General features: G+C 65.9%; 53 protein-coding genes and 2 tRNA genes (1 of these 55 only partly in view). 35 read left to right on the plus strand and 20 right to left on the minus strand.

The window, feature by feature from the left end; genetic code table 11:
- Positions 1-404: 404 nt before the first annotated feature.
- Positions 405-1,664, minus strand: a complete 1,260-nt coding sequence (gene lplT, locus ABIB42_RS11685) for a lysophospholipid transporter LplT (protein ID WP_071363251.1) — start codon at positions 1,662-1,664, stop codon at positions 405-407.
- Positions 1,665-1,823: 159 nt separating this feature from the next.
- On the opposite strand from lplT, the gene alr reads away from it, so the two are divergent.
- From alr to phoR, 10 genes are all read left to right on the plus strand, one after another.
- Complete coding sequence (alr, locus tag ABIB42_RS11690; RefSeq protein ID WP_005669714.1) at positions 1,824-2,930, plus strand: alanine racemase; 1,107 nt, start codon at positions 1,824-1,826, stop codon at positions 2,928-2,930.
- A 31-nt stretch (positions 2,931-2,961) separates the two neighbouring features.
- The gene (gene radA / locus ABIB42_RS11695) at positions 2,962-4,338 is read left to right on the plus strand and encodes a DNA repair protein RadA (RefSeq protein WP_005669717.1); all 1,377 of its coding nucleotides are present in this window, start codon (positions 2,962-2,964) and stop codon (positions 4,336-4,338) included.
- Between the two features lie 90 nt (positions 4,339-4,428).
- On the plus strand, positions 4,429-4,749 hold the full coding sequence (locus ABIB42_RS11700) for a PilZ domain-containing protein (RefSeq protein ID WP_429248395.1): 321 nt from the start codon (positions 4,429-4,431) through the stop codon (positions 4,747-4,749).
- A gap of 503 nt (positions 4,750-5,252) precedes the next feature.
- Positions 5,253-6,287, plus strand: a complete 1,035-nt coding sequence (gene pstS / locus ABIB42_RS11705) for a phosphate ABC transporter substrate-binding protein PstS (protein WP_273029280.1) — start codon at positions 5,253-5,255, stop codon at positions 6,285-6,287.
- A 110-nt stretch (positions 6,288-6,397) separates the two neighbouring features.
- Complete coding sequence (gene pstC / locus ABIB42_RS11710; RefSeq protein WP_040777679.1) at positions 6,398-7,399, plus strand: phosphate ABC transporter permease subunit PstC; 1,002 nt, start codon at positions 6,398-6,400, stop codon at positions 7,397-7,399.
- 1 nt (position 7,400) lies between these two features.
- The gene (pstA, locus tag ABIB42_RS11715) at positions 7,401-8,261 is read left to right on the plus strand and encodes a phosphate ABC transporter permease PstA (protein WP_005669726.1); all 861 of its coding nucleotides are present in this window, start codon (positions 7,401-7,403) and stop codon (positions 8,259-8,261) included.
- Between the two features lie 35 nt (positions 8,262-8,296).
- Entirely contained in the window at positions 8,297-9,085 is a 789-nt protein-coding gene (gene pstB, locus ABIB42_RS11720; protein ID WP_174348361.1) for a phosphate ABC transporter ATP-binding protein PstB, read from the plus strand.
- Between the two features lie 64 nt (positions 9,086-9,149).
- Positions 9,150-9,851 (plus strand): phosphate signaling complex protein PhoU, encoded by a 702-nt coding sequence (gene phoU / locus ABIB42_RS11725; protein WP_005669730.1) that lies wholly within the window; start codon positions 9,150-9,152, stop codon positions 9,849-9,851.
- Between the two features lie 2 nt (positions 9,852-9,853).
- Positions 9,854-10,540: a response regulator gene (locus ABIB42_RS11730; protein ID WP_005669733.1), complete on the plus strand. Its 687-nt coding sequence runs from the start codon at positions 9,854-9,856 to the stop codon at positions 10,538-10,540.
- A 19-nt stretch (positions 10,541-10,559) separates the two neighbouring features.
- Positions 10,560-11,852, plus strand: a complete 1,293-nt coding sequence (gene phoR / locus ABIB42_RS11735; protein WP_005669735.1) for a phosphate regulon sensor histidine kinase PhoR — start codon at positions 10,560-10,562, stop codon at positions 11,850-11,852.
- A 2-nt stretch (positions 11,853-11,854) separates the two neighbouring features.
- On the opposite strand, the gene ABIB42_RS11740 is transcribed toward phoR, so the two are convergent.
- Genes ABIB42_RS11740 through ABIB42_RS11755 form a run of 4 tightly spaced genes read right to left on the minus strand, consistent with a single transcriptional unit; the run spans position 11,855 to position 14,894 of the window.
- Positions 11,855-12,205, minus strand: coding sequence for a DUF3325 domain-containing protein (locus tag ABIB42_RS11740; protein WP_005669737.1), 351 nt, complete (start codon positions 12,203-12,205; stop codon positions 11,855-11,857).
- Positions 12,202-13,836: a PepSY-associated TM helix domain-containing protein gene (locus ABIB42_RS11745; protein WP_429248396.1), complete on the minus strand. Its 1,635-nt coding sequence runs from the start codon at positions 13,834-13,836 to the stop codon at positions 12,202-12,204. Before ABIB42_RS11745 ends, ABIB42_RS11740 begins: the two co-directional genes overlap by 4 nt.
- Complete coding sequence (locus tag ABIB42_RS11750; protein WP_005669741.1) at positions 13,833-14,120, minus strand: hypothetical protein; 288 nt, start codon at positions 14,118-14,120, stop codon at positions 13,833-13,835. Before ABIB42_RS11750 ends, ABIB42_RS11745 begins: the two co-directional genes overlap by 4 nt.
- Positions 14,121-14,168: 48 nt before the next feature.
- Complete coding sequence (locus ABIB42_RS11755) at positions 14,169-14,894, minus strand: DUF4198 domain-containing protein (protein ID WP_273036379.1); 726 nt, start codon at positions 14,892-14,894, stop codon at positions 14,169-14,171.
- Between the two features lie 167 nt (positions 14,895-15,061).
- Between ABIB42_RS11755 and ABIB42_RS11760 the strand changes: the two genes are divergently transcribed.
- The 7 genes from ABIB42_RS11760 (at position 15,062) to ABIB42_RS11790 (ending at position 24,515) form a co-directional block, all read left to right on the plus strand.
- Positions 15,062-17,287, plus strand: a complete 2,226-nt coding sequence (locus ABIB42_RS11760) for a TonB-dependent siderophore receptor (protein ID WP_429248397.1) — start codon at positions 15,062-15,064, stop codon at positions 17,285-17,287.
- Between the two features lie 91 nt (positions 17,288-17,378).
- Positions 17,379-18,323: a patatin-like phospholipase family protein gene (locus ABIB42_RS11765; protein WP_005669746.1), complete on the plus strand. Its 945-nt coding sequence runs from the start codon at positions 17,379-17,381 to the stop codon at positions 18,321-18,323.
- The gene (locus ABIB42_RS11770) at positions 18,320-18,730 is read left to right on the plus strand and encodes a GlcG/HbpS family heme-binding protein (protein ID WP_005669749.1); all 411 of its coding nucleotides are present in this window, start codon (positions 18,320-18,322) and stop codon (positions 18,728-18,730) included. The genes ABIB42_RS11765 and ABIB42_RS11770 overlap by 4 nt, the downstream gene beginning before the upstream one ends.
- Before the next feature lie 307 nt (positions 18,731-19,037).
- Positions 19,038-20,201 carry a glutamine-hydrolyzing carbamoyl-phosphate synthase small subunit gene (gene carA, locus ABIB42_RS11775; protein WP_005669751.1) on the plus strand — a complete coding sequence of 388 codons (1,164 nt, stop codon included), beginning with the start codon at positions 19,038-19,040 and terminating at the stop codon, positions 20,199-20,201.
- Position 20,202: 1 nt separating this feature from the next.
- Positions 20,203-23,433 (plus strand): carbamoyl-phosphate synthase large subunit, encoded by a 3,231-nt coding sequence (carB, locus tag ABIB42_RS11780; RefSeq protein WP_071363245.1) that lies wholly within the window; start codon positions 20,203-20,205, stop codon positions 23,431-23,433.
- A gap of 135 nt (positions 23,434-23,568) precedes the next feature.
- Positions 23,569-24,042, plus strand: a complete 474-nt coding sequence (greA, locus tag ABIB42_RS11785) for a transcription elongation factor GreA (RefSeq protein ID WP_005669756.1) — start codon at positions 23,569-23,571, stop codon at positions 24,040-24,042.
- A 20-nt stretch (positions 24,043-24,062) separates the two neighbouring features.
- A complete protein-coding gene (locus ABIB42_RS11790) occupies positions 24,063-24,515 on the plus strand; it encodes a DUF4149 domain-containing protein (RefSeq protein WP_040777837.1) in 453 nt (150 codons plus the stop codon).
- A gap of 54 nt (positions 24,516-24,569) precedes the next feature.
- On the opposite strand, the gene yhbY is transcribed toward ABIB42_RS11790, so the two are convergent.
- Positions 24,570-25,040 carry a ribosome assembly RNA-binding protein YhbY gene (gene yhbY / locus ABIB42_RS11795; protein ID WP_071363244.1) on the minus strand — a complete coding sequence of 157 codons (471 nt, stop codon included), beginning with the start codon at positions 25,038-25,040 and terminating at the stop codon, positions 24,570-24,572.
- A 45-nt stretch (positions 25,041-25,085) separates the two neighbouring features.
- On the opposite strand from yhbY, the gene ABIB42_RS11800 reads away from it, so the two are divergent.
- From ABIB42_RS11800 to ABIB42_RS11825, 6 genes are all read left to right on the plus strand, one after another.
- Positions 25,086-25,733 carry an RlmE family RNA methyltransferase gene (locus ABIB42_RS11800; RefSeq protein WP_005669762.1) on the plus strand — a complete coding sequence of 216 codons (648 nt, stop codon included), beginning with the start codon at positions 25,086-25,088 and terminating at the stop codon, positions 25,731-25,733.
- Between the two features lie 237 nt (positions 25,734-25,970).
- Entirely contained in the window at positions 25,971-27,854 is a 1,884-nt protein-coding gene (gene ftsH, locus ABIB42_RS11805) for an ATP-dependent zinc metalloprotease FtsH (RefSeq protein WP_005669764.1), read from the plus strand.
- A 154-nt stretch (positions 27,855-28,008) separates the two neighbouring features.
- Positions 28,009-28,869, plus strand: coding sequence for a dihydropteroate synthase (gene folP / locus ABIB42_RS11810; RefSeq protein WP_005669766.1), 861 nt, complete (start codon positions 28,009-28,011; stop codon positions 28,867-28,869).
- A gap of 30 nt (positions 28,870-28,899) precedes the next feature.
- Entirely contained in the window at positions 28,900-30,240 is a 1,341-nt protein-coding gene (gene glmM / locus ABIB42_RS11815) for a phosphoglucosamine mutase (protein ID WP_429248398.1), read from the plus strand.
- A 74-nt stretch (positions 30,241-30,314) separates the two neighbouring features.
- Positions 30,315-30,391: transfer RNA gene (locus ABIB42_RS11820), tRNA-Pro, on the plus strand.
- A gap of 132 nt (positions 30,392-30,523) precedes the next feature.
- Positions 30,524-30,600: transfer RNA gene (locus ABIB42_RS11825), tRNA-Arg, on the plus strand.
- 24 nt (positions 30,601-30,624) lie between these two features.
- On the opposite strand, the gene ABIB42_RS11830 is transcribed toward ABIB42_RS11825, so the two are convergent.
- Positions 30,625-31,590, minus strand: a complete 966-nt coding sequence (locus ABIB42_RS11830) for a tripartite tricarboxylate transporter substrate binding protein BugD (RefSeq protein ID WP_071363240.1) — start codon at positions 31,588-31,590, stop codon at positions 30,625-30,627.
- 122 nt (positions 31,591-31,712) lie between these two features.
- On the minus strand, positions 31,713-32,642 hold the full coding sequence (locus ABIB42_RS11835) for a LysR family transcriptional regulator (RefSeq protein WP_071363239.1): 930 nt from the start codon (positions 32,640-32,642) through the stop codon (positions 31,713-31,715).
- Between the two features lie 175 nt (positions 32,643-32,817).
- Between ABIB42_RS11835 and ABIB42_RS11840 the strand changes: the two genes are divergently transcribed.
- Genes ABIB42_RS11840 through ABIB42_RS11860 form a run of 5 tightly spaced genes read left to right on the plus strand, consistent with a single transcriptional unit; the run spans position 32,818 to position 38,297 of the window.
- Positions 32,818-33,678, plus strand: a complete 861-nt coding sequence (locus tag ABIB42_RS11840; protein WP_005669773.1) for an FAS1-like dehydratase domain-containing protein — start codon at positions 32,818-32,820, stop codon at positions 33,676-33,678.
- 33 nt (positions 33,679-33,711) lie between these two features.
- Positions 33,712-34,872: an acyl-CoA dehydrogenase family protein gene (locus ABIB42_RS11845; protein WP_429248399.1), complete on the plus strand. Its 1,161-nt coding sequence runs from the start codon at positions 33,712-33,714 to the stop codon at positions 34,870-34,872.
- A 10-nt stretch (positions 34,873-34,882) separates the two neighbouring features.
- Positions 34,883-36,061, plus strand: a complete 1,179-nt coding sequence (locus tag ABIB42_RS11850) for a CaiB/BaiF CoA transferase family protein (protein WP_429248400.1) — start codon at positions 34,883-34,885, stop codon at positions 36,059-36,061.
- 23 nt (positions 36,062-36,084) lie between these two features.
- Entirely contained in the window at positions 36,085-37,458 is a 1,374-nt protein-coding gene (locus ABIB42_RS11855; RefSeq protein ID WP_005669779.1) for an MmgE/PrpD family protein, read from the plus strand.
- Positions 37,455-38,297, plus strand: coding sequence for an HpcH/HpaI aldolase/citrate lyase family protein (locus ABIB42_RS11860; RefSeq protein ID WP_005669781.1), 843 nt, complete (start codon positions 37,455-37,457; stop codon positions 38,295-38,297). Before ABIB42_RS11855 ends, ABIB42_RS11860 begins: the two co-directional genes overlap by 4 nt.
- On the opposite strand, the gene ABIB42_RS11865 is transcribed toward ABIB42_RS11860, so the two are convergent.
- Positions 38,284-39,330 (minus strand): DUF4214 domain-containing protein, encoded by a 1,047-nt coding sequence (locus ABIB42_RS11865; RefSeq protein WP_005669783.1) that lies wholly within the window; start codon positions 39,328-39,330, stop codon positions 38,284-38,286. The two genes, ABIB42_RS11860 and ABIB42_RS11865, sit on opposite strands and share 14 nt — an antisense overlap.
- Before the next feature lie 143 nt (positions 39,331-39,473).
- Complete coding sequence (locus ABIB42_RS11870; RefSeq protein WP_005669785.1) at positions 39,474-39,884, minus strand: TerB family tellurite resistance protein; 411 nt, start codon at positions 39,882-39,884, stop codon at positions 39,474-39,476.
- 107 nt (positions 39,885-39,991) lie between these two features.
- Here ABIB42_RS11870 and ABIB42_RS11875 point away from each other — a divergent pair, with 107 nt between their 5' ends.
- Positions 39,992-40,894, plus strand: a complete 903-nt coding sequence (locus ABIB42_RS11875; RefSeq protein WP_005669787.1) for a LysR family transcriptional regulator — start codon at positions 39,992-39,994, stop codon at positions 40,892-40,894.
- Here the strand turns inward: ABIB42_RS11875 and ABIB42_RS11880 are convergent.
- Positions 40,891-41,178 (minus strand): hypothetical protein, encoded by a 288-nt coding sequence (locus tag ABIB42_RS11880; RefSeq protein WP_005669789.1) that lies wholly within the window; start codon positions 41,176-41,178, stop codon positions 40,891-40,893. The genes ABIB42_RS11875 and ABIB42_RS11880 overlap by 4 nt on opposite strands.
- Positions 41,175-41,882 (minus strand): S24 family peptidase, encoded by a 708-nt coding sequence (locus ABIB42_RS11885; RefSeq protein WP_229409903.1) that lies wholly within the window; start codon positions 41,880-41,882, stop codon positions 41,175-41,177. The genes ABIB42_RS11880 and ABIB42_RS11885 overlap by 4 nt, the downstream gene beginning before the upstream one ends.
- A 183-nt stretch (positions 41,883-42,065) precedes the next feature.
- Here ABIB42_RS11885 and ABIB42_RS11890 point away from each other — a divergent pair, with 183 nt between their 5' ends.
- The 6 genes from ABIB42_RS11890 to ABIB42_RS11915 all read left to right on the plus strand — a co-directional run bounded on the left by ABIB42_RS11890 (position 42,066) and on the right by ABIB42_RS11915 (position 49,198).
- The gene (locus tag ABIB42_RS11890) at positions 42,066-42,263 is read left to right on the plus strand and encodes a hypothetical protein (RefSeq protein ID WP_005669793.1); all 198 of its coding nucleotides are present in this window, start codon (positions 42,066-42,068) and stop codon (positions 42,261-42,263) included.
- Positions 42,264-42,343: 80 nt separating this feature from the next.
- Entirely contained in the window at positions 42,344-42,697 is a 354-nt protein-coding gene (locus ABIB42_RS11895) for a DUF5710 domain-containing protein (protein ID WP_005669795.1), read from the plus strand.
- 75 nt (positions 42,698-42,772) lie between these two features.
- Entirely contained in the window at positions 42,773-43,726 is a 954-nt protein-coding gene (locus ABIB42_RS11900; RefSeq protein WP_005669797.1) for an MBL fold metallo-hydrolase, read from the plus strand.
- A gap of 104 nt (positions 43,727-43,830) precedes the next feature.
- Complete coding sequence (tolA, locus tag ABIB42_RS11905; protein ID WP_429248401.1) at positions 43,831-45,552, plus strand: cell envelope integrity protein TolA; 1,722 nt, start codon at positions 43,831-43,833, stop codon at positions 45,550-45,552.
- A gap of 229 nt (positions 45,553-45,781) precedes the next feature.
- Positions 45,782-46,891 carry a polysaccharide biosynthesis/export family protein gene (locus ABIB42_RS11910; RefSeq protein WP_040777683.1) on the plus strand — a complete coding sequence of 370 codons (1,110 nt, stop codon included), beginning with the start codon at positions 45,782-45,784 and terminating at the stop codon, positions 46,889-46,891.
- Positions 46,892-46,924: 33 nt separating this feature from the next.
- A complete protein-coding gene (locus tag ABIB42_RS11915; RefSeq protein WP_429248402.1) occupies positions 46,925-49,198 on the plus strand; it encodes a polysaccharide biosynthesis tyrosine autokinase in 2,274 nt (757 codons plus the stop codon).
- A gap of 868 nt (positions 49,199-50,066) precedes the next feature.
- On the opposite strand, the gene ABIB42_RS11920 is transcribed toward ABIB42_RS11915, so the two are convergent.
- From ABIB42_RS11920 to ABIB42_RS11955, 8 genes are all read right to left on the minus strand, one after another.
- The gene (locus ABIB42_RS11920) at positions 50,067-51,266 is read right to left on the minus strand and encodes an acyltransferase family protein (RefSeq protein WP_184237854.1); all 1,200 of its coding nucleotides are present in this window, start codon (positions 51,264-51,266) and stop codon (positions 50,067-50,069) included.
- A 22-nt stretch (positions 51,267-51,288) separates the two neighbouring features.
- A complete protein-coding gene (locus tag ABIB42_RS11925; RefSeq protein ID WP_051205155.1) occupies positions 51,289-51,903 on the minus strand; it encodes a hypothetical protein in 615 nt (204 codons plus the stop codon).
- Between the two features lie 2 nt (positions 51,904-51,905).
- Complete coding sequence (locus ABIB42_RS11930) at positions 51,906-52,496, minus strand: sugar transferase (protein WP_005669810.1); 591 nt, start codon at positions 52,494-52,496, stop codon at positions 51,906-51,908.
- Positions 52,493-53,710, minus strand: coding sequence for a DegT/DnrJ/EryC1/StrS family aminotransferase (locus tag ABIB42_RS11935; protein WP_005669812.1), 1,218 nt, complete (start codon positions 53,708-53,710; stop codon positions 52,493-52,495). The genes ABIB42_RS11930 and ABIB42_RS11935 overlap by 4 nt, the downstream gene beginning before the upstream one ends.
- Positions 53,703-54,995 carry a glycosyltransferase family 4 protein gene (locus ABIB42_RS11940; RefSeq protein WP_040777862.1) on the minus strand — a complete coding sequence of 431 codons (1,293 nt, stop codon included), beginning with the start codon at positions 54,993-54,995 and terminating at the stop codon, positions 53,703-53,705. The genes ABIB42_RS11935 and ABIB42_RS11940 overlap by 8 nt, the downstream gene beginning before the upstream one ends.
- 20 nt (positions 54,996-55,015) lie before the next feature.
- Positions 55,016-55,798 (minus strand): hypothetical protein, encoded by a 783-nt coding sequence (locus ABIB42_RS11945; protein ID WP_184237849.1) that lies wholly within the window; start codon positions 55,796-55,798, stop codon positions 55,016-55,018.
- Positions 55,795-56,508, minus strand: a complete 714-nt coding sequence (locus ABIB42_RS11950; RefSeq protein WP_184237847.1) for a hypothetical protein — start codon at positions 56,506-56,508, stop codon at positions 55,795-55,797. The genes ABIB42_RS11945 and ABIB42_RS11950 overlap by 4 nt, the downstream gene beginning before the upstream one ends.
- Positions 56,509-56,619: 111 nt before the next feature.
- Positions 56,620-56,625, minus strand: the 3' portion of a protein-coding gene (locus ABIB42_RS11955) for a glycosyltransferase (RefSeq protein ID WP_429248403.1). The gene runs 1,188 nt beyond the window's last position; only the last 6 of its 1,194 coding nucleotides appear in the window; the start codon falls outside the window, past its right edge; it ends in the stop codon at positions 56,620-56,622.

Raw genomic sequence — 56,625 nt, forward strand, 5'->3', positions numbered from 1 at the left:
AGCGCATCTGATCTACGGCGTCGTTCGAACCGGCAAGCCATTTGACGCCAATTACCTTCACAAAAACCTTGCAATCCAAGACGGTATCTGACCCTGATTCTTTTTTTGCCAGTTGGATCTGTTTAAGTGGAGGTATGGCAACGAATGCGGAGACTGCCGAACAGCAGAGGAATGCGCTGAAGAGGAACTGCCTGTCTGCCCCAAATTTCGTTGCAAAATAATTAGGGTCAGAGTCGATTTATTGAGCAATTCCCCACGCCAGCGAGCAATCCGGGACAGAGTGCGCTGCCCGAGCAAGTGCGTATGGTAATCAGCCGCCTTGTTCGCGCGCCGAGCAATAGCTGGCGCGAAACGTTGTCAAACAATTCGACACTGACCCTGATTTCCCTGATTTGAGCCGGAGGTCAGTGCTTGCCTTCGCCGATCAGTCCGAGCGAATCGTGTTCGCGCTGGTTGAGGGTATGGCGGCGCTGGATCAGGAGCATGATGCCGGCGACCGACAGGCCGAAGATGACGATGATGATGTTCAGGTCCAGGTTCAGCGTGATCATGATCGCGTAGGCGGCCAGCATCACCAGGATCGACAGGTTTTCGTTGAAGTTCTGCACCGCGATCGAGTGGCCCGCGCTCATCAGGACGTGGCCGCGGTGCTGCAGCAGCGCGTTCATCGGCACCACGAAGAAGCCCGACAGGAAGCCGATCAGGGCCAGCAGCGGATAGGCCACCGTCACCGAGGTCACGAACACCATGCTGGTCACGACCAGGCCCATGATGATGCCCATCGGGATCACGGTCAGCGACTTGCGCAGCGGGATCATGCGCGCCGCCATCGCCGCGCCCAGCGCCACGCCGATCGCGACCACGCCGATCAGGTTGGTGGCCTTGTCCAGTGGCATGCCGAGCGAGCGCTCGGCCCATTTCAGCACGATGAATTGCAGGGTCGCGCCGGCGCCCCAGAACAAGGTCGTCACCGCCAGCGAAATCTGGCCCAGCTTGTCGCGCCACAAGGTGGCCGAGCAGTTGGCGAAATCGGCGATCAGCTTGGCCGGATTGCGCTCCTGGTGCTCGTAGCGGGCGCCGGTGTCCGGAATGCGCAGGTTGAACAGGGCGGCCAGGATATAGATGCCGACCACCACCGCCATCGCCGCTTCGGCGCCGCTCGTGATGCCCAGGCCGGCGAAGGCGTCGAACGACAGCAGGAAGGCCGTGCCGCGCTCGCTCACCAGCGTGCCGCCGAGGACGGTGCCGAGGATGATCGACATTACCGTCAGTCCCTCGATCCAGCCATTGGCGGGCACGAGTTTTTCGGGCGGCAGCAGCTCGGTCAGGATGCCGTACTTGGCGGGCGAATACACGGCCGCGCCGAAGCCGACCACGGCATAGGCGAGCAGGGGATGGACGGTGAAGAACATCAGGGCGCAGCCGACGACCTTGATGATGTTCGCGATGAACATCACGCGCCCCTTGGGCAGCGAATCGGCGAAGGCGCCCACGAAAGCGGCGAGCAGGACGTAGAACAGCACGAATGACAGCTTCAGCAACGGAGTCAGCGATGCCGGGGCGTCCATTGCGACGAGCAGGCTGATCGCGACAAACAGGAGCGCGTTATCCGCCAGCGACGAGAAGAACTGCGCCGCCATGATGGTATAGAAACCACGGTTCATTCGAGAATTCACAAATCTGGTCCGGGTTGCTTTATACCATGAATGCATAGACCGGCGAAACCGGAAACGCGGCCACGGCGGCGGCGCGCGGCCCGCTCCGGTAAAATAGGCACTTGACGTTTTATACCGGATTCCCTCCGTTTTTCTTAAAAGATTGCCATGCCGCGTCCGCTCTTCGCCACCATCCACCTCGATTCCATGCAACACAATCTGGCCCGGGCGCGCAGCTGCGCGCCGCTGGCCAAGATCTGGGCCGTCGTCAAGGCCGATGCCTACGGCCACGGCCTGGAACGCGCGCTGCGCGGCTTCGCCACCGCCGACGGCCTGGCGCTGGTCGAGCTGGAAAGCGCGATCCGCCTGCGCGAACTCGGCTGGATCAAGCCGATTCTTTTATTAGAGGGATTCTTCGAAGCGGCCGACGTGCCCATGCTGGCCGAGCACAATATCGCCACCGCCGTGCACAGCATCGAGCAGGTCAAGCTGCTCGAGTACACCCAGCTGTACCGCCCGATCGACGTCTACCTCAAGATGAACACCGGCATGAACCGGCTGGGCTTTCCGCCCGCCGAGTACGCCGCCGCCTGGCAGCGCCTGCGCGCGATCCGCGACGTGCGCTCGATCACCCACATGACCCATTTCGCCAATGCCGACGAACTGGAACATCCGCGCCTGACGATCGCCGAGCAGGTGCGGCGGTTCCAGCTGGGGGCCGCCGACCTGGCCGGCGAGCGCAGCCTGTCGAACTCGGGCGGCGTGCTGCACCAGGCCGAACTGGCCGACCAGTTGTCGAACGACTGGGTCCGGCCCGGCATCATGCTGTACGGCGGCACGCCGGGCGGCCGCAGCGCCCAGGATTTCGGCCTGCGTCCCACCATGACCCTGCGCTCGGAAGTGATCGGCATCCAGCACATCGGGCCGGGCGACACGGTCGGCTACGGCAGCCGCTTCGAGGCCGATGGGCCGATGACGATCGGCGTGGTGGCCTGCGGCTATGCCGACGGCTATCCGCGCAGCGCGCCGCACGGCACGCCGGTGATCGTCGACGGCGTGCGCACGACCCTGGTCGGCCGGGTCTCGATGGACATGATGACCGTCGATCTCACACCTGTCCCCAACGCCCGCATCGGCAGCAAGGTCACCCTGTGGGGCGACGGGTTGCCGATCGACGACGTGGCCCAGGCCGCCGGCACCATCGGCTACGAGCTGATGTGCGCGCTGGCGCCGCGCGTGCGCGTGACCGAAGGCCGTCTCGGCACCGACGGTTGAACCGCGGCCCGACCAACCCCATATCGATACGATGGCAAAAGCAAAAACCAACTACACCTGCAGCGAGTGCGGCGCGATCGCCAGCCGCTGGACCGGCCAGTGCGCCGACTGCAAGGCCTGGAACACGATGGTCGAGACGGTCGTCGACACGCCCGGCGTCAACCGCATGTCGCAGACTCCGCACCGCAGCCTGGCGCAGACCGCGCCGGTGCTGTCGCTGGCCGACATCGAGGCGATCGACGTGCCGCGCTTCGGCACCGGCATCGAGGAATTCGACCGCGTGCTGGGCGGCGGCCTGGTGGCCGGCGGCGTGGTCCTGATCGGCGGCGACCCCGGCATCGGCAAGTCGACCCTGCTGCTGCAGGCGTTGTCGAGCCTGTCGCTGGTCCGCAGCACGCTCTACGTCAGCGGCGAGGAATCCGGCGCCCAGATCGCGCTGCGCGCGCGCCGCCTGGCGGTGGACGCCAAGGAACTCAAGTTGCAGGCCGAGATCCAGCTCGAGAAAATCCTCGGCACCATCGCCGACCTCAAGCCCGACGTGGTGGTGATCGACTCGATCCAGACCATGTATTCGGATGCGCTCACCTCGGCTCCCGGCTCGGTGGCCCAGGTGCGCGAATGCGCGGCCCAGCTCACGCGGGTGGCCAAGCAGACCGGCGTGACCATGATCCTGGTCGGCCACGTCACCAAGGAAGGCGCGCTGGCCGGCCCGCGCGTGCTGGAACACATCGTCGACACCGTGCTGTACTTCGAAGGCGACACCCAATCGAGCTACCGCCTGGTGCGGGCGATCAAGAACCGCTTCGGCGCGGTGAACGAGCTGGGCGTGTTCGCGATGACCGAAAAGGGCTTGAAGGGCGTCTCGAATCCTTCCGCGCTGTTCCTGTCGCAGCACGACAGCCAGGTGCCGGGCTCCTGCGTGATGGTGACGCAGGAGGGCACGAGACCACTGCTGGTAGAGATTCAGGCGCTGGTCGACACCAGCCACCTGCCCAACGCGCGCCGGCTGTCGGTCGGCCTGGAGCAGAACCGCCTGGCGATGCTGCTGGCGGTCCTGCACCGCCACGCCGGCATCGCCGCCTTCGACCAGGACGTGTTCATCAATGCGGTCGGCGGCGTCAAGATCACCGAACCGGCGGCCGACCTGGCCGTGCTGCTGGCGATCAACTCGTCGATGCGCAACAAGCCGCTGCCGCGCGGGCTGGTGGTGTTCGGCGAGGTCGGCCTGGCCGGCGAGATCCGGCCGGCGCCGCGCGGCCAGGAGCGCTTGCGCGAAGCGGCCAAGCTGGGCTTCTCGCTGGCGCTGATCCCGAAAGCGAATGCGCCGAAGGCCAAGATCGAGGGCATGAACATCATCGCCGTCGAGCGCATCGAGGAGGCGTTCAGCAAGTTGCGCGAGATCGACTGACGGCCAGATCCTGGCGGACTGGGCCGTTGGCTGTCGGATTTCCTGGAAGATTCTATAATTGTGTCTTGTTCACTGTATTCGGGTAAACACGTGTATCAAGACCAAAGGAAATCTCCACGCAAGGTATACCGCACCAAGGCCATGCTTGCCATGGACGGCCAGCCGCCCATCGGCGGCAAGACCACCGACGTCGGCGCCAGCGGCGTGAGCATCAGTGTCGCCGATCCGCTGGCGGTCGGGCAGGCCGGCCAGCTGGCCTTCGACCTGCTGGTCGAGGGTAGCTTCGTCACCATCAATACCCGGGCCAAGGTATCGTACTGCATCTTCAGCAACGGCGAATTCAAGGTCGGTTTCCAGTTCCTGCAGCCCGACCTGGCCGCGGTGACGGCGCTGGCGCGCTTCATGCGGTAACGGTGGCGGCAACGCCAGGCCGATGACAGCGCCTTGTATACGACAAGCGGCGAGCGCCATCGGCCTCGCCGCTTGCTGTATTGGCCCACTGAGCGGGCCATTCGCTATTCGTGATAGCGGTCGTGCAAATCGCTGGAACTGCCGCGGATCTCCTGGTAGATCTCGAACGCCACGAGGGCGGCCAATCCGCTCAGAATCCCCATCACCATCAGATCTAACATTAAAACCAAACGCCTCTCGGCATCCCCTCCATGTCATGACTACCCTTTCAGGATAGCAGGCAATGGTGTATTTACAAGCTCCATGGTGCGGAACATGACATTATTCGGCTGACGCCGATGTCCATCCGCGCGCCGCGCTGTGCCCAGGGATGACATCCTTGCGCGCGTGTCATGTTCATGTCACATTCGCCAAATATGTCATGAACCTGTCATATTCGCCCGTTAGACTGCGCAGCATCGTCAGCGGGATCGTCCCGTGGTGTCACTTCCAAAGGATCCGATATGCGCATGAAGCACTTCTTCGTCTCGATCGCCCTGGCCGCAACGGCATTCTCCGCCAGCGCCCAGAACGCCAACATCACCGGCGCCGGCGCGACCTTCCCATACCCGATCTATGCCAAGTGGGCCGAGCTGTACAAGGCGGCTTCCGGCGTCGGCCTGAACTACCAGTCGGTCGGTTCGGGCGCCGGCATCAAGCAGATCAAGGCCAAGACCGTCGACTTCGGCGCATCCGACATGCCGCTGGCGGCGAACGAGCTGAACGCCGCGGGTCTGTTCCAGTTCCCGGCCGTGATGGGCGGCGTGGTGCCGATCGTGAACCTGGACGGCATCGCCCCGGGCCAGCTGAAGCTGAGCGGCGCCATCATCGCCGACATCTACATGGGCAAGATCACCAAGTGGAACGCGCCGCAGATCGCCGCGCTGAACCCGGGCGTCAAGCTCCCCGCCAGCGACATCACCGTGGTGCGCCGCGCCGACAGCTCGGGCACCTCGTTCCTGTGGACCGACTACCTGAGCAAGGTCAGCCCGGCCTGGAAATCGACCATCGGCGCCGGCACCACCGTCAAGTGGGCGGTCGGCGTGGGCGGCAAGGGCAACGAAGGCGTGGCCGCCAACGTGCAGCGCATCAAGGGCGGCATCGGCTACGTCGAGTGGGCCTACGCCAAGAAGAACAAGATGGCGCACACCCAGCTGCAGGGCGCGGACGGCGCCTGGCTGCAACCGTCGGACGACGCCTTCAAGGCCGCCGCCGCCGGCGCCAACTGGAAAGGCACCCCGGGCTTCGCCGTGATCCTGACCAACCAGGCCGGCAAGGGCGCCTGGCCGGTCACCGGCGCCTCGTACATCCTGGTGCACAAGAACCAGCCGGCCGCCAAGGGCCAGCAAGTGTTGAAGTTCTTCGACTGGGCCTACAAGAACGGCGCCCCGTCGGCCGCCGAACTGGACTACGTGCCGATGCCGGCCGAAGTCACCAAGCTGGTGCAGGACGCCTGGCGCGCCAACCTGAAGGACACCACCGGCAAGGCGCTCTGGTAATCCGCATTGCTTGAAAACCAGGTGGGCTGGCGCGTTCCAGCCCTTCCGTTTGCCAGCAATATTGACAAAAAGCTATTAACGACGATATGAGCGCCCACCCATCCGCGACCATGAACGAGCTGCCCGAGAAAGCAGCGGCCGAAGCCGACGCCCTCCAGCATGCTGCGCTGCGCAGCACCATGCGCAACCAGCGCATGCAGGACTTCTTCTTCCACAAGATCACCTGGCTGTTCGCCGCTTCGGTACTGGCGGTACTGATCGGCATCATCATCTCGCTGGCCATCGGCGCGGCGCCGGCCTTCAAGGAATTCGGCCTCGGCTTCATCACCCGGGTGGAGTGGGATCCGGTCAACGACCAGTACGGCGCCATGATCGCGATCTGGGGCACGCTGGCCACCTCGATCATCGCGCTGGCGGTGGCATTCCCGATCAGCTTCGGCATCGCCCTGTTCCTGACCGAGATCTGCCCGGCCTGGCTGCGCCGCCCGCTGGGCACGGCGGTCGAACTGCTGGCCGGCGTGCCGTCGATCATCTACGGCATGTGGGGCCTGTTCGTGTTCGCGCCGCTGTTCGCCGAGTACGTCCAGCCTGCCCTCAAGGAAACCATCGGCCAGCTGCCGGTGATCGGCGTGATCTTCCAGGGCCCGACGATGGGCATCGGCATCATGACCGCCGGCCTGATCCTGGCGATCATGATCATCCCGTTCATCGCCTCGGTGATGCGCGACGTGTTCGAGATCGTGCCGACCGTGCTGAAGGAATCGGCATACGGCCTGGGCTGCACCAAGTGGGAAGTGGTGCGCAAGGTGGTGCTGCCTTACACCCGCACCGGCGTGGTGGGCGGCGTGATGCTGGGCCTGGGCCGCGCGCTGGGCGAGACGATGGCCGTCACCTTCGTGATCGGCAATGCGCACTCGCTGTCGGCATCGCTGTTCTCGCCCGGTAACTCGATTTCGTCGACCCTGGCGAATGAATTCGCCGAAGCGGCCACGGCGCTGCACTCGTCGTCGCTGTTCGCCCTGGCCCTGATCCTGTTCGGCATCACCTTCGTCGTGCTGTCGGCGGCAAAACTGATGTTGCTCGGTATGTCCCGTAGCGAAGGCACCAAATAATATGAATACCGCGATCAAGAACCCCGTCTACCGCAAGCGCCTGCTGGCGCACCGCATCGGCATCACGCTGTCGGTGTGCGCCATGGGCATCGGCCTGGCCTTCCTGGCCTGGATCCTGTTCACCCTGCTGTACAACGGCTTCGGCGGCCTGAGCGCCACCCTGTTCACGGCCGATACCCCGGCCCCGGGCACCCCCGGCGGCGGCTTGCGCAACGCCATCGTCGGCAGCGTGATGATGGTCGGCCTGTCGGCCCTGGTGAGCACCCCGATCGGCATCCTGGCCGGTATCTACCTGGCAGAGTACGGCGAGAACAACAAGTTCGCGCAGATCACCCGCTTCGTGACCGACATCATGCTGTCGGCCCCGTCGATCGTGATCGGCCTGTTCGTCTACGCCCTGTACGTCGCCAATGTGCAGCACTTCTCGGGCTATGCCGGCTCGATCGCGCTGTCGCTGATCGCGATTCCGGTGGTCGTGCGCACCACCGACAATATGCTGCGCCTGGTGCCGGCCAGCCTGCTGGAAGCCGCCTACGCCCTCGGCGCGCCGCACTGGAAGGTGGCGATCACGGTGCGCCTGCGCGCCGTGAAGGCCGGCGTCGTGACCGGCGTGCTGCTGGCGATTGCCCGCGTCACCGGCGAAACCGCGCCGCTGCTGTTCACCGCCCTGAACAACCAGTTCTTCAGCGCCGACATGAACGCGCCGCTGGCCAACCTGCCGGTCGTGATCTACACCTATGCCATGAGCCCGTATGACGACTGGCGCTCGCTGGCCTGGGCCGGCGCACTGCTGGTGACTGCTACCGTGCTGTTGCTGAACATCCTGTCGCGGACCCTGTTCAGCCAAAAAACTCCGCGTTAATCGACCTGATAGAAGACAAAGTGATGAACCAAGCCATGCTCAATACGACTCCGACCCCGGCCGCTGCAAAAGCCAAGACGATCGAAATCGAAGGCCTGAACTTTTTTTACGGTAAGACGCAGAGCCTCAAGGATGTCTCGCTCGACATCCACGCCAAGCAGGTGACGGCCTTCATCGGCCCGTCGGGCTGCGGCAAGTCGACCCTGCTGCGCACCCTGAACCGCATGTACGACCTGTACCCCGGCCAGCGCGCCGAGGGCTCGATCATGTACCGCGGCCGCAATATCCTGGAGCCGGGTGTCGACGTCAACATGCTGCGTGCCAAGGTCGGCATGGTGTTCCAGAAGCCGACGCCGTTCCCGATGTCGATCTACGACAACATCGCCTTCGGCGTGCGCCTGTACGAAAACCTGTCGAAGGGCGAGATGGACGAGCGCGTGGAGTGGGCGCTGAAAAAGGCGGCGCTGTGGGAAGAAGCCAAGGACAAATTGAACAAGAGCGGCCTGTCGCTGTCGGGCGGCCAGCAGCAGCGCCTGTGCATCGCGCGCGGCGTGGCGGTCAAGCCGGACGTGTTGCTGCTCGACGAACCGACCTCGGCGCTGGACCCGATCTCGACCGCCAAGATCGAGGAACTGATCAGCGAGCTGAAGCAGGATTACACGATCACCATCGTGACCCATAATATGCAACAAGCCGCGCGTTGCTCGGATTACACTGCCTATATGTATCTTGGCGAGCTGGTCGAATTCGGCGAGACCGACCAGATCTTCATGAATCCGGCGCGCAAGGAAACGCAAGACTATATTACCGGCCGCTTCGGCTGATCCTACCCGGTTGTTCATTTTGCCGGCCAGGGCCGGCTTCACAAGAATATTTGACGGAGAAGTTATGACAGGCGAGCATTCATCCAAGCAGTACGACCAGGAACTCGAGGGCATCCGTTCCCAGGTCTTGCTGATGGGCGGCATGGTGGAAACCCAGTTCGAGGACGCGCTCGAGTGCTTCCGCATCGGCGACATCCCGCGCGCCGAGCGCGTGATGGCCGAAGACCAGGCCGTCAACCAGCTCGAAGTCTCGCTCGACGACGCCTGCAGCCACCTGATCGTCAAGCGCCAGCCGACCGCCAACGACCTGCGCACCGTGATGGCCACCATCAAGGTCATCACCGACCTGGAGCGCATCGGCGACGAGGCGACCAAGATCGCGCGCACCGCCAAGAGCCTGCACGAGCGCGGCACGGCCGGCTTCGCCCACTACGACATGATCCGCACCATCGCCAAGGCGACCTCGGAGCTGCTGCACGATTCGCTGGACGCGTTCGCGCGCCTGGACGGCAAGCAGGCCTTGCAGATCATCGCCGGCGACGAGGTGGTCGACCACGAGTTCCGCACCATCCTGCGTACCATGGTCACCTACATGATGGAAGACCCGCGCACGATCTCGTCGGCGCTGGATACGCTGTGGGTGGCGAAGGCGATCGAGCGCATCGGCGACCACGCCAAGAACATCGCGGAATACGTGATCTACGTGGTCGAAGGCCGCGACATCCGCCACAGCAAGGTGATCCTCGACGACCAGTCGGCGGCCTGAGCATGGCGGACAATACCTCCGTCCTGGTGGTCGAAGACGAGCCGGCGATCGTCGAACTGGTGACCTATTCGCTGCGCGAGGCAGGGTGGGACATTCGCACCGCCGACACCACCGCCGGCGCCTGGGAAAGCATCAGCCGGGGCAAGCCCGACCTGCTGCTGCTGGACTGGATGCTGCCCGACCAGAGCGGCCTGCGTTTGCTCTCGCGCCTGCGCGCCGACCGCGACTTCCAGGACCTGCCGGTGATCATGCTGACGGCAAAAAGCATGGAAGAGGACAAGCTGGCGGGCCTGAACAACGGCGCCGACGACTACATCACCAAGCCGTTCTCGCCGCGCGAACTGCTGGCGCGTTCGCGCGCGCTGCTGCGCCGCAAAAGCCCGCACCTGGCCGAGGCGCCGCTGCGCGCCGGCGCGGTGACGCTCGATCCGAACAGCTGCACGGTGACGGTCGAGGGCCAGCAGATCGACATCGGCAACGCGGAGTACAAGCTCCTGAAGTACCTGATGGCGCATCGGGAGCGGGTGTTTTCGCGCGCCCAGCTGCTCGACAAGGTGTGGGGCGACCACGCGGTGATCGAGGAGCGCACGGTCGACGTGCACGTGCTGCGCCTGAGGAAGGCATTGAAAAGCGCCGATGGCTTGATCCGCACCGTGCGCAGCGTCGGCTACATGCTGTCCGAGAAATAACGCGGTGTCGAAGGACGCGATGAATCCCAAGCTGCTGTTCTGGGTGCCGGCGCTGCTGCGCACGGGCCTGTTGTTCGCCGTGGCCGGCCTGGTGTGGTGGTGGTTCGGCCCCATAGCCGGGCTGTCGCTGGCGCTGGCCGGCATGGCGGTCGCCGTGTTCACGCAACTGTCTTACCTGTACAAGCTGGGCGAGTGGCTCGACGAGCCGCACAGCACGCGCCTGCCGGATGGCTGGGGCGCCTGGACCGATGCCTTCGCCCGCCTGTATCGCCTGCGGCGCGACGACGAGCGCCATCAGGCCGAACTGACCGAGTGGCTGGCGCGCTTTCGCCAGGCGATGCACCTGCTGCCGGAAGGCGTGGCCATCATGGACGACGTGCTGTTCCTGGAGTGGTGCAACCCGGCGGTCGAGAAGCACCTGGGCCTGACGATGGAGCGCGACAAGGGGCTGCGCGTGACCAACCTGGTGCGCCATCCGGACTTCATCGACTATATCGTGCTGGGCCGCTATGAGCAGCCGCTGACGCTGTCGTTCCGTGGCCGCAAGCTGGAATGCCGCATCATCCCGTTCGAGAACCGGCGCCAGATCCTGGTGACGCACGACGCCACCGACACCGAGCGCATCGAGGCGATGCGGCGCGACTTCATCGCCAACGCCTCGCACGAGCTGCGCACGCCGCTGACGGTGATCGTGGGCTTCCTCGAGATCGCGCTGTCCGATCCGGGCATCGACGTCGCCACGCGGATGGCGCACCTGAACCTGATGACGGAGCAGGCGCACCGCATGCAGCGCCTGATCCAGGACATGCTGACCTTGTCGCGGCTGGAATCGGACGAGTATCCGATGAAGCGCGAGCGGGTGGACGTGCGCACGATGATCGACTCGATCGCCCTGGAGGCGCGCGCGCTGTCGGGCGGTCGGCACCAGATCGAGGTGTCGGTCGACGGCCCGGACGTGATGGGCAGCATGGAAGAACTGCGCAGCGCCTTCGCCAACCTGGCCTCGAACGCGGTGCGCTACTCGCCAAACGGCGGCACGATCCGCCTGGCCTGGACCCGCGGCGCCGACGCTTTATCGTTTGCGGTAACCGACTGCGGCATCGGCATCGACCCCGAACACATCCCGCGCCTGACCGAGCGTTTCTACCGCGTCGACAAGAGCCGTTCGCGCGAGACGCAGGGCACTGGCCTCGGTCTGGCGATCGTCAAGCACGTCCTGCTGCGCCATGGCGGCAAGCTGACGATCACCTCGCAACCGGGCAAGGGCAGCACCTTCTCCGCCTCGCTCCCCAACACCTCGCTGCCCGCCTGACCCTAATTGCGCAGGAGGAGTGCGGCGGCCAGCAGGGCGGCGGGAATGCCGATCCAGGCGCCCTGCATTACCCGGCGCGGGTGGTATTGCAGGAGCAGGGTGACGGTCCAGGCGGCGAGCGACAGGATGCCGCACCACAGCACCGGGCCGATGTGCCAGCCGCTGGCGCCGATGCAGGCCATGAACGACAGCAGCAGGCCGATCCAGCCCAGGGTGCGCAGGCGCAGGCGGGTGGCGCGAGAGGCTTCCTTGCCGCGGCCGTGGATGTCGGCGTAGTGGCGGTCCATCGTGATGCTGGTCGCGGCGAAGCCGCTGAAGGCGAGGGCGGCGCCGCTCAGGATCAATGCGTTCATGCGATCTCCAGTGGCGTCGGTTGCGCCGGGTTGGCCGGCTGCCGGGCAGCAGCCTGCTTCTTCGTCTTGCGGCCCAGCCACCAGGCGGCCCAGCCGAGCAGCAGGCCAAGCAGCAGCACCACGATGTCGAACCCGGCCACCGCGCGCAGGGCCGGACCGCCGAACAGGGTCACCCCCAGGTGGGTATCGGTCGTGAGCGCATTCAGCACCGGGATCCCGGCCAGCAGCACGGCGCCCAGCGTCAGCTGGAAGCGCCACATGGCGCGCGTCGGACGGATCTGCGCCAGCAGCGCGGCCAGGCCCCAGGCGATGAAGAAGCAGTTGGCCTCGAGGTTCGTGCGCTGCGCGATCTCGACCGGCAGCAGGCGGTTGGCCCAGAAGTAGACGGCGAAGGCGATCGGCAGGCCGGCGATGGCGCCGATGTTCAGGGCGTCGACCAGGCGCACCCCGAAGCCGACCCGGCCGCCCTTGGCCAGCACCTTGGCGTACTTCTGGCGCTCCTTCACGCCCCACAGCAAGGCGCCGGTGGCGACCATCGCGGTGCCGGCCAGCCCGCACACGAAGAACAGCGCGCGCAGCAGCGGGTCGGCGAAGTGGGCCACGTGCAGGCCATAGATCGCGGCGCGCGTGTCCAGCGTGGTGCTCATCGGCGCGGTCTCGGTCAGCAGCGCGCCGCTCACGCCGTCGAAGGTCATGGTCGGTTCGATGTTCGACAACTGCTGGCCCGAAGGGCGATGCAGCGCGACCCGGGCGTTGGCGTCGTTCGGATTGCTCACCACGATCCGCGTCGGCGCCTGGCCCCAGGCGCGCTCGGCCTGCAGCAGCATCGGCGCGATGTCGGCCAGCGGCGCGAACTCCTTCGCCGGCTTCACCCGTTCGGCGTTCGGGAACACGTCCGCGAACATGGCGCTCTGCTCGGCGCCGTACAGCGCCTTGGTGGGCGAGGGCATGTACATGAACATCAGCGTGACCAGGCCGGTGTACGTGATCATCAGGTGGAACGGCAGCGCCAGCACCGCGGTGGCGTTGTGCGCGTCCAGCCACGAGCGCTGGCCTTTCCTGGGACGGAAGGTGAAGAAGTCCTTGAAGATGTGTTTATGGGTGATCACGCCGCTGACGATCGCCACCAGCATGAACATGGCGGCGACGCCGACGATCCAGCGGCCCCAGATGGCGGACATGTAGTACAGGTCGAAGTGCAGGCGGTACAGGAACTCGCCGCCGCGGGTGTCGCGCGGCGCCGCGGTGTTCTCGCCGGTCATCGGATCGAGCGTGAAGTTCTGGGTGCGGAACGCCGCGCGCCGCTCCTCGCGCGTCATGCCTTTTTTGGGCGGGTTGGTCCAGCTGGCATAGATCAGCGGATTGCGCTCGTGCGGCAGGTCGAGGAACCAGGCATTCGCCTTCGGCGCGCGCTGCTGCAGCTCGCGCACCGCGAGCGTGGCCGATTCGGCCGGCGTCACCCGCGAGGGCGCATCGGCCGCCTTGTGCAGCTCGGGCTTCATCCAGAACGTGATCTCGTGCTTGTAATAGGCCGCGGTGCCGCCCATGAACACCAGCAGCAGCAGCCAGCACACCAGGAGGCCCGACCAGGTGTGCACCCAGGCCATCGATTGGCGCAAGCCTTCTTTCATGACGCCCTCCCGGCAATCCACAACACAGCGCCCAATACGCTGCTGGTCGCGACCACCCCGACCCAGGCGCGCAGCGCGCTGCCGGTGGCGAACACCCACAGGATCACGCAGGTATAGACCACGAAGGAGAGCAGGGTGGCGAGGGTGACGGCGTCGGCGCGCGGCAGCGGCAGCGCGATGGCGATCAGGGCGCTGGCGATCGCGGTCAGCACATAGCCGCCGGCGATCGCCGCGACCGCGCGCGCGGCCACGCCGCCGCGGTAGCGCCAGGTGAGGGTAGTCATTTGGCTCAGGCCTTTCTATGCTATTTAAAGCGAACGGCGCGACGGCGATCAGTGTTCCGCGCCCGGCGCCAATGCAGGGCCCGCGGGCAGGGGCGCGATGCCTTGCGGCTGCATGACGGTCAGCGACGAGGTATGGCTGGCGCTGGCGTACTGCACGCCGGCGCGCTCACCGCCACTCTTGTCGGTATGGGCCGTCTCCAGCACATACATGCCTTTCCACGGCAGCGCGAACTTCACCGCGCCGTTGGCGTCGGCCAGCGCTTCCTTCGACCAGCCGCTGGGCACGGTGATCGCCACCTTCGCCTTCGGCAGCGGCTGGCCCTGGTAGAACACCCTGAATTCGCCGGGCGTGCCGGTCGGGACGATGTCCAGCGCCAGCTTCGGCTGCTGCGCGGCGAAGCTGGTCGCCAGGCGCGCGGCCGGGATCCAGATGTGCTGGCTGGTCTTGCTGTCGGTGGTCGTTTCCCAGCCCGGATAGGCATCGTCCTCCGCCACGATGGCGTCTCCCGCCGCCAGCGTGGCGCCTCCGACCACGTAGCCCCTGGCGGTCTTCTCGAGCCTGAGCCCGGTCTCGCCGGAAGCCTTGAGCAGCGTCGCGCGCGGCGCGACGAATTTATCGAGCAGGCCGGGCGTGGTCTCGCGCTGGTTCAGGCCGAACTCGCCGAACTGCAGCTTCACCGTCTGGCCGTCCTGCTCCAGCCAGACGTGGTGCGCCTGGGCGCCAGGTGCGATGGCGGCGAGGGCGAGGAGCGAGGAGAGCAGCAGTTTCTTCATGGTCGTCATTCTCTTTATAGGTTTATTTAATTCGATTGCGCCGTGCACTCTCCGAATAAAGCATGCCTCTTTTGGTAGAGCCGTCGAATATGTGCATTGCGTCAATTATTGAACACGAATTATAATGCGAATCATTCTCATTATGAAAACACTTTCAAGGAGTGATCATGTTGCGCCCAGTGCCATCCGTTGTATCCCATCCAACGCCCGTCGCCCGCCTGGTGCGCCAGGCCACTGCACTGTGCGCAACCGCAGCCCTGCTGTCACCGCTGGCCGCGCTGGCGGCGGCCCTGGAGGCGCCGGACGAGATCGCGGCGGACGCCATCCCCACCGTCAACGTCACCGGCAAGCACGACGCCACCACCGAGAAGAGCAAGTCCTTCACCACCCGTTCCTCGACCCTGTTCAAGGGCGAGCAGGACATCCGCGACACGCCGCAGCCGGTCACCGTCATCACCCGCCAGCTGATGGAAGAGCGCAACCTGCTCGACCTGACCGAGGTGCTGACCAATACCGCGGGCATCACGGTCGACTACACCGACAGCGAGCGCCTCGGCTACAACTCGCGCGGCTTCGGCATCGATGCGATGCAGATCGATGGCCTGAGCTACAAGCAGTCCGGCTCGGCCTTCATCCAGCCCGACACGGCCATCCTGGACCGGGTCGAACTGCTGCGCGGCGCGTCGGGCATGCTGCGCGGTTCGGGCAACCCGTCGGCCACCGTCAATATGGTGCGCAAGCTGCCGACGTCCGGGTTCCAGGCCACGGCCGGACTGACGGTCGGCTCGTGGGATCGCCGCCGCGTCGAAGTGGACGTGTCGACCCCGCTCAACGACAGCGGCACGGTGCGCGGCCGGGTGGTGACGGTCAAGGACAAGAAGGACTTCTTCCAGAAGGCGCGCGAAGAAGACCGTGAAGTGCTGTATGGCGTGGTCCAGGCTGACCTGACGCCGCGCACCACGGTCACCGCCTGGCTGCAGCACACCGACCTCGACGCCACCGGCGCCTGGGGCGGCATCCCGGCCAACTTCGACGGATCGTCGTTGAACATGCCGGACGACACCTTCCTGAGCGCCGGCTGGAGCCGCTGGAACCGCTACAACGACCAGGCCCAGGTCGGCATCGAGCACCGCTTCGACAATGGCTGGAGCGTGCGTGCGAGTGCCGGCTATCTCGGCCTGCGCATCAAGCCCAACGGCTTCAAGCAGTCGTACATCGCGCGCACCAGCACCACCAATCCGTATTTGATGGACATCACGACGTCGCAGTACACCGGCGACGACAGCCGCCAGCAGGCGCTGAGCATCGTCGCCGACGGCCCGTTCACGCTGTTCGGCCGCAAGCATGCGCTGGTGCTGGGCGCCGAGCGTGTGTACGACCGGACGATCGCGACCTATGGCGTGGGCAGCCTGTTCAAGCAGACGGTCGACATTCGCACCTTCGATCCGTACTCGAGCTATCCGGAGCGCGAGGTGACGACGATGCCGGCCGGCGGCAATCCGCCGACGGTGACGACCAATAACGGCGCCTTCGCCACCGCGCGTTTCTCGCTGGCCGACCCGCTGACCCTTTCGCTGGGCGCGCGCCTGAGCTGGTGGGAAACCGAGAACCGCGCCAACGGCAGCGGCTACAAGGTGACGCGCGAAGCCACGCCGTATGTCGGCCTGGTCTATGACCTGTCGAACGAGATCAGCGCCTACACCAGCTATACCGAGATCTTCACGCCGCAGAACGTGCGCGGCGCCGACGGCAACCTGCTCGAGCCGATCACCGGCGAGGACATCGAGGTCGGCCTGAAAGGCGCGTTCTTCGGCGGTCGCCTGAACGCTTCGCTGGGCCTGTTCCAGATCGAGAACGTCGGCCGCGCGATCGAAGACACCTCGTCGATCGATCCCTGCCTGCCGTACTTCACCACTGGCTATTGCCGCATCGCCGGCGGCAAGCAACGCAGCGAAGGCCTGGAGGCCGAAGTGTCGGGCGAGCTCTTGCCTGGCTGGCAGCTGATGGCGGGCTATACCAATACCCGCACCAAATACCTGCGGGATGCCGCCGCCAACACCGGCCAGCCGCTGCGCAGCATCGATCCGAAACACCAGCTGCGCCTGTTCACCAGCTATAGCCCGAACCGCTCCGGCCCGGGCTGGACCGTCGGCGGCGGCGTGAACATGCAGAGCGATTCGTATGTGCGCGGCAGCGGCCTGACCGCGACCCAGGGCGGCTATGCCATCGCCAATGCGATGCTCGCCTGGCGCTTCACCGACACGCTGTCGGTACAGGCCAACGTGAACAATCTGTTCGACAAGGTCTACTACAAGCGCTTCGGTCCGACCGGGCTGGCCTGGTACTACGGCGATCCACGCAATGTGTCGGTGAGCCTGCGCGGCAGCCTGTAAGACGCGTCGCCTACCCGCGCCGGGTGGGTTGGCTGTGCTGGGGAGAACGAGCCGAGGTACAATCGTCGCCTCGTTCTTTCTCCCACATTCCATGGTTTCTCGTCGTTCTTCCCTCGTGGCCTGCGCCGCGCTGCTGCTGGCGGCCTGCGGCAGCACCCCGACCCCGGCTCCCGTCGCCACGCCCGCGGTCGCGCCCCAGGCGGCGCCGCTTCCTCCCAAGAAAATCCGCATCGGCCTGGCCCTTGGCGGCGGCGCCGCGCGCGGCTTCGCCCATATCGGCGTGATCAAGGCCCTCGAGGCCCAGGGCATCTATCCGGAGATCGTGGTCGGCACCAGCGCCGGTTCGGTGGTCGGCTCGCTGTATGCATCGGGCCTGAACGGCTTCGCCCTGCAAAAGACGGCGCTGACGATGGACGAGGCGACCATCTCGGACTGGGCAATGCCGTGGCTGAGTAAATCCAGCGGCCTGCTCAAGGGCGAGGCGCTGCAGAATTATGTGAACAAGGCGATCGGCAATGTGCCGATGGAAAAGCTGAAATTGCGCTTCGGCGCCGTCGCCACGGATTTGAAAACCGGCCAGCCGATCCTGTTCAACCGCGGCAATACCGGCATGGCGGTGCGCGCGTCGTCCGCCGTGCCGAGCGTGTTCCAGCCGGTGAAGATCGGCAACAAGGAATACGTCGACGGCGGCCTGGTGGCGCCGGTGCCGGTGCGCTTCGTGCGTGAGATGGGCGCCGATTTCATTATCGCCGTCAATATTTCGAGCGCGACCGAAGGCGCGGCCACGGCCAGCTCGCTCGACGTCCTGATGCAGACCTTCAGCATCATGGGCCAGCGCCTGAACCATTTCGAACTGAAGGACGCCGACATCGTGATCACGCCGGCGCTCGGCAATATGGGATCGAGCGATTTCGGCGGACGCAACCTGGCCATCCTGGCCGGCGAGCAGGCCGCCGCCGCGGTCATGCCGCAGATCAAGGCCAAGCTGAAGCTTAAACAACAAGTACCGCACCCTGCACCACAAGGAAAACCATGAACACCAAACCCTACCTGACCCTGGCCGACGTGAAGAAGATCGGCGCCGCCGCCGAAGCCGAAGCCGTGCAAAACGGCTGGGCCGTGTCGATCGCGATCGTCGACGACGGCGGCCACCTGCTGTGGCAGCAGCGCCTGGACGGCGCGCCGCCCGTGTCCTCGTATATCGCCCCGGCCAAGGCCAATACCGCCGCCCTCGGCCGGCGTGAGTCGAAGATCTATGAAGACGTGGTCAACAACGGCCGCGTGTCCTTCCTGAGCGCGCCGAAGCTGGAAGGCATGCTCGAAGGCGGCGTGCCGGTGATCGTCGACGGCCATGTGATCGGCGCGGTTGGCGTCTCGGGCGTCAAGTCGGAGCAGGACGTGCAGATCGCCCGGGCCGGTATTGCTGCGCTGAACGCCGCCTGATGGCTACTTAAGCCCGAGTTGCGGGCGCGATATTGGACCCGCAACATAAGTTTCAGCAGGGCAGGGAAGATGGCGCTACGTGTCATCTTCCGATAATTTGGTGGCAGTTATGTGGCAGCGCCGCATTGCCGAACATCAGAGTTCGCGCTATAATTCGGAAGTTTATCTAATTCAAACTTAGCCGTAGCGCATACCCACCATCCCTCATTCAACATGACCTCCAACACCGGGCGGCCTCACCGCGCCCAGGACAGTTGGATGTCGGTCTGACGTGGCGAAGCTACGGCAACTTTTTCGGGAGTTGCCCTTGCCGCCATTTTTTTCTGGCCCCTCCGTTCCAGCCATCCTGGCACTTGCTGACGGGACCATCTTCAAAGGATATTCCATTGGTGCCGTCGGTCATACGACCGGCGAAGTGGTGTTCAACACCGCGATCACCGGCTACCAGGAAATCCTGACCGACCCGAGCTATTCGCGCCAGATCGTCACCCTGACCTATCCGCACATCGGCAACTACGGCGTGAACAGCGCCGACGTCGAAGCGGGCAAGGTGCACGCCGCCGGCCTGATCATCCGCGACCTGCCGCTGCTGGCCTCGAACTTCCGTTCGACCCAGTCGCTGGGCGACTACCTCAAGCAAGAGAACGTGGTTGCCATCGCCGGCATCGATACCCGCAAGCTCACCCGCATCCTGCGCGAAAAAGGCGCCCAGGCCGGCGCGATCCTGACCGCCGCGCAAGGCGTCGAGCCGTCGCCAGCCCAGGCGCTGGAACTGGCGCGCTCGTTCCCGGGCCTGGCCGGCATGGACCTGGCCAAGGTGGTTTCCGTGACCGAACCCTACGAGTTCACCGAGACCGAATGGAAGCTGGGTGAAGGCTTCGGCAAGCAAACCGATCCGCAATACCACGTGGTCGCCTTCGACTACGGCGTCAAGCGCAACATCCTGCGCATGCTGGCCGAACGCGGCTGCAAGGTCACCGTGCTGCCGGCGCAATCGACCGCCGCCGACGCCCTCGCCCTGAATCCGGACGGCATCTTCCTGGCCAACGGCCCGGGCGACCCGGAACCGTGCGACTACGCGATCAACGCATCGCGCGAGCTGATCGAGAAGGGCATCCCGACCTTCGGTATCTGCCTCGGCCACCAGATCATGGCGCTGGCGTCCGGCGCCAAGACCATGAAGATGAAGTTCGGCCACCATGGCGCCAACCACCCGGTGCAGGACCTGGACAGCAAGAAGGTCTTGATCACCTCGCAGAACCATGGCTTCGCGGTCGACCCGGAAACCTTGCCGGATAACTGCCGCGTGACCCACGTCTCGCTGTTCGACGGCTCGCTGCAGGGCTTCGCCCGCACGGACAAGCCGGCCTTCTGCTTCCAGGGCCACCCGGAAGCCTCGCCCGGCCCGACCGACGTCGCCTACCTGTTTGACCGCTTCATCGGCCTGATGCAAGCAGCGGAGAAAAAATAATATGCCAAAACGTAGTGATATCAAAAGCATCCTGATCATCGGCGCCGGCCCGATCGTCATCGGCCAGGCAGTCGAATTCGACTACTCCGGCGCCCAGGCCTGCAAGGCCTTGCGCGAAGAAGGCTACAAGGTCATCCTGGTCAACTCGAACCCGGCGACCATCATGACCGACCCGGAAACGGCGGACGTGACCTATATCGAGCCGATCACCTGGAAGGTCGTCGAGCGCATCATCGAGAAAGAGCGTCCTGACGCGATCCTGCCGACCATGGGCGGCCAGACCGCGCTGAACTGCGCGCTCGACCTGCACCGCCACGGCGTGCTCGACAAATACAAGGTCGAGCTGATCGGCGCGACCCCGGAAGCCATCGACAAGGCCGAAGACCGTTCGAAGTTCAAGGACGCGATGACCAAGATCGGCCTGGGCTCGGCGCGTTCGGGCGTGGCCCACTCGATGGAAGAAGCGTGGAGCGTGCAGCGCGAGCTGGGCTTCCCGACCATCATCCGTCCGTCGTTCACCATGGGCGGCAGCGGCGGCGGCATCGCCTACAACGAAGAAGAATTCGAACAGATCTGCAAGCGCGGCCTCGAGGCCTCGCCGACCAACGAGCTGCTGATCGAAGAGTCGCTGCTGGGCTGGAAAGAGTACGAGATGGAAGTTGTTCGCGACAAGAACGACAACTGCATCATCATCTGCTCGATCGAGAACCTGGATCCGATGGGCGTGCACACCGGCGACTCGATCACCGTGGCGCCGGCGCAGACCCTGACCGACAAGGAATACCAGATCATGCGCAACGCGTCGATCGACGTGCTGCGCGAGATCGGCGTCGACACCGGCGGGTCGAACGTGCAGTTCTCGATCAACCCGAAAGACGGCCGCATGATCGTCATCGAGATGAACCCGCGCGTGTCGCGTTCGTCGGCGCTGGCTTCGAAAGCCACCGGCTTCCCGATCGCCAAGGTGGCCGCGAAGCTCGCGGTCGGCTTCACGCTGGATGAACTGCGCAACGAGATCACCGGCGGCGCGACCCCGGCCAGTTTCGAGCCGTCGATCGACTACGTCGTCACCAAGATCCCGCGCTTCACGTTCGAGAAATTCCCGACCGCCGACAAGCACCTGACCACCCAGATGAAATCGGTCGGCGAAGTCATGGCGATGGGCCGCACCTTCCAGGAATCGTTCCAGAAAGCCCTGCGCGGCCTGGAAGTCGGCGTCGACGGCCTGAACGAAAAGACCCGCGACCGCGAAAAGATCGAGGAAGAGCTGGGCGAGCCGGGTCCGGAGCGCATCTGGTACGTGGGCGACGCCTTCGCCCAGGGCTTCACCCTGGAAGAAGTGCACAATCTCACCAAGATCGATCCGTGGTTCCTGGTGCAGATCAAGGAGATCGTGGACATCGAGCTGTGGCTCGAGACCCAGACCCTGGAATCGCTCGACAAGAACGTCCTGTACAAACTGAAGCAGAAGGGCTTCTCGGACCGCCGCATGGCCTTCCTGCTGAAGGTCGAGCCGAGCGCCGTACGCGCCCGCCGCCATGCGCTGAACATCCGTCCGGTGTACAAGCGCGTCGACACCTGCGCCGCCGAGTTCGCGACCAACACCGCCTATATGTACTCGACGTACGACGAAGAGTGCGAATCGAACCCGACCGACAAGAAGAAGATCATGGTGCTGGGCGGTGGCCCGAACCGCATCGGCCAGGGCATCGAGTTCGACTACTGCTGCGTGCACGCGGCCCTCGCCATGCGCGAAGACGGCTACGAGACCATCATGGTCAACTGCAATCCCGAGACCGTGTCGACCGACTACGATACCTCGGACCGCCTGTACTTCGAATCGCTGACGCTGGAAGACGTGCTCGAGATCGTCGAACTGGAAAAGCCGGTCGGCGTGATCGTCCAGTACGGCGGCCAGACCCCGCTGAAGCTGGCGCTGGACCTGGAAGCCAATGGCGTGCCGATCATCGGCACCTCGCCGGACATGATCGACGCCGCCGAAGACCGCGAGCGTTTCCAGCAACTGCTGCAAAAGCTGGACCTGCGCCAGCCGCCGAACCGCACCGCGCGCACCGAAGCCGACGCCCTGGCGCTGGCCGAAGAGATCGGCTACCCGCTGGTCGTGCGTCCATCGTACGTGCTGGGCGGCCGCGCGATGGAGATCGTGCACGAGCAGCGCGACCTGGAGCGCTATATGCGCGAAGCGGTCAAGGTCTCGCACGATTCGCCGGTGCTGCTCGACCGCTTCCTGAACGACGCGATCGAAGTCGACGTCGACTGCATCTCGGACGGCGAAGCCACCTTCATCGGCGGCGTGATGGAACACATCGAACAGGCCGGCGTGCACTCGGGCGACTCGGCCTGCTCGCTGCCGCCGTACTCGCTGTCGCAAGCGACCATCGATGAACTCAAGCGCCAGACCTCGCTGATGGCCAAGGCCCTGAACGTGGTCGGCCTGATGAACGTGCAGTTCGCGATCCAGCAGTCGGAGCAGGACGGTCAGACCGTCGACACCGTCTATGTGCTGGAAGTGAACCCGCGCGCTTCGCGTACCGTGCCGTTCGTCTCGAAGGCGACCGGCCTGCAGCTGGCCAAGATCGCGGCGCGCTGCATGGTCGGCCAGACCCTCGAGCAGCAGGGCATCACGAAAGAGGTCGTGCCGCCGTTCTACAGCGTCAAGGAAGTCGTGTTCCCGTTCGTGAAGTTCCCTGGTGTCGACACCATCCTCGGACCAGAGATGAAGTCGACCGGCGAAGTGATGGGCGTTGGCACCACCTTCGGCGAAGCCTTCGTGAAATCGCAGCTCGCGGCCGGCATCAAGCTGCCGAAGTCGGGCACCGTGTTCCTGTCGGTGAAGTCGTCGGACAAGCCGCGCGCGGTCGGCGTGGCGCGCGAGCTGGTCAAGCTGGGCTTCGACCTGGTGGCGACCAAGGGCACCGCCGCCGTGATCTCGGCGGCCGGCATCCCGGTGCGTTCGGTGAACAAGGTGCTGGAAGGCCGTCCGCACGTGGTCGACATGATCAAGAATCATGAGATCGTCATGGTCGTGAACACGGTCGAGGAAAAGCGCAGCGCGATCACCGACTCGCGCACGATCCGTACCTCGGCACTGGCGGCGCACGTGGTGACCTACACCACGATCGCCGGCGCCGAAGCGGCGATCGAGGGCATGCCCCACATCGACGAACTGCGCGTGTACGATTTACAAGGCCTGCATAAAACCTTACACTAAGCACACGCAGTACCCGTAGGACAGCTTAGTACACAAGTGAACCACAGAGCTCGCGCGGCCTTGGCGCCGCGTGCCTCTGTGGTTTTCGCTTTGAGACGCTACGGGTGTCCCGTACAACACCAACAGCAGAGAACCATGAACACACCACTGACCAAATTCGGCGCAGAACTCCTGAAAGAAGAGCTGCACCAGCTCAAGACCAAGGAGCGCCGCATCGTGATCGACGCGATCGCCGAGGCGCGTTCGCATGGCGACCTGTCCGAAAACGCCGAGTACGACGCCGCCAAGGAGCGCCAGGCCTTCGTCGAGGGCCGCATCGCCGAGCTGGAGGGCAAGCTCTCGACCGCCCAGATCATCGATCCGTCGACGCTCGACGCCGACGGGCGCGTGGTGTTCGGCGCCACCGTCGACCTCGAAGACCTGGAATCGGGCCAGAAGGTCACCTACCAGATCGTCGGCATCGACGAAGCCGACCTGAAGCTGAACAAGGTCTCGGTGACCTCGCCGATCGCGCGCGCGCTGATCGGCAAGTTTGCCGAAGACGTGGTCGAAGTGCAGGCCCCGTCGGGCCCGCGCGAATACGAAATCCTCGAAGTCCGCTACGTCTGATGGAAGGGGCGGCCAGTGGCATGAAGGCAGGGCGCTTGCCGGCGGCGCGCCTGCTGGTGGCCGCGCTGTGGGCCGGCACGCTGTGGGCGCTCGGCTATGTGGCGGCGCCGGCGGCGTTCGCCGTCCTGGACAGCGGCCAGGCCGGCGACCTGGTCGCGCTGCTGCTCACGCGCCAGGCCTGGCTGTCGATCGTCTGCGCGGTCGTGCTGCTGGTCTTGCTGCGGCTGTCGCTTGATCTGGCGCCGCCGCGCCGGCGTTTTCTCAACCTGCTGGTGCTGGCGATGCTGGCGTGTGCGCTGGTAATCTTCGTCGGCCTGCAGCCGGCCATGGCGAACCTGCGCGAGCTGGCCGGGCCGGGTGGGGTGCGGGCGTCGCCGTACTGGACCCAGTTCGCGGTGATGCATGGGGTGTCGCAGCTGTTCCACATCGTCCAGAGCTTGCTGGGAGCGTGGTTGATCGTTCGGCTGCGTTGAGCGTGCTCCGGGTGATCGGGACGTAAAAAAACCGGGTTGCCCCGGTTTTTTTGTTCACTTGTTCAGCGAATTTTTCTTGGAACTGGTCTGGCGCGGCTTGGCGCGCTTGATGTTGCCGCCGGCGGTGACGCGTTCGTTCCCCTTCAGCATGACCTTGGTGACGCTCGGCTTCTTGGTGCCGCTGGCGCTGGCCTTGACGATGGTGACTTCGCGCATGCCCGGGCCCGATTTGCCGCTGCGTTCCTTGACCGCCTCTTTCTTGGGGCGGTAGAGGACGAGCAGCTTGCCGATGTGCTGGACCGGCGCCGCGTCGAGGTCGGCGCAGATCTGCTCGTACATGGCGACGCGCGCTTCGCGGTCGTCGCCGAACACGCGCACCTTGATCAGGCCGTGTGCATCGAGGCTGGCCGAGATTTCCTTGACGACGGATTCGGTAAGGCCGGCTTCGCCGATCATGACGACTGGATTGAGCCCGTGTGCTTCTGCGCGCAGGGCGCTGCGCTCGGCCGGTGTAAGTTTGATCATAACAATTCTTTTTTGATGTACCTATAAAAGCAGTATTCTACGCGAATGGCCAAGAACAAATTAAACAAAAACTGGTTGCACGACCATATTAACGACCCGTACGTCAAACTGGCCCAGAAAGAAGGCTTCCGCGCCCGCGCCGCCTACAAGCTCAAGGAAATCGACGAGCAGGAAAAGCTGATCAAGCCGGGCCAGGTGGTCGTCGACCTCGGTTGCACTCCGGGCAGCTGGGCGCAGTACACGCGGCGCAAGCTGGCCGGCGCCGACGGCGGCGGCATCAATGGCACCATCATCGGCCTCGACATCCTGCCGATGGAGCCGATCGCGGACGTGCAATATATTCAAGGCGACTTCCGTGAGGAAGAAGTGCTGACGCAGCTCGATGAAGTCCTGTCCGGCCGCAAGGCCGACCTTGTGCTATCCGATATGGCGCCCAATTTGTCGGGTATTAGCCACGCCGATGCGGCGCGCATGGAACATTTGATCGACCTCGCGATCGAATTTTCGCAGCTGCATTTGAAGCCGGGCGGCGGGCTGGTTGTTAAATGTTTTAAAGACATGGGTTTTACACAAATCCTGGAGAAATTCCGGACTGAGTTCAAGACCGTGAAACAGATCAAGCCGAAGGCCAGCCGTGATAAATCGTCCGAGATCTTCCTGCTCGGCCGTGGCCTCAAGAACCCGGCGGCCTGAGGGCAGTGATCCATTGATTAGAGGGTAGAATTTCCCCTTGAAATCTCCACGCGTGCCCATACATCAGCCGCGTGATCCCTCCGGCCCGGCGCCGAGATTTGTATGCAATGTGCTGGCGGGATGTAAAAAGATAGTATTTCGGCACTATTGCCGGCGCCGCGTGGCGGTGTCGGCTTATTGCGAGTAAAATCGGAATACTGAAATCGGTAGAGATGCAATTGCATCGGAGGAGTGCTCGTGAATAATATGTTTTCCAAATCCGCCATCTGGGTGGTCGTCGCGCTGCTGTTGTTCATGCTGTTCAAGCAGTTCGACACCCATAGCGTCGCCGGCGGCAGCAAGACCATCGCTTATTCCGAGCTGCTCGATGAGATCAAACAACGTCGCATCAAGGATGTGACGATCGAAGGCTCGAATATCACCGCCACGCGCAGCGACGATTCCAAGGTGCGCGCGACCGCGACCATCCTGGACCGCGGCCTGATCGGCGACCTGCGCGAAAACGGCGTGCGCTTCGACGTGAAGCCGCCCGAGGAACCATCGTTCCTGCAGCAGGTATTCATTTCGTGGTTCCCGATGCTGCTCCTGATCGGCGTATGGGTGTTCTTCATGCGCCAGATGCAGGGCGGCGGCAAGGGCGGCGCTTTCTCCTTCGGTAAATCGAAGGCGCGCATGCTCGATGAAACCAATAACACCGTCACTTTCGCCGACGTCGCCGGTTGCGACGAAGCGAAAGAAGAAGTCTCGGAAATCGTCGACTTCCTCAAGGATCCGACCAAGTTCCAGAAACTGGGCGGCCGCATTCCTCGCGGCGTGCTGATGGTCGGTCCTCCGGGTACCGGTAAAACCCTGCTGGCGCGCGCCATCGCCGGCGAAGCCAAGGTGCCGTTCTTCTCGATCTCGGGTTCCGACTTCGTCGAGATGTTCGTCGGCGTCGGTGCGTCGCGTGTTCGCGACATGTTCGAGAACGCCAAGAAGCATTCGCCTTGCATCATCTTCATCGACGAGATCGACGCGGTCGGTCGTCACCGTGGCGCCGGCATGGGCGGCGGCAACGACGAGCGCGAACAGACGCTGAACCAGCTGCTGGTCGAGATGGACGGCTTCGAAGCCCAGTCGGGCGTGATCGTGATCGCCGCCACCAACCGCGCCGACGTGCTCGATAAGGCGCTGCTGCGTCCGGGCCGTTTCGACCGCCAGGTGATGGTGGGCCTGCCGGACATCCGCGGCCGCGAACAAATCCTCAACGTGCACATGCGTAAAGTGCCGATCGGCACCGACGTCAAGGCCGACATCCTGGCGCGCGGCACCCCGGGCTTCTCGGGCGCCGACCTGGCCAACCTGGTCAACGAAGCCGCGCTGTTCGCCGCACGCCGCAGCAAGCGCCTGGTCGAGATGATCGACTTCGAAGACGCCAAGGACAAGATCTATATGGGTCCGGAGCGCAAGTCGATGGTCATGCGCGAAGAAGAGCGCCGCAACACGGCTTACCACGAGTCGGGCCACGCGGTGGTCGCCAAGCTGCTGCCGAAGGCCGATCCGGTGCACAAGGTCACGATCATGCCGCGCGGCTATGCGCTGGGCCTGACCTGGCAGCTGCCGGAACACGACAGCCTGTCCGGTTACAAGGACAAGATGCTCGAGGAAATCTCGATCCTGTTCGGCGGCCGTATTGCTGAAGAGATCTTTGTCGGCCAAATGTCGACCGGCGCCTCGAACGACTTCGCCCGCGCGACCAAGCTGGCACGCTCGATGGTGACCCGCTTCGGCATGTCCGACAGCATGGGCGTGATGGTCTACGAAGACAGCGAGAACGACGGCTTCTTCGGCGGCGCCACCAAGACCATTTCGGAAGCAACGCAGCAAAAGGTCGACGCCGAGATCCGCGCCATCCTCGACACGCAGTACGCGCTGGCACGGCGTCTGCTGGAAGAGAACCGCGAAAAGGTCGAGATGATGACCAAGGCGCTGCTCGACTGGGAAACCATCGATTCCGAGCAGATCAACGACATCATGGCCGGCCGCGAGCCGCGCCAGCCGAAGACCGTGCTGACCAAGCGCACGCCGCCGGGCGACAGCGGCTCGGGCGGTGTGGCGCCGAATGCCACCGCACCGGCCTGACGCTGTCTCTCCCATCAAAGGCACCCGTCAGGGTGCCTTTTTTGTTTTGCAAAAAGCTGGGGTCAGGTCTGACATTCGGACACGAGCTCAACCTTTAAATACATTTATTGTCGAGGCCGTGTCTGATTGTCAGACCTGACCCCGATGTGCTTTCATGACCAAGAAACTGCAATGTGGCCACTTCAGCTTCGCGCTGGAGGGGGCTGAATCTGCCTATCCAGTGGTGATGGGCATCCTGAACATTACCCCCGATTCCTTTTCCGACGGCGGCCGCTACCAGGGCCTCGAATTCGCGCTGACCCATGCCGAGACCATGATCCGGGACGGCGCCGCGATGATCGACATCGGCGGCGAATCGACCCGCCCCGGCTCGCCCAGCGTACCGCTCGACGAAGAACTGCGGCGCGTGATGCCGACCCTGTACGCGCTGCGCACGCTCGACGTCGCGCTGTCGGTCGACACCTGCAAGCCCGACGTCATGCGCGAGGCGCTGATCGCCGGCGCCGACATGATCAACGACATCAACGCGTTCCGTGCGCCGGGCGCCATCGAGGCGGTGCAGGACAGCGATTGCGGCCTGTGCATCATGCACATGCAGGCCACGCCAGAAACCATGCAGCAGGCGCCGCAGTACGACGACGTGGTGGGGGAGGTGATCGCTTTTCTGCGCGAGCGCGTCGATGCATTGAGCGCGGCCGGTATCGAGCGCGAGCGCATCTGCGTCGACCCCGGCTTCGGCTTCGGCAAGACGGTCGAACACAACTACGCCTTGCTGCACGGATTGCAGCGCATGCGCGACGAGCTCGGCCTGCCGGTGCTGGCCGGCATGTCGCGCAAGTCCATGATCGGCGCCGTCACCGGACGTCCGGTCGAGCAGCGGGTGGCCGGCAGCATCGGCGCGGCATTGGCTGCGGTAGCGCATGGCGCTAGAATCGTGCGTGTGCATGATGTGGCAGAGACTGTCGATGCCCTGAAGGTGTGGCATGCGGCGATGCATCCACCCTCGGTCCTGTAAAAACGTTTCAATAAGAGAAAAGAGAACTAGATGGCACGGAAATATTTCGGCACCGATGGCGTGCGCGGCACGGTGGGCGTGGCGCCAATTACTCCTGAATTCGTGATGCGTCTCGGCTACGCCGCCGGCACCGTCCTGGCCAAGGGCCGCAAGTCGAGCAGCGGCCGTCCGGTCGTCCTGATCGGCAAGGACACCCGCATCTCGGGCTATATGCTCGAAGCGGCGCTGGAAGCCGGCCTGTCCGCCGCCGGCGTCGATTCGATGCTGGCTGGCCCGATGCCGACCCCGGCCATCGCCTACCTGACCCGCGCGCTGCGCCTGCAGGCCGGCGTCGTGATCTCGGCCTCGCACAATCCCTTCCAGGACAACGGCATCAAGTTCTTCTCGGAACACGGCACCAAGCTGCCGGACGCCGTCGAGCTCGAGATCGAAGAAGCGATCGACCAGCCGATGGGCTGCGTCGCTTCCGACAAGCTCGGCCGCGCGACCCGCCTGCGCGACGCCCAGGGCCGCTACATCGAATTCTGCAAGAGCACCTTCCCGAACGAACTCGACCTGCGCGGCCTGAAGATCGTGGTCGACAGCGCCCACGGCGCCGCCTACAACATCGCGCCGCACGTGTTCCACGAACTCGGCGCCGAAGTCATCTCGATCGGCGCCCAGCCGGACGGCTTCAATATCAATGCCGGCTTCGGCGCCACCGCGCCGAAGGCGCTGTCCGAAGCCGTGGTGGCCAACAAGGCCGACCTCGGCATCGCGCTGGACGGCGACGCCGACCGCCTGATCATGGTCGACGCCAATGGACGCGTCTACAACGGCGACGAGCTGCTGTACGTGATGGTGCGCGACCGCATGAGCACCGGTCCGGTGGCGGGCGCGGTCGGCACCCTGATGACGAATATGGCGCTCGAAGTCGCCTTCAAGCAGATGGGCATCGGCTTCGCGCGCGCCAAGGTCGGCGACCGCTACGTGCTCGAGGTCATGAAAGAGCGCGGCTGGCTGTTCGGCGGCGAAGGCTCGGGCCACCTGCTGGCGCTTGACAAGCACAGCACCGGCGACGGCATCGTGTCGGCGCTACAAGTGCTGTCGGCCCTGGTGCGCGGCAATAAATCGCTGGCGGAATGCTGCAGCGAGCTGCAACTGTTCCCGCAAACGCTGATCAACAAGAAGGTCACGCCGGGCTTCGACTGGACCAGCGACCAGGCCCTGGTGGCCGAGAAGGAGGCGGTCGAGCGCGAACTGGGCGACAACGGCCGCGTGCTGATCCGGGCGTCCGGCACCGAACCGCTGATCCGCGTGATGGTGGAAGCGAAAGAGGCGGCCGTGGCCGAAAGCATGGCGCGCCGCATCGCGGACAAGCTGGTGGCCTGATCGAAGCGCCAGTCCGGCAAGATGCAGGCCGGACTGGCGCTCGGCACCGTCATCGCGTATAATGTTTCTCACGGCGGAGTGTAGCGCAGCCCGGTAGCGCACCTGGTTTGGGACCAGGGGGTCCAAGGTTCGAATCCTTGTACTCCGACCAAAAGATTCATCAAGACAGGCTGTCCTAGGACGGCCTGTTTTGTTTTTAGCGCTGCTATGGTTTGCTACGGCAACGAGCCTGGCCTTATTGCAAGCAGGATGCTTGCGGTTTATAGTAGCGCTCTTCCAAGATCCGCCCTTAGCTCAGTTGGATAGAGCAACGGCCTTCTAAGCCGTGGGTCGGGGGTTCGATTCCCTCAGGGCGGGCCAATCACATCGCGCATACGAACGCCGTCAATCGGCGTAGGCCCCCGCCTTCTTGTAGATCGGCCCCCACTTGTCGATCTCCGCTTTCAGATGCGTGCGCAAGCCTTCCGGCGTGGCCTTCTCGGCCGGGACCGGTTCCGTTCCGAGCTCGGCGAACCGGGCCTTCACGTTGGGATCCTTCAGCGCCTCGCGCAGGGCCGTCCCGAGCCGGTCGACCACGGCCTTCGGCGTTCCCTTGGGCGCATACATGCCGTGCCACACATACATTTCGAAGCCGGCGATGCCTTGCTCGGCCAGGGTCGGCAGCTGCGGCAGCGAGGCGATGCGCGCCTTGGTGGTCGCGCCATACACCTTGACCTTGCCGGTCTTGATGTAGGACGTGGTCGAGGTGGTCTGGTCGCACAGCAGGTCGATCTGGCCGCCCAGCAGGTCGTTCATCGCCGGGGCCGTGCCCTTGTAGGGCACCGTGGTGAGCGGCGTGCCGATGGCGCTCAGGAACAGCATGCCGCACTGGTGCGAGACGGCGCCGAGCCCGGCATTGCCCATGGTCAGCTTGTCCTTGTTGGCCTTGATATAGGTGAGCAGTTCGGGCAGGGTGTTCGGCGCCAGGTTCTTGCGCGCCAGCAGCACCATCGGCACGTCGGCCACCTGGCCCACGTATTCGAAATCCGTCATCGGATTGAAGGCCAGCTTGCGGTACAGCGCCGGACTGGTGCTCATGCCATTGTGGTGCAGCAAGATGGTATAGCCATCGGGCGCGGCCCGCGCCACCTTGCCCGCGGCGATCGTGCCGCCGGCGCCGGTGGCGTTCTCGACCACGACCGACTGGCCGAGCGACTTCGCCATGGTCTGGCCGAGGATGCGGCCGATGACGTCGGTCGGCCCGCCGGCCGAGAAGGGAATGATCATCGTGATTGCCCGGGCCGGGTAATCGGCCGCGTGGGCGCCGGCGGCGGCCAGCGTCAGGCCGGCAAACATCAGTTTTTTCAGCATCGTCGTCTCCTGTGCTCGTTGTGACGGGTGGTCCCGTTGTTTTGAACCATCCTAAGAGCTTATGGGAGGGCGCACGAAATACCTTTTTGTGATGCCAGCATCAGGGAACGGCATAGCTCGTTTCAGCGTCCGATCCAGGCCGCGCCCGGCCAGGCCTGCTGGTCGACCATCTCCTTCATCAGCGCGGTCAGGATGGGGGCCGCGGCGGCGCTGGCCGGGGAGGGCCGGCGCGCGGCGGCGCGCGCCAGCACGATGCGGCGCGACAGGTCCGGCGTGCCGACCGGGGCGCCGGAGAGCGTTCCTGCCTGCAGTTCTTCCAGCACGGCCGAGGTGGGCAGGATCGTGTAGCCGAAGCCCTTGGCCACGAGCGACTTCTGCAGGTCCAGCGCATTGGTCTCGGCGACGACGTCGACGCTGATGCCGGCCACCGCCAGCGCGTGCTCGATGATGCTGCGCAGCCCGTGCGACGCGTTCGGCATCACCATCGGCCGGTCCTTGAGCCCTTTCAAGGGAAACGGTTCGTTTCCCGTGAATTCACCCGGCGGGCCGAGCACGTACAGGCGCTCGTCGACCAGCGCCTCGGCCTGCAGGCCGTTGGACGAGCGCGTGTCGTACAGCAGGGCCAGTTCGATGTCGCCCGCTTCCAGCCACTGGAGCACATTGCCGGCATAGCCGACGGTGATGCTGACCGTCACCGCCGGGTAGCGGGCGCGCACCCGCGCCACCAGCTCGCCGGCCAGCAGCCGGCTGGTGCTGGCCAGCAGGCCGATCGTCAAGCGCCCGGAGACGCTCGTGGTCGCCGGCCCGATCTCGGCGCGCGCCTTGTCCAGCTCGCGCAGCGCGCGGCGCCCATACTCGACCAGGGTGCGGCCGGCGTCGGTCAGCACCATGCCGTGACGCTCGCGCTCGAACAGCGGCACGCCGCATTCTTCTTCCAGCAGCCGGATGTGGCGCGAGACGGCCGGCTGGACCAGGTGGAGCAGTTCGCCTGCGCGGGTGGCGCTGCCGGTCTCGGCGATCGCGATCAGGGTGCGGATCTGCTTGATGTCCATGAACGTTCCGGTAATGGATGAGCCATCAACATATGCTCTTTCACGCGGCTTGGCAATCGCGATTCATGATGGCCACAGCTATCGCGGCGCGTGATGGAGGAATCACGTTTTTCTATTTCTACGGGCAATCCATTCAAATCTATGATGAGTCATCCGATTCCTTTCACGGCGAACGATGACTACCAACGAATTCGATGCAAGCCTGCTCCAGCAGTGGACAGGCAAGACCGAAGTGCTGCACGATGTGCTGCGGCCCGACGCGGTGGCGGCCCTGGCCGCCACGCTGGACTATCCGGACGCGCCCGCCCAGGGCGAGGCGCTGCCGCCCCTGTGGCACTGGATTTACTTCCACGCGATCGCCCAGCAGTCGCAGCTGGGCGACGACGGTCACCCGAAACGGGGCGGCTTCCTGCCGCCGGTGCCGCTGCCGCGGCGCATGTGGGCGGGCGGCCGTTTCGAGTTCCATGCGCCGGCGCGGATCGGCGAGCTCGTGACGCGCACCTCGACCATCCGCAGCGTGCAGGCCAAGGAAGGCGCCAGCGGCAGCCTGGTGTTCGTCACCGTGCGGCATGACATCCGCCAGGGCGGGGCGCCGGTCATCACCGAGGAACACGACATCGTCTACCGCGACCTGCCCGCGCCCGGCGCGGCAGCGCCGGCGCCCCGGCCGGCCCCGGCCGACGCGCGCTGGTCGCGCACCATCCACCCCGATCCGGTGCTGCTGTTTCGCTATTCGGCCCTGACCTTCAACGGCCATCGCATCCACTACGACCGCAGCTACGTCACCGGGGTGGAAGGCTATCCCGGCCTGATCGTGCACGGCCCGCTCATCGCCACGCTGCTGGTCGACCTGGTGCGGCGCGAGCTGCCGGGCGCGGACATCGCGCGCTTCAGCTTCCGCGCCGTCAGTCCGCTGTTCGATACCGCGCCGTTCGCGGTCTGCGGCAAGCCGGGACCGGACGGCAAGACCATTTCCCTATGGGCGCAGAACGACCGGGGCGAACTCGCCATGCAGGCCGAGGCGACCCTGCGCTGAGCGCATCATCCCTACACTATCCAGGAGACCCACATGATCCACTTGGAACTGCCGCACCAGGATATCCGCGATGCGGTCCGCTCGCTGTGCGAAGAATTTCCGCCGGAGTACTTTCGCAAGATCGACGAAGAGCGCGGCTATCCCGCGCAGTTCGTCGACGCGCTGACGCAGGCCGGCTGGATGGCCGCCCTGATCCCGCAGGAATACGGCGGTTCCGGCCTCGGCCTGACCGAAGCCTCCGTCATCATGGAAGAGATCAACCGCGCCGGCGGCAACTCCGGCGCCTGCCATGGCCAGATGTACAATATGGGCACCTTGCTGCGCCACGGTTCGGCGGCCCAGAAGGAACGCTACCTGCCGCAGATCGCCAGCGGCGCGCTGCGCCTGCAGTCGATGGCGGTCACCGAGCCGACCGCCGGCACCGACACCACCAAGATCAAGACCACGGCCGTGCGCAAGGGCGACCGCTATGTCGTCAATGGCCAGAAGGTCTGGATCTCGCGGGTGCAGCACTCCGACCTGATGATCCTGCTGGCGCGCACCACGCCGCTGGCCGAGGTGACCAAAAAATCCGAGGGCATGTCGATCTTCATCGTCGACCTGCGCGAAGCGATCGGCAAGGGCCTGGCGGTGCAGCCGATCCTCAATATGGTCAACCACGAGACCAACGAGCTGTTCTTCGAGAACCTCGAGATCCCGGTCGAGAACCTGATCGGCGAAGAGGGCAAGGGGTTCAAGTACATCCTCGACGGCCTGAACGCGGAGCGCACCCTGATCGCCGCCGAATGCATCGGCGACGGCTACTGGTTCATCGACAAGGTCACCAACTATGTGAACGAGCGCGTCGTGTTCGGACGCCCGATCGGCCAGAACCAGGGCGTGCAGTTCCCGATCGCCAAGGCCTTCGTCAACATCGAGGCGGCCAACCTGATGCGCTACCAGGCCTGCGCGCTGTTCGACGCCAATCAGCCCTGCGGCGCCCAGGCGAACATGGCCAAGATGCTGGCCGCCGACGCCTCGTGGGAAGCGGCCAACGCCTGCCTGCAGTTCCACGGCGGCTTCGGCTTCGCCGCCGAATACGACGTCGAGCGCAAGTTCCGCGAGACGCGCTTGTACCAGGTCGCGCCGATCTCGACCAACATGATCCTGTCGTACGTGGCCGAACACGTGCTCGGCCTGCCGCGTTCGTACTAGGAGACTGATCATGCGACCTCTGGATGGCATCACCGTCGTCACCCTGGAACACGCGATCGCCGCGCCGTTCTGCACCCGCCAGCTGGCCGACCTGGGCGCCCGCGTGATCAAGGTCGAGCGGCCCGGCGTGGGCGACTTCGCGCGCGCCTACGACACGCGCGCGCGCGGCATGGCCTCGCATTTCGTCTGGACCAACCGCTCCAAGGAGAGCCTGACGCTGGACGTCAAGCACCGCCAGGCCGCGCCGATCCTCGAGGGGCTGCTGGCCGGGGCCGACGTCCTGGTGCAGAACCTGGCGCCGGGCGCGGCGGCGCGCCTGGGCCTGTCGTGGGAAGCCTTGAAGGAGCGCTTTCCGCGCCTGATCGTGTGCGACATCTCGGGCTATGGCGCCGACGGCCCCTACCGCGACAAGAAGGCCTACGACCTGCTGATCCAGAGCGAATCGGGCTTCCTGTCGATCACCGGTTCGCCCGACGAGCCGGCCAAGGCCGGCTGCTCGATCGCCGACATCGCGGCCGGCATGTACGCCTACACGAACATCCTGGCCGCCATGATCCAGCGCGGGCGCACGGGCGAGGGCGCCCACATCGATGTCTCCATGCTCGAGAGCATGGCCGAGTGGATGAATTACCCGCTGTATTACGCGATCGACGGCGCCGCGCCGCCGCCGCGCGCCGGCGCGGCTCACGCCACCATCTATCCGTATGGGCCGTTCCCGGTCGGCGACGGCAAGACCGTCATGCTGGGGCTGCAGAACGAACGCGAGTGGGAACAGTTCTGCGCCAAAGTGTTGCGCCAGCCCGAACTGGCCGCGGATGCGCGCTTCGCCTCGAACGCGGCGCGCAACGGGGCGCGCCAGGAACTGCGCGCCATCATCGTCGACGTGTTCGCGCAGCTGACCGCCGAGCAGGTGGTCGCGCGCCTCGACGAGGCGCAGATCGCGAACGCCCACATGAACGATATGCACGACCTCTGGCGGCACCCGCAACTGGCGGCGCGCGGACGCTGGGTCGACGTCGGCATCCCGGACGGCGCGATCCCGGCGCTGCTGCCGCCGGCGGTCCCGAACACCTGGCAGGCGCGCATGGACCCGGTGCCGGCGCTGGGCGAACATACCGAGGCGATCCTGTCCGGGCTCGGCTACGCCAGCGCCGACATCGCCGCCCTGCGCGCCGAGCGCGCCATCTGAATACAGCAATAAAAAGGAAGAACATGAGCGACCACCCAAGCCAGGCGCTTGCCGCCTTTGCCGCCCAGCTGCGCTACGAAGACATCCCGCCGGCCGTCATGGCGCGCGCCGAAGACCTGATGCTCGACTGGTTCGGATCGGCGCTGGCTGGCAGGAACGGCCGGCCGGTCCAGTGCATCGAATCGTTCGCGCGCACGATGGGGGCCGGCCCCGGCGGCGGCGCCGAAGTGCTGATCTCGCGCCGCACCACGACGCCGCTGTTCGCCGCAATGGTCAATGCCGCGTCCTCGCACTACGCCGAGCAGGACGACGTGCACAACGGTTCGGTGTTCCACCCGGCCACCGTGGTGTTCCCGGCCGTGCTGGCCGTGGCCCAGGCGAACGGCGCCAGCGGACGCGAGCTAATGACGGCGGCGGTGGCCGGCTACGAAGTCGGCATCCGCGTCGGCGAGTTCCTCGGCCGCTCGCACTACCGGACCTTCCATACCACCGGCACCGCCGGCACCGTCGCCGCGGCGGCCGCCGTCGGCCGCCTGCTGGGCCTGACGCCCGAGCGCATGCTGGATGCCTTCGGTTCGGCCGGCACGCAAGCGGCCGGACTGTGGGAATTCCTGCGCGACGCCGCCGATTCGAAGCAGCTGCACACCGCCAAGGCCGCGAGCGACGGCCTGATGGCCGCGTATCTGGCGGCCGAGGGCTTCACCGGCGCGCGCCGGATCCTGGAGGGCAAGCAGGGCATGGCGGCCGGCATGTCGCATGACGCCGATCCGGCGCGGCTCACCAATGGCCTGGGCACGCGCTGGGCGACGGCCGAAACTTCGTTCAAGTTCCACGCCTCGTGCCGCCACACGCACCCGGCGGCCGACGCGCTGCTGCAGGTGATCGTCGCCGAAGACCTGCGCCCGGAGCAGATCGCCGCCGTGACGGCCCACGTGCACCAGGGCGCGCTCGACGTGCTCGGCCCGGTGGTCGATCCGCGCACGGTCCACCAGGCGAAATTCTCGATGGGGACGGTGCTGGGCCTGATCGCGCAGTTCCGCAGCGCCGGCCTGAACGAATTCGACGAGGCCTACGCCGACCCGCGCATCGTGGCCTTGCGCGACAAGGTGACGATGGCGCTGGACGACGAGGTGGACGGCGCCTACCCGGCGCGCTGGATCGGCAAGGTGACGGTGACGACCACCGACGCTCGGGTGCTGAGGGCGCGGGTCGACGAACCGAAGGGCGACCCGGGCAATACCCTGAGCCGGCGCGAGCTGGAAGACAAGGCACTGCGGCTGGCGCGTTTCAGCGCCGCCGCGACTGACGACGAGATGCGCGCCGTGTTCGAGCGCATCTGGCACATCGGCCGCACGCCGGTCGTCGGCCACTTCCTCGCGCCCGGAGAGACGCGATGAACCCGCCAGCCCCATTGCCCCGGTCTTACCTGTTCGTGCCCGGCAACCGCCCGGAGCGCTTCGACAAGGCGTACGCGGCCGGCGCCGACGCCGTGATCGTCGACCTCGAGGACGCGGTGCCGTTCGCCGACAAGGCGGCCGCGCGCGAGGCCGTCGCCGCCTGGTTGTCGGCGCAGAAGCCGGTGCTGGTGCGCATCAACGGCGCCGACACCGACTGGTTCGCCGACGACCTGGCCCTGTGCCGCATGCCCGGCGTGGCCGGCGTGGTGCTGCCGAAGGCCGAGCAGGCCGGCGACATCGCGCGCCTGCGCGCGGCCGGGGCCACGGCGGTGCTGCCGCTGATCGAAAGCGCGGCCGGGATCGACCATCTGCGCGCGATCGCCGCGGCGCGCGGCGTGCAGCGCCTGATGTTCGGCTCGATCGATTTCCAGCTCGACCTGGGCATCCCGGGCGAACGCGAAGAGCTGCTGTTCTTCCGTTCGCAACTGGTGCTGGCTTCGCGTCTGGCCGGGCTCGCGGCGCCGGTCGATGGCGTCAGCACGGCGCTCGACGACGCCGAGCGGCTGGCCGACGATGCCCGGCATGCGCGCCAGATGGGATTCGGCGCCAAGCTGTGCATCCATCCGAAGCAGGTCGACGCCGTGAACCGCTGCTTCACGCCCGGCGCGCACGAGCTGGCGTGGGCCGGGCGGGTGCTGGAGGCGGCGGCGCACGCCGACGGCGCCGCGGTGGCCCTGGACGGCAAGATGATCGACCGGCCCGTGATCCTGCGCGCGCAAGCCATCGTCGACGCCCATGCGCTGCGCGCGGGGCTGGCGGAGCCCGTCAGCTCACGATGAATTCGTAACCGGCCTGCAGCGAACCGATGACCTTGACCTGGTTTTCCGGGCTTTCGCTGAAGCCCACCAGCATGTCGGCCACGGTGATCGTCTTGCTGTCCAGCGCCTGCTTCCAGTAGGCGAATCCTTCGGCGTCGGGCGCACGGTCGAGCACGTTCGCATAGAGCAGGGTGACGATGTCGGCATTGGTCGCCGCCGCGCCGGCCAGCTTGCCGAACTCGGCCGAGTGGACGAAAGCGTCCGCCACCGCGTGCAGGCTCGTGCCGTCACCCATCCGGCCGATCCAGTAGCCGAGTCCAGCCTTGTCCGGCGTGCGGTCGAAGGCCGCCTGGTACAGGCGATAGGCCTCGGCCGGAAAGCCCGTGGTCTCGTAGGAGATATGATCGCCGCCCTCGAAGGACAGCCGCTCGACGTTGCGCAGCGTGTCGATCCCATCGAGGCCCAGCAGGTCGGTGACCGTGATGGCGCCGTCCTTCCCGCTCACCGTGTATTCCTCGCGATAGCCTTCCAGCACGAAGGTGTCGATGCCGGCGCCGCCGTCGACGATGTCGTCCGAGCGCGTGCCGTACAGCATGTCGTGGCCGGCGCCGCCGACGATGGTATTGGTGATCGGATAGACCGGCGCCCGGTCTTCGTAGACGTTCACGCTGGCGTAGGTGTCGTAGTAGTCCTGGCTCCAGGCGGCGTCGATGTAGTACCAGCCGGTATAGGGGGCGACGAACGAGGCGTAGTCATAGCCGTAGGCGCCGCTGCCGTCGTCGCTGGCGATTTCCTTGCCCAGGTCGTCGAATACGCGCATGACGACCGGGTCGAAGTAACTGCCGCTCTGCACCGTGTAAGCCATGCCCCTGGTGGCGTGGAAGACGAAGATATCGTCCTGGCCGGCATACGGGTCATGGGTGCCGAAGTGGGCGGTGCGCCCATAGTGCTGGCCGAGCTGCGGGTCGTGCACCGGCCGCAGCTCGAGGCGCCAGGCCCAGTCCATCTCGGACGGCGTCAGGGTGTACTGGTGATCCTGGGAATAGTTCGACATGATGGACCTCGCGCGATGTGAGGTCTTCATTGTATGGCTGGGCTATTCCGGTAATGTGTGCAAATAGTGTCGCTTTGTAACGGCGGCGCCTCAATTGCAAGCATGTCTTTCAACGTATGCATGCGAAGGCGCCGCCCCTGTCGTCACACCGTGCTGGCGGCCTCGACGCCCGCCTCGGCCCAGGCATGCATCGCGCGGCGCAGCAGCCGGCGCTCGCGGTGGTCGATCACGCTGTCGGCGCGCACGATCTCGAGCATGCCTTTCAGGACCGTGGCGCGCAGCAGCTCGTCCTGCACCTCGTCGAGCAGGCGGTCGATCGTCGCGGGTTCGATCTCGACCATGCCGCCCTCGCGGTCGGCGCTCGTCGCCAGCAGGTCCTGGGTCAGCTCGCCCGCCGTGTCGTCGAAGGTGTCTTCGCTCACCCGCAACGCCCCGAGCACGCCGCTGCGGTGCAGGCTCTTGAGCTCCTGCGGCGCGATGCGGCCGTCGACGATCATGGCCAGCGCCAGCAGGCGGCACATGGCTTTCGGGCTGTTGGTGGGGTAACTTCTCATTGTATTCCTCGCTTCAAAAGAACTGGGAGTCATCAATATACGGCGCTGCAAAACGAAAGTAAAATCGAATAATCTTTCGAAATCATTCCGTTTTTTGGTGGTATTAAATGATCAATTACAAGCACCTGCAATATTTTCATGCCGTCGCGACGGTGGGCAGCGTCGCGCGCGCCGCGGAGCAATTGCACGTGTCCCCACAGGCGATCAGCACCCAGTTGCAGGTGCTGGAAGACCAGCTTGGCGAGGAATTGCTGCGCAAGAAGGGACGTGGGCTGGCGCTGACCGAGGCCGGCAAGACGGTGCTGCGCTATGCCGACCAGATCTTCAGCCTCGGCAACGAATTGGAACAGGCGGTGCGGCGCGGCGTGTTCACGGAGACCGAAACCCTGCGCGTCGGCCTGTGCGACGTGATCGCCAAGACGATGGCCTTTCGCCTGCTGCAGCCGGCGCGCGATGCCGGCCTGGCCATGCACCTGGTGTGCAGGGAAGGGCGCTTCGCCGACCTGATGGAAGACCTGAGCGCGCACCGGCTCGACCTGCTGATCTCGGACCAGGGCCTGCCGCCTGGCGGCGCGGTGCGCGGCCACAGCCACCTGCTGGGATCGAGCACGGTGACGGTGGTGGCGCATCCCGAGGTCTGCCGGCGCTGGGCCGGGCCATTCCCGCAACGCCTGAAGGATGCGCCGTTCCTGATGCCGGGCGAGGATGCGGCCCTGCACAGCCAGCTCAGGGCCTGGCTCGAGGCGCATGGATTGCGGCCGATCGTGGTGGGCGAGTTCGACGACGGCGCCTTGCTCGGTTCCTTCGCCGGCGCGGGCGCCGGCTTCATGGTGGCGCCGACCGTGCTGGCGGACGCGCTGTGCGCGCAGTATGGACTGGAGCAGGTGGGCGTGATCGATTCGATCGTCGAGCAGATCTATGCGGTGACGGTCGAGCGGCGCGTGCACCATCCGGCGTTGCGGCGGATACTGGAGCGGGCCGCGAGTGCCTTTGGCGACCGAGCCGCCTAGAACGGCGGCGCGGCGTCGTCAGGCGGCGCGAGGTCAAGGTCGATCGTTTGTTCGACCATGCCGGCCAGGTCGAGTTCGGCCAGCAGCTGATGCGTATCGAATGCCGCATACGCCCGCGACGGTCTTGCGCGCGGCGCCGCCAGCATGATCGGCAGGCGCGGGAACCAGGGCCCGAGCCGCGCCAGCAGCGCGTCCCCGACGCCGGGCCGCAGGCAGTCGGGGTCGGCGAAGACGAGCGCGATGCGGACGCCGCGCACGGTGACGATGCCGCCTGTGAGTCTCAAATGCGGTCGCTTTCCTTGCGCACCACGCGCCCGATGACGATGCATTCGCCGCCCTGGCACAGCTTGCGGTGGTACTTGCGCCCGTCGACGTTGTCGGAGGTGAGCCACCACTGGCCGGCATCGCGCGCCAGGCGCTTGACCACGGCTTCGCCCTCGTAGTTGAAGGCGTACACGGCGCCGTCGACCAGCTTGGTGTCGAGCGTGTTGATGACCACGATGTCGCCCGCGTACAGCGAGGGCTCCATGCTCTCGCCCTTGACGTAGATGGCGATCAGGTGCGACGGGTTGTACTGGTTGCGCTCGATCCAGGTGCGGCGCATGCCGAGCGTGCCGCCGTCGCGCCGTTCGGGCTCGGTCTGGTAGCCGGTGATGCCGGCCGACAGCCGCAGCTTGACCATCGGGATCTGTACGAAGCCGTCGTCGTCGCCTTCGGCCGCCACGACCCGCAGGGCATTGCTCACCCCTCCGTGGGGCGGCGCGTCGGTCGCGGGCGCGCCCGACATGGGCGCCAGGATTTCCGGCGGCAGGCTGCGGCCGGTGACCCGCGAAATGGCGAGCAGCTGCTTCAGGTTCGGGCTGTGCTTTTCGTTTTCCCAGTGCGAGATATTGGCCTTGGTGTTGCCGCGCTCGGTGCCGAGTTCGAGCGCCAGCCGCGCGCCGAGCGCCGTGCCGGACAGGCCGGCGGCGGTGCGCGCTTCTCTCACCCAGCCTGCAATCATCGTTTGGAGATCCATATCGCCATGGTATAGGAAAACTATACGCAAGAGTATAGTTTTTATTTACTGATGTGGTATAGTTTTCCTAAACTTTCATTCACCGCGTTGACGTGGCTCAGGGACCATCACGGTTCCCCATGCGCCGCTTCAGGGCGAAGCACGGGGGACACGATGATCATTGATACTTACCTGCGCCTTCTCGGCGCCGCCCAGGCCACGCCGCTGACGCTGGCGGACCTGGGCATCCTGGTCGGCATCCTGACCGGCTTGCTGGGGGCGCTCGTCAACCTGGTGTACACCTGGCGCAAGGACCGCCGCGAGCAGCGCGAAAGCGACGCCGCGTGGGCCCGGCGCCGCCAGGAAAAGTGACGGCGCGACACCCGTCGCCCGGGCATGGTCGCTGTAGAATAGCGGGCCGCACTGACATCGATTCCGGAGCACGTTCGTTCATGGTTTTCCTCACCGTCCCCTATGCCGAGAAGGACGCCGCCAAGGCGCTCGGCGCCCGTTGGAACCCGACCCGCAAACGCTGGTACGTGCCGGACGGCGTGGCCACCGAGCCGTTCGCCAAGTGGCTCGACGGCGCGCCCGGCGGGGACGCCCCGTCCGCGAAGCCGGGCCGGGTCGACAGCTACCAGGGCAAGACCGTGGTCGGCCTGCACTACATCGAACTGGCGCACGACTGCAATCCGATGCAGGCTTGCCCCAGCTGCATGGAGCAGCTGGCCGGCACGCCCTGGGCCCAGGCGCAAGCCGGGCTGCGGGCGCTGGTCGGCGCGCTGCCGGGCACATCGAGCAAGTGAGCGGCGCCGCCCGGGCCTTCGTGTTAACGTGAAGGCAGGCGGACCGGCTGGTTCGCAGCCACCCGGAGATCCTTCATGCGCTTGCCCCGCCTGCTGTTCACCACCATCTTCCTGACCGCACTGTGCGGCCTCGCCGCCGGCGCCCAGGCCCAGGCGCCGGACACCCGACAGCAAGGGCAGGTGTCGACGCTGCAGCTTCCGGCAGGCGAGGGCGCGCTCGACGCGGCGCAGGGCAGCGTGCAGTTCATCGGCACGGCGACCGTGCTGATCCGCTACCAGGGCTTCACCATCCTGACCGATCCCAATTTTTTGCACAAGGGCGACCACGTGCACCTGGGCTATGGCTTGACTTCCGAACGGAAGACGAATCCGGCGATCGCTTTCGACGATCTCCCACCCATTGACCTGGTGGTGCTGTCGCATTTTCACGGCGACCACTTCGACCAGCTGGTGCAGAAACGCCTGAATCGTGCGGTGCCCATCGTCAGCACCCGCCAGGCCGCGGCCAGTCTCGAGAAACTGGGATTCACCCGCGTGACCGGACTGAGTCCGTGGGACCGGCTGGACGTCTCGAAAGGCGAGGCGCGCCTGCGGGTGACGGCCACGCCCGGCCGCCACGGACCGGCCGGCGTGGCCGCGCTGCTGCCCAAGGTGATGGGTTCGGTGCTCGACTTCGGGGCGGATCCGGCGGCGCCCGACTACCGCATGTACATCAGTGGCGATACGCTGGTGATCGACGACATCAAGACCGTGCCGGAACGCTTTCCCGGCATCGACCTGGCCTTGCTGCACCTGGGCGGCACGCGTATCCTGGGCGTCGTCAAGGTCACCATGGACGGCAAGGACGGCGTGCGCATGATGCAGGTGGTGCGCCCCAAAAAGACCATCCCGATCCACTATAACGACTATGACGTCTTCAAGTCGCCGCTCGAGGACTTCGCGCGCGAGGTGAAGGCCGCGGGACTCGAACAGGAAGTGGTGTACCTGGCACACGGCGAAACGTATACGTTCACCAGGGCGAAGCGCTGAGCACGAGCTTTTTCGCCACAGGGCGGATTTGAATCGTGCGCGTCTCGCGTTACTGCTGAGTAAACGCTAAGATGCCAGCTTGACAATATTGCTCAAGCGATGACATGACCAAAGCGACCGCTGGCAGGCGCGGATACGACCAGGCACGCAGTGACCGGCGCCTGGGCGTGGGCATTGTCATGTCGGTCGTGCTGCACGGCCTGTTGCTGTCGCTGCAGTTCGGTGTTCCCGGCCTCGACTTTGGCGGCGGGGGACCGATCAACGTCACCCTGGCGCCTTCCCCGGCAGCGCCGCCGGCGACCGCGCCGATTCTCCCATTGCCTGAAACGCCGGCGCCGCTTGCGCCACCCACGACGCCTGCGCCACCGTCGGCCCCGGCCCCGGCGCCGGCGCGCGGCCTGCGCCTGGTCGACCCACCGCCCCCGCCACCGCCGCCGCCGCCGATCGTCCAGGCCGAGGCGCGTCCACCGGCCCAGGCCCGGCGGCCGAAGCGCACCAAGCCGCCCGCGCCGAAGCGCAGGCTGCGCGAGGTGCCGCCCCCGGTGATCGTGGCCGCCCCGGATCCGGATCCGGAATCGGAATTTACCGTTCCCGTGCCCTTGCCGGACGTCGTCCCTGAACCGGCGCTCGATGCGCCGGCGCTGGCCGACGCGGTCGCACAAGAACCGCCGGCGGAGCCGGCCGAGTTGCCCGACCCGGGTCCGGATCTCGTTGCGCAGGCGGCCGAGGAAGAACGCCAGCGCCTGTCGGCAGAGCAGCAGGAGCTGGAACGGCTGGCCCAGGCCGAGCGTGACGCCGCCGAGCGCCTGGCGCAGGAAAGGGTCGAACAGGAGCGGCTGGAACAGGAGCGGCGCGAGCAGGAGCGCCGTGTGGCCGACGACGAAGCCCGGATCGCGCAACTGCGCGAGGCCGAGCGTTTGCAGGCCCGGGAACAGGCCGCGCGCGAGCAGGCCGAGCAGCGGCTGGCGCAGCAGGCCGCCGAGCAGGCGCTGCATGAGCGGATGCAAGAACAGGCGCTGGCGCGCCAGCGCGCCGAAGAAGACGCGCTGCGCCAGGCGCAGATACAGGAACAGGAGCAGGAGCGCGCACGCCAGGTGGCGCAACAGCAGGCGGAGCAGCAAGCGCAACAGCAGGCGCAACAGCAAGCGCAACAGCAAGCGGAGCAGCGGGCGCGCGCCGAGGCCGAACGCCTGGCCCGCCAGCAGGCGGAAGACGCGGCGCGCCAGGCGGCGGCGCAGCGGATGCAGGCACAGGCGCCCGCTCCCGGCGCGGGCGCGGCGGCCATGGAATCGATGCCCGTCGGGCCGGGGCAGGGCGCGGGGCGTGGCGCCGGCAGCGGCGGCGGCAGCCAGCCCGGCGCCGGATCGCTGGCCGGCTTGCCCGGCAATCGCGCGCGTGAGCTGCTGCGCGGCGTGACCATCCCCAACGTGAATGCGCCCGCCACGCCGGCCGAGCGCGCCATGGGCGGGCGCCGGGTGCTGGCCGACGGCGGCGAGCGTGACGCGCCGCTGCGCCTCTATGTCGACAGCGTGCGCCAGAAGCTGGAGCGCAACGCGGTGCTGGGAGGCGCGCGCCTGTCGCTGCACGACGTGCGCATCGATCCCCTGGTCAGCGTGTCGCTGCGCAGCGACGGCAGCATCGACGACGTCACCATCATCCGATCGAGCGGGCGGGCCGACATGGACGACGCGGTGCGCCGCTTCGTGCGCCTGAATGCCCGCTATTCCGCGTTTCCGCCGAATGTCGCCGCACGATTCGACATCATCGAGATCCGCCGCATCTGGCGCTTCGCCGATGGGCTCAAGCTGATCGAAGAGATGCGCTGAGCCCTGTGCGAAGCCCGCCACGCAGTTGCCCGTCGCACCCGACCTGACGCCGCCGTTCGCCATTTGATGCGCTGCAAAGCCAAGCCCGATGGACGCCGTACTCTGAACTGAATCGTTCACCTACTGCGACTATTTTTGATAGGCAACAATCATGGCTCGGCTTCGTTCAGTTGCAATAAGGGATTTGTTGCGGGTTCTACGGTGTGGACCGCAGTCGCCTCGCGCGCCAGTGTCTGCGTTCACCATCGCCCTGCTGCTTGCGCTATGTCTCGCCCTGTCGGCCTGTGCGACCGGCATCGGGTTCGGCGACGCAGCGCGCTCCGGCGGTCCCGGCAATGCGTCGGCGCCCACCGCCGAGCTGATCACCGAAACCCTGATCGAGCAAGAGCGCGCGGCGCAGGCCAGCGTCGCCCGGCAAGACCTCACACCGCTGTTCGTGTCCCGGCCGCCGCCTTACACCATCGGGCGCGGCGACATCCTGTCGATCGTGGTCTGGGACCATCCCGAGCTGGCCGCCGGCGGCATGACCATGGCCACCTCGGCGGCCGACAGCGGCGTCGTCCAGCCGAACGCGACGCCGCCCGGCTTCGTCGTCGACCACCAGGGGCGCATCCAGTTCCCCCTGATCGGCCTGCTCAGCATCGACGGCAAGACCGAGGAAGAAGCGCGCGCCCTGCTCACCGGCAAGCTCGCGCGCTATATCGCCAATCCGAACGTCACCCTGCGCGTGCAGGCCTACCGCAGCCGCCGCGTGTATGTCGACGGCGAGGTGCGCACGCCCGGCCTGCAGGCGATCGACGACATCCCGATGACGCTGGTCGAGGCGCTGAACCGCGCCGGCGGCATGCAGCCGGCGGCCGACCAGAGCCGCATCGTGATCGAGCGTGGCGACGACCGCTACCACGTCAACCTGCGCGAACTGGTGCAGAAGGGCGTCAATCCGGGCGCCATCCTGCTGGCCCATGGCGACGTCGTGCGCGTGCATTCGCGCGAGGAGAGCAAGGTGTTCGTGTCGGGCGAGGTGATCTCGCCGAAGGCGCTCACCATGCACGACGGCCGCCTCACGCTCAACGAAGCGCTGGGCGAGACCGGCGGCATCAGCCCCCTGAGCGGCGACGCGCGCCAGGTGTACGTGGTGCGCAAGGCGCAAGACCGCACGCGCGTGTTCCGGCTCGACGCGCGCGACTCCGGCGCGCTGGCGATGGCCGAGACCTTCGAGCTGCGGCCCAAGGACGTCGTCTACGTCGCCGCCTCGCCGCTGGCGAACTGGAACCGCCACCTGAGCCTGCTGTTCCCTGGCGCGTTGACGAATGCCGTCGGCGTCACGAATCGTCCCTGAGCAGCTGCCACCGCTGTCCCGAGGAGTCTCGCCATGACCAGCCCGCACGAGGCGCATTCGCTGAAACAGGTCTCGCACAGCCCGCCGGTGCTGTCGGTGCCGTTCGACCCACGCCCGCCCGAACCGTTGCCAGAAGAATCCACGGTCGACCTGAAAGGCTATCTCAATACCCTGTACGACAGCCGCTGGCTGATCGGCAGCATCACGGCGATCATCACGATCGTCGCCGTGCTGTATGCGCTGGTGGCCAACCCGGTCTACGAAGCGAACCTGATGATCCACGTCGAGGAAGAAAGTCCGAACGCCTCGAAGAACATCCTGAGCGAGGCGTCGTCGCTGTTCGAGACCAAGAAGGCGGCGATCGCCGAAATGGAGTTGCTGCGCTCGCGCATGGTGGTTTCGCGCGCGGTCGACAACCTGCAGCTGTACGTGGAGGTGCAGCCGAAGTACTTCCCGGTGCTGGGCTCGTGGTTCGCGAACCAGAACGGCGGCGCGCTGTCCAAGCCCGGGCTGTTCGGCTATGGCGGCTTCGTCTGGGGTGGCGAGCGCGCCGCGGTATCGGTCTTCGAAGTCCCCGACAATTGGCTCAACCGCGAGTTCGTGATCACCGCGCGCGCCAACAACCGCTATCGCTTTTCCGGAGGCGGCCAGCGCATCGCCTTCGACGCCAGCGTCGGCCAGCGCTACCGGGTGCAGACGCCGGACGGGCTGGTCGAGATCAAGGTCGACCGGCTGGTGGCCAATCCCGGCGCGCGCTTCAAGATCAAGCGCAAGTCGCGCCTGGGCACGATCCAGGGCATCCAGCGCTCCATGGTCATCACGGAGCAGGGCAAGCAGTCGGGCGTGATCGAGGTCAAGATGCAGGGCCAGGACGCCGACCGCATCAACAGCCTGCTGAGCGAGATCGGCCGTGAATACATGCGCCAGAACCTGGCGCGCAAGACCGAGGAAGCCGAGAAGTCGCTGGCTTTCCTGAACCAGCAACTGCCGATCCTGAAACGCCAGCTGGAGCAATCCGAAGACCGCTATAACCAGTTCCGCAATGCCCACGGCACGGTCGACCTGCGCGAAGAAGCGCGCATGAGCCTGGCGCAGGCGGCGGCCGCGCGTGCGCGCCGCATGGAACTGAGGCAGAAAAAGACCGAATTGCTGGCCCGCTTCACCGAAGACCATCCGGTGGTCGCCGCCGTCAATCGCCAGCGGCGCGAGGTCGATGCCGAGATCGAGGCGATCGCGGCCCGCATCCGCACCCTGCCGGTGATGGAGCAGGACGAGGCGCGCCTGACCCGCGACATCAAGGTCAACACCGACCTCTACACGGCCCTGTCGAACACGGCCCAGCAGCTGCGCCTGATCTCGGTTGGCCGGGTCAGCAACGTGCGCCTGGTCGATGCGCCGATCGAGCCCGAGCGGCCGATCAAGCCGAACCGGCCGCTGATCGTGGCGCTGGCGGTGGTCACCGGCCTGTTCCTCGGCACCCTGATCGCCTTCACCCGCAAGGCCATGCGCGGCGGGATCGACGACCCGGCCAAGATCGAGCGGCTGCTGCGGGCGCGGGTCGTGTATGCCTCCATTCCGCACAGCGGCAATGAGGACAAGCTCATGCGCAAGGTCAAGCCGGACGGCGGCCTGCCGCTGCTTGCCCAGGTCTTGCCCGAAGACCCCGCCGTCGAGAGCCTGCGCAGCTTCCGCGCCGCCTTGCGCTTTTCCATGCCGCACTTCAAGAACAACGTGGTCATGATCGCCGGCCCCACGCGCGGGCTGGGCAAATCCTTCGTGACCGCCAATTTCGCGGCGGTGATGGCGGCCAGCGGCATGCGCGTACTGCTGATCGACGCCGACCTGCGCAACGGGCACCTGCACCGCTACTTCGGCGTCGATCGCTCGCGCGGCCTGTCGCGGGCAATCGTGGGCGCCATGCCGGTCGACGAGGTCATCCACCGGAGCGTGCTCGATAACCTGGACTTCATTCCGACCGGAGAGTTGCCGACCAACCGTTCTGAGTTCCTGCTGCAACTGAACCTTGGTAATCTGCTCGAGCTGGTCAGTGAGCGCTACGACCTGGTGTTGCTCGACCCGCCGCCATTGCTGGCGGTGGCCGATGCGCTCATCATCGGCACCCATGCCGGCGCCGTGTTCATCGTGGCCCGCTCGGGTGTGACGACCGAGAACCACATCAACGAGTCGATCAAGCGCCTCAACCATGCCGGCATCTCGCCGCGCGGGGTGCTGTTCAACGACATGGCGCTGCGTCTGGGCGAATATCGCTCGCAGTACGGGACGGCGCAATTGGGGTACGCGGCCTGAGGGCGAGGGCAAGGGCAAGGGCAAGGGGGAGAGCGAGGGCGGCCGGCGTCCGGTTGCCATGATGTGCCTGCGGGGCCGTTTATGCTCGTGTTTGCCGGCTGCCACGCCGCAGGGGCTGGTGGGGCGAGATCGTTTCCTGAGAGGTGTGGTGCGTCCATTCCTGGTGACGAAGGCGCCGCATCCGGGCTGTCATGTCCCGTGTCGCATCGGCAGGCATCGCGGAGCGAAATCTAGCCCCATCCCGGTGTCTGATGACGCGTATTCTTGCAGGAAGCACGCCATCACATGACTCATCTTTGTTGCGAAAACCAAGCGACAGAGATCGAAGACGTTGGATGTGCATGGCATGCGGTCAGTAACGAGGTGGTATATGAAACACGGCCCGCCACCATCTCTTCTGCAGCGAGAACGGCGCTACCGTGGCGAGTCTGGCCATGACGTCAGACACTGCTGCCGATATTTGCCGGCGGGAGGCGGGAAAGTCACGCCTGTCAGGTGCGAACACGGTCAACAGGACGGCTCGGGCAGGAAGAGGACGCTGAGCACATTTGCGCACATCTTCGATAGCCGCCTGCATTGACCGTGCTGCATCGGGTGCGCCGCAGTGGGCAAAGTGCAAGAGGCCCGGCGCACCTGGCGCAGCTGGCGCATCGCAGCGCAGCGCATCGCAGCGCAAGCACGGCATCTATTCCATCATGCGGCGTACCGGCCAGCGAGCGTTCCAGCTCGCGATTGCGCCGGCCAGTGAGCACTGCGGCTTGCGAACACGCCGGCCGGTGAGTGCACCGGTCAGCGCACTCACCGGCCAGCGCACTCACCGGCCAGCGCAGGCACCGGCGAGCGCACTTACCGGCCGACACCGGCCCATTCAATCCGGCGACAGGACCGTGACGGTGGGACGGTTGGCGCGTGGAGCGAGCAGCCAGTCCTTCATCGCCCGGCGGATGCGGAAGGTATTGCGCTCGAAGGCCAGGTAGAACACATAGGCGAAGCCGACCAGGCCCAGCAGAAGCGCGCCGTACCAGAGGTAATCCAGCGTCACGAAGGGATCGAGCTGTTCGCGTCCGAACGTCTTGCCGCCGATGTGGATCGCCAGGAAGATCAGCGGCAGGTGGGTGACGTACAGGGTGAACGAGAACTCCGAGAAGAAGTTGGCGATGTGATTGATGCGCAGGAAGCGCGACGCGGAAGGATCGACCCGCTGGTGCAGCGAGGACAGCAATAGCAGCAGGGGGACGCTGCAGATCATGTCTTGCACGAAGGATTCCGGCACCAGTTCGTTATTGCTGCCGGTCAGGCGGTAATAGCTGAACAAGCCCACCGTCAGCAAGCCCAGCACCACGCGCAAGCCGTTCCCGCAATGCAGCTCGATGCGCGAGAATGCCGCGCCCAGCAGCCACAGCATGAAGTACATCGAGATCATCTTCGGCAGCACGATCACCAGCGCCACGAAGGCGGCCGCGCAGGCGAGCCGCTTCAAGCGGCCATGGCCGAACAGCACCAGGGCCAGCAGCGGGAACTGCACGTAGTACCAGGTCTCGTAGGTCAGGCTCCACAAGGCGTAGTTGCCTCCAAAATTAGGGACGAGGAAAGTCTGCAGGCCGAGCAGGTTGCCGACGAAGCTCGAGGCCGAGTAGTTATTCGACGGCGACAGATCGATCGCCCCGGGCTGCGCCACGCCGATGGCCAGGCCGATCAGCAGGATCAGCACCAGGGTCGGCAGCAGGACGGTCCACAGCCGGGTGACGCGGTCGATCGTGTAGTTGGCGAGGGCGCGCGGCTGGTGCAGGCGGTTCATCAGGCTGCCGCCGACGAGCCAGCCGCTGATCAGGAAGAACACGACCACCGCTTGATGGGCGAAACCGGTCACGAAGGCGAATACCTGGTAAGCGAAGGTCGGGTCTTGCAGCGAGCGCAGGCCCGGATAGATTTCGGAGCGCAGGTGGCCGGCGGCGACCTCGAGCGCGGCGACGCCGCGCAGCAGCGAGAGCGCCAGCGATTGCAGCGGATAGTCGTGCAGGTTGGACTGGGCCCGACAGCGGATCGTGGGAAGCGAGAGGGACGGCATGGTGAAACTCCTTTCTGCAGTGTTAGCAGGCATCCCAGGGATAGGGATGGCTGTTGCCCGACAGCGCCAGGGCCACCAGGATCATCCAGTAGCCGACGTGCGCGAATTCCATCAGCCAGGCGCCGACCGCGAAGACCGGCAGCGACCACCAGATCGCCGGCATTAGCCGGGCCCGCTCCAGGTCGCCGGACCAGGCTGCGCCGAGCAGGCTGACGCCGGCGCCCAGCAGCCAGCCACTGAGCGCCTCGGCGGTCGTATGCTCGCCCGTCGCCACCAGCAGCGCCGCGACGGCCAGGCCCAGCAGCAGGCCGAGTGCCAGGCCCACCCGCGCCGCGACCTGGCCCTGGCGTACCAGCAACACCCAGGCCGCGAACGGATAGAGCGCGCCGACCAGCGTCGCGTGGCCGCTGATCGCCTTGAACTCGAGCATGGAGAAATCGGTGCCCCAGCCCAGGTGCGCGATCTTGCTGCCGCCGACCAGCACCACCGCCGCGCCGAAACACGCGCCCCAGCGCAGCGCCGTGCGCCATGCCCCGGCGGCCAGCAACCATACCGCCAGCGCCGCTCCCAGCGGCAGCGCGACTTCGAGGTCGCCCAGGTGCAGCACGCGCAGCATCGCTTGATCGTCCAGTGACATGTTCAGCGAACGATCGCGGCCAGCGTGCGCAGGATGATCTTCATGTCGATCCAGAACGTCCGTTCGCGCACGTAGCGCACGTAGTAGTGCAGCTTGGCCGGCAGCACGGTGTCGATATAGGCGCGTTCCGGGTCGCCGGCGCGCGCCAGCACCGCGTTCTCGTCCTTGTAGAGGATCGAGGCCCAGTCGGTGATGCCGGGTGCGACCGACAGCACGATGCGGCGCAGCGGCTCCGGATAGTGGGCCACGTAGCGCGGCACTTCGGGCCGCGGCCCGACCAGGCTCATGCTTCCATTGACGACGTTGAACAGCTGCGGCAGCTCGTCCAGCTTGTAGCGGCGCAGCACGGCGCCGGCATGGGTGATGCGCGGGTCGGCGCCGACCGTGAGTTCGGGACCGCCGTCCAGTCTCTGGTGCATGGTGCGGAATTTATAGATCGTAAACAAGCTCGCGCCGCGCCCGACGCGCTGCTGGCGATACAACACCGGGCCCGGCGAATCCCATTTGATCCACAAGGCGATCGCGAGCAGCAAGGGCGACAGCAGCAGCAATCCCGCCAGCGACGCCGCCAGGTCGAACAGGCGCTTGCTCATGACAGCAGATCGTGCAGCGCCGCGATCACCCGCTGCTGGTCGGCATCGCCCATGCGGGTGTACAGCGGCAGGGACAGCATCGCCCCGAAGGCGGCCTCGGCGACCGGGAAGTCGGCCGCGCGCAGGCCGCAACTGCCGCGCCAGTAGGGCTGGCGGTGCAGCGGGATGAAGTGCACGCTGGTGCCGATGCCGCGTTCGGCCAGGTTGGCGATCAGCGCGTCGCGTTCACGCTGCGCCGTGCTCGCGCTGTCCGCGCCATCCGCCGCCGCGCGGTCCAGGCGCACCACGTACAGGTGCCAGGCGTGGGTCGAGCCGGAACCCGGCGCCGGGCGCGCCGGCAGGGTCAAGGGCAGCCCGGCCAGCGCCGCGTCGTAGCGCTCGGCCAGTGCGGTGCGGCGCTGCTGGAAGCGGTCGATCTTGCGCAGCTGCTCGATGCCGATCGCGGACGCGATATCGGTCAGGTTGTACTTGAAGCCGGCGGCGACCACCTCGTAGTACCACGATGGTGTGCGCGCGGTGTAGCGGTCGAAGGCGTCGCGGCTGATGCCATGCAGGCGCATGCAGCGGATCCGTTCGGCCAGGCGCGGGTCGCGCGTGACGACCATCCCGCCCTCGCCGGTGGTCATGGTCTTGTTGGCATAGAAGCTGAACACCGTCACGTCGCTGTCGAGCGTGCCCACCAGCCGGCCGCGGTGGCGCGTGGGGAAGGCATGGGCGGCATCTTCGATCACGCGCAGGCCGTGGCGGCGCGCGAGGCGGCCGATGGCGTCCATGTCGGCCGCCATCCCGGCGAAGTGCACGGCCACGATGGCGCGCGTGCGCGGCGTGATCGCGGCGGCCACCGCGGCCGGGTCCAGGTTGAGGGTGTGCGGGTCGGCATCGACGAACACCGGCCGGGCGCCGAGGTAGCGCACGACCTCGGCGCTGGCGGTGAAGGTCAGGGTCGGCACGATGACTTCGTCGTCCGGCCCGACGCCGGCCGCTTCCAGCGCCAGGTGCAGGCCGGCGGTGGCGGAATTGACGGCGATCGCCTCGACCTCGCCGCCGAGGTAGTCGCGAAAGGCCGTTTCGAAGCGCCGCGTGACGGGCCCGGTGGTGACCCAGCCCGAGCGCAGGCAGGCTTCGACCGCGCGGATCTCTTCTTCGCCGATGTCGGGCAGGGCGAAGGGCAGGAAAGTGTCGGCAGCGGAAGCGGATGCGGTGTGGTCAGGCATGGTGGGTCTCCTGTGCGAGTACGGCAAGGAAGCGTCGGGCCAGGACTGGATAGCTCAGCTGGTCCAGAACATGGCGCCGGCCGCGCTCGCCCAGCGCGCGGCGCGTGCGTGGATCGAGCGCCATCAGGCGCGCCAGTCCCTCGGCCAGGGCGGACGGATCGTCGGGCGCCACGCTGACGCCGCAGCCGGTTTCCGCCACCGGATCGTTGCCGGCCTCGACCGCATGCAGGACCGGGCAGCCCGCCATCATGTAATCCAGGAGCTTGTTGGGGGCGATGCCGAAGCGGTACAGCGGCTGGCGCCGCCACCCGAGGAAGGCGATGTCGAAGCGCGCCAGCAGGGCCGGGATGGCGCGCTTCGGGACCGGATCGACGAAGTGGACGTGGTCGAGCCCCAGCGAGCGCGCCTGGCGCCGCAGCCGCTCCTTCTCGGGCCCGGCGCCGACCAGGACGAAGGACAGCGGCCGCTGGCGCAGCAGGTGGGCGGCGTCGAGCAGGGTGTCGAGCGCATTGGCCAGGCCGTGGCTGCCGGCATAGCCGATGATCAATCGTCCCTCGGCATGCAGCCTGCCGAGCAGGGCAAGGATGGGGACGGCGGCGGGCGGCAATGGATCGGGCCAGCGGGATGGCGCATCCGCATGTGGCGGCGTGCCGGCGGCCGGCCATTCGTCCGGATCGACGCCGTTCGGGATCAGGTGCAGCTTGTGCGGCGCCATGCCGCGCGCCTCCAGGTGTTCGCGTACCCGGGGCAGGATCGAGACGATGGCGTCGGCGTGGCGGCAGGCGTGGTTCTCGGCCGCCTGGAGCAGCATGATGAACGGGTGGTGGCGCGAATGGCCGCCCAGTTCCATCGGCGACAGCGGCCACAGGTCGTGCACTTCGTGCAGCAGGCGCGCTCCCGCCAGGCGGGCGATCCGGTGCGCGGGCCAGATATCGAGCGGATAGGTGCTGGAGGCGATCACGGCTTGCGGCGCGAAGGTCTGCGCCAGGCGCGGCGCCTCGCGCCACAGGCGCGTCACGAAGGCCAGCATATTGCGCACGCGGCCGGCGCCGTTGCCGGCGTAGGCAGGGGTGCGCAGCCAGGTGTAGTGGATGCCGTCGATGTCCTCGCTCAGACGGGCGCGGCCGGCCATGGCGGGACCCTGGCGGCGCAGGTGCGAATGCGAGGCGGCCACGATGTGCACCCGGTGCCCGGCGCGTACCCATTCGCGCGCCAGGTAATAGGGGCGGTACTCCATGCCGTGGTGGACCGAGCCGGCGTAGTGGTTGATGAGCAGAATATTCATATGCAGATGCGTCATGCTCGTCATATGCGCCACGCCATTTCTTCGACCAGCCGGCGCCAGTTGCAGCGGGTGTTCTCGATCCAGTTGGTCTCCCATTGCACCGGGTGGGTGAGCATGCAGATGCGTTCGTAGTGGCCGAGGGCGGCGAAGGGCGACATCGGCGTGTAGTAGACGGGATGCTTGCGGTCGCTGATGTACAGGTCGAAGCCGCGCAGCAATTCGGCGTCGTAGGATTCGCATTCGATGCCGCAGCGGGTGCGCAGCGCGCGATCGCGCAGCAGCTCGTGGTTGATCACGTTCAGGCGGCGGTTGGCGAAGTCGCCGTGGCTGGCCACGGTGGCCAGCGGCGCGCCCAGGCGCGAGGCGATCTGGCCGATATTGCGCGCGAACAGCTCGCGGATCTCGGGAAAGCGCAGGCGCAGCTCGTCACCCTTGCGGATGCGGTGGCGCTTGGCGAAATCGGCGACCTCTTCGTAGTGGTAGCTGGCTTCGCTGCCGGCCGCTTCGATCTCGCGCATGAAGCCGTAGTCGAGGGTGCACAGGCGGAAGTAATAGCTGGCCCGTACCCCGTGGCGCGCCTCGAGCGCGAACATCTTCTTGGCCGTGCGCAGGTCGCTGTCGATGTCATGGCGGTGCACCAGCGTCTTGCGCGGCGCCTCCTGGCGGTTCAGGTTGCGGAAGAAGCTGCGTACCGATACCTGTGCGTAACCGGCGTCGTTCGCCGCCTGCAGCAGCGCCGCGTACTCGCCGAGGCGGCTGGGCATCAGGTAGTCGGCATACACCCGGTTGATGAACGTCTTCATTGCAGCGAATACTGCGCACGGTAGGGCTGGAAGCCCAGGATGGTCTTGAATGTCTTGAGGCCGGGCTGGGCGCCGAAGAAAGTGTCGTACATGACGTAGCGCACTTGCTGTTCGTCGATCAGGCGGCTGATGGTTTCCACCAGCAGCAGGTGCATGATGCCGTGGTTATTGCGATAGCCCAGCATTTGCGAAAAGGCGGCGAAATTGCCATAGATGCCCAGGCTCGCATATGCGACCAGTTTTCCCTGTGGATCGAGAATGCCGTGATGGCGGAAATGCGGCAGCGTGTCGAATGCCTCGCATTTCTCGGTATATTTATGGTCCATTGGCCGGCCTTGCCGCGTATCGAGCGAAGTATTGATGGCGTGGATGTCGTCGATATAATCGTTGCGGTCGATGTCGACGAAACGGTAGCCGCGGTTGCGTGCCCGTTTCGCGTGATAGCCGCCGTGGTTCTTGGCCTTGATCTGCTCATGGTAGGCATGGCGGTCGGCAAAGCGCGACAGGTCGATCAGCGCCGCGCCGACGGTCTTGGCGCGAATGATGCGAAAGCGCGGATGCGGCCGGGTAAATGCGCGGTAGGTGGTGCGGATATCCGCCGGATCGATATGCTCGTGAAAGCAGAGTTTTGCTACCGGCAAACTAATCGCTTGAATAAATGTATTGTAGTGTTGCAAGAACATATTCTCACCTATAAGTCTGCAATACACGATAAGGTGGATTGCCGTGCAATTCCTTGAAACCGATTAAATGATGGGCACCGGCGCAGCATGAATTCATTTATGCCATCTCATGTATTTTTGGAAGTTCAGTGCTGGTTGCTAGGT

The organism is Massilia sp. UYP32, from assembly GCF_050434365.1.
In the GTDB taxonomy this organism is placed as follows: Bacteria; Pseudomonadota; Gammaproteobacteria; order Burkholderiales; family Burkholderiaceae_D; genus Telluria; species Telluria timonae.

Excerpts from the sequence above, each read along its gene's own strand:
- ABIB42_RS11940 (WP_040777862.1), bottom strand. The coding sequence starts at position 54,995 with ATGAATATTCTGCTCATCAACCACTACGCCGGCTCGGTCCACCACGGC.
- ABIB42_RS11855 (WP_005669779.1), top strand. The coding sequence starts at position 36,085 with ATGAGCGACCACCCAAGCCAGGCGCTTGCCGCCTTTGCCGCCCAGCTG.
- ABIB42_RS11755 (WP_273036379.1), bottom strand. The coding sequence starts at position 14,894 with ATGAAGAAACTGCTGCTCTCCTCGCTCCTCGCCCTCGCCGCCATCGCA.
- alr (WP_005669714.1), top strand. The coding sequence starts at position 1,824 with ATGCCGCGTCCGCTCTTCGCCACCATCCACCTCGATTCCATGCAACAC.
- ABIB42_RS11730 (WP_005669733.1), top strand. The coding sequence starts at position 9,854 with ATGGCGGACAATACCTCCGTCCTGGTGGTCGAAGACGAGCCGGCGATC.
- ABIB42_RS11920 (WP_184237854.1), bottom strand. The coding sequence starts at position 51,266 with ATGCCGTCCCTCTCGCTTCCCACGATCCGCTGTCGGGCCCAGTCCAAC.
- ABIB42_RS11925 (WP_051205155.1), bottom strand. The coding sequence starts at position 51,903 with ATGTCACTGGACGATCAAGCGATGCTGCGCGTGCTGCACCTGGGCGAC.
- pstC (WP_040777679.1), top strand. The coding sequence starts at position 6,398 with ATGAACGAGCTGCCCGAGAAAGCAGCGGCCGAAGCCGACGCCCTCCAG.
- ABIB42_RS11860 (WP_005669781.1), top strand. The coding sequence starts at position 37,455 with ATGAACCCGCCAGCCCCATTGCCCCGGTCTTACCTGTTCGTGCCCGGC.
- ABIB42_RS11840 (WP_005669773.1), top strand. The coding sequence starts at position 32,818 with ATGACTACCAACGAATTCGATGCAAGCCTGCTCCAGCAGTGGACAGGC.
- ABIB42_RS11800 (WP_005669762.1), top strand. The coding sequence starts at position 25,086 with ATGGCCAAGAACAAATTAAACAAAAACTGGTTGCACGACCATATTAAC.
- ABIB42_RS11895 (WP_005669795.1), top strand. The coding sequence starts at position 42,344 with ATGGTTTTCCTCACCGTCCCCTATGCCGAGAAGGACGCCGCCAAGGCG.
- ABIB42_RS11915 (WP_429248402.1), top strand. The coding sequence starts at position 46,925 with ATGACCAGCCCGCACGAGGCGCATTCGCTGAAACAGGTCTCGCACAGC.
- folP (WP_005669766.1), top strand. The coding sequence starts at position 28,009 with ATGACCAAGAAACTGCAATGTGGCCACTTCAGCTTCGCGCTGGAGGGG.
- ABIB42_RS11835 (WP_071363239.1), bottom strand. The coding sequence starts at position 32,642 with ATGGACATCAAGCAGATCCGCACCCTGATCGCGATCGCCGAGACCGGC.
- ABIB42_RS11900 (WP_005669797.1), top strand. The coding sequence starts at position 42,773 with ATGCGCTTGCCCCGCCTGCTGTTCACCACCATCTTCCTGACCGCACTG.
- ABIB42_RS11870 (WP_005669785.1), bottom strand. The coding sequence starts at position 39,884 with ATGAGAAGTTACCCCACCAACAGCCCGAAAGCCATGTGCCGCCTGCTG.
- ABIB42_RS11935 (WP_005669812.1), bottom strand. The coding sequence starts at position 53,710 with ATGCCTGACCACACCGCATCCGCTTCCGCTGCCGACACTTTCCTGCCC.
- tolA (WP_429248401.1), top strand. The coding sequence starts at position 43,831 with ATGACCAAAGCGACCGCTGGCAGGCGCGGATACGACCAGGCACGCAGT.
- ABIB42_RS11850 (WP_429248400.1), top strand. The coding sequence starts at position 34,883 with ATGCGACCTCTGGATGGCATCACCGTCGTCACCCTGGAACACGCGATC.
- glmM (WP_429248398.1), top strand. The coding sequence starts at position 28,900 with ATGGCACGGAAATATTTCGGCACCGATGGCGTGCGCGGCACGGTGGGC.
- phoU (WP_005669730.1), top strand. The coding sequence starts at position 9,150 with ATGACAGGCGAGCATTCATCCAAGCAGTACGACCAGGAACTCGAGGGC.
- pstB (WP_174348361.1), top strand. The coding sequence starts at position 8,297 with ATGCTCAATACGACTCCGACCCCGGCCGCTGCAAAAGCCAAGACGATC.
- ABIB42_RS11765 (WP_005669746.1), top strand. The coding sequence starts at position 17,379 with ATGGTTTCTCGTCGTTCTTCCCTCGTGGCCTGCGCCGCGCTGCTGCTG.
- yhbY (WP_071363244.1), bottom strand. The coding sequence starts at position 25,040 with ATGATCAAACTTACACCGGCCGAGCGCAGCGCCCTGCGCGCAGAAGCA.
- ABIB42_RS11770 (WP_005669749.1), top strand. The coding sequence starts at position 18,320 with ATGAACACCAAACCCTACCTGACCCTGGCCGACGTGAAGAAGATCGGC.
- ABIB42_RS11760 (WP_429248397.1), top strand. The coding sequence starts at position 15,062 with ATGTTGCGCCCAGTGCCATCCGTTGTATCCCATCCAACGCCCGTCGCC.
- lplT (WP_071363251.1), bottom strand. The coding sequence starts at position 1,664 with ATGAACCGTGGTTTCTATACCATCATGGCGGCGCAGTTCTTCTCGTCG.
- ABIB42_RS11930 (WP_005669810.1), bottom strand. The coding sequence starts at position 52,496 with ATGAGCAAGCGCCTGTTCGACCTGGCGGCGTCGCTGGCGGGATTGCTG.
- ABIB42_RS11945 (WP_184237849.1), bottom strand. The coding sequence starts at position 55,798 with ATGAAGACGTTCATCAACCGGGTGTATGCCGACTACCTGATGCCCAGC.
- pstS (WP_273029280.1), top strand. The coding sequence starts at position 5,253 with ATGCGCATGAAGCACTTCTTCGTCTCGATCGCCCTGGCCGCAACGGCA.
- greA (WP_005669756.1), top strand. The coding sequence starts at position 23,569 with ATGAACACACCACTGACCAAATTCGGCGCAGAACTCCTGAAAGAAGAG.
- radA (WP_005669717.1), top strand. The coding sequence starts at position 2,962 with ATGGCAAAAGCAAAAACCAACTACACCTGCAGCGAGTGCGGCGCGATC.
- carB (WP_071363245.1), top strand. The coding sequence starts at position 20,203 with ATGCCAAAACGTAGTGATATCAAAAGCATCCTGATCATCGGCGCCGGC.
- phoR (WP_005669735.1), top strand. The coding sequence starts at position 10,560 with ATGAATCCCAAGCTGCTGTTCTGGGTGCCGGCGCTGCTGCGCACGGGC.
- ABIB42_RS11790 (WP_040777837.1), top strand. The coding sequence starts at position 24,063 with ATGAAGGCAGGGCGCTTGCCGGCGGCGCGCCTGCTGGTGGCCGCGCTG.
- ABIB42_RS11830 (WP_071363240.1), bottom strand. The coding sequence starts at position 31,590 with ATGCTGAAAAAACTGATGTTTGCCGGCCTGACGCTGGCCGCCGCCGGC.
- ABIB42_RS11890 (WP_005669793.1), top strand. The coding sequence starts at position 42,066 with ATGATCATTGATACTTACCTGCGCCTTCTCGGCGCCGCCCAGGCCACG.
- ABIB42_RS11745 (WP_429248396.1), bottom strand. The coding sequence starts at position 13,836 with ATGAAAGAAGGCTTGCGCCAATCGATGGCCTGGGTGCACACCTGGTCG.
- ABIB42_RS11875 (WP_005669787.1), top strand. The coding sequence starts at position 39,992 with ATGATCAATTACAAGCACCTGCAATATTTTCATGCCGTCGCGACGGTG.
- ABIB42_RS11740 (WP_005669737.1), bottom strand. The coding sequence starts at position 12,205 with ATGAACGCATTGATCCTGAGCGGCGCCGCCCTCGCCTTCAGCGGCTTC.
- ABIB42_RS11865 (WP_005669783.1), bottom strand. The coding sequence starts at position 39,330 with ATGTCGAACTATTCCCAGGATCACCAGTACACCCTGACGCCGTCCGAG.
- ABIB42_RS11845 (WP_429248399.1), top strand. The coding sequence starts at position 33,712 with ATGATCCACTTGGAACTGCCGCACCAGGATATCCGCGATGCGGTCCGC.
- ABIB42_RS11750 (WP_005669741.1), bottom strand. The coding sequence starts at position 14,120 with ATGACTACCCTCACCTGGCGCTACCGCGGCGGCGTGGCCGCGCGCGCG.
- pstA (WP_005669726.1), top strand. The coding sequence starts at position 7,401 with ATGAATACCGCGATCAAGAACCCCGTCTACCGCAAGCGCCTGCTGGCG.